Annotated in this window: 45 protein-coding genes and 1 pseudogene (2 of these 46 cut by a window edge); 35 read left to right on the plus strand and 11 right to left on the minus strand. The window is 57.7% G+C overall.

What is annotated here, in order from left to right; genetic code table 11:
- From ACPOL_RS24060 to ACPOL_RS36525, 3 genes and pseudogenes are all read right to left on the minus strand, one after another.
- A protein-coding gene (locus ACPOL_RS24060; protein WP_114209305.1) for a quinone oxidoreductase family protein crosses the window boundary here: on the minus strand, window positions 1–802 show its 5' portion. Its footprint begins 152 nt before the window's first position; only the first 802 of its 954 coding nucleotides appear in the window; its start codon is at window positions 800–802; its stop codon lies beyond the left edge, outside the window.
- Window positions 799–1,209 carry an NAD-binding protein gene (locus ACPOL_RS36520; RefSeq protein WP_414633390.1) on the minus strand — a complete coding sequence of 137 codons (411 nt, stop codon included), beginning with the start codon at window positions 1,207–1,209 and terminating at the stop codon, window positions 799–801. The genes ACPOL_RS24060 and ACPOL_RS36520 overlap by 4 nt, the downstream gene beginning before the upstream one ends.
- Window positions 1,210–1,248: 39 nt before the next feature.
- Window positions 1,249–1,679 (minus strand): annotated as a pseudogene (locus ACPOL_RS36525) (NAD(P)-dependent oxidoreductase); the annotation flags it as partial.
- Window positions 1,680–2,016: 337 nt separating this feature from the next.
- Here ACPOL_RS36525 and ACPOL_RS24075 point away from each other — a divergent pair.
- The 4 genes from ACPOL_RS24075 to ACPOL_RS24090 all read left to right on the plus strand — a co-directional run bounded on the left by ACPOL_RS24075 (window position 2,017) and on the right by ACPOL_RS24090 (window position 9,387).
- Window positions 2,017–4,566, plus strand: coding sequence for an excinuclease ABC subunit UvrA (locus tag ACPOL_RS24075; RefSeq protein ID WP_114209308.1), 2,550 nt, complete (start codon window positions 2,017–2,019; stop codon window positions 4,564–4,566).
- 496 nt (window positions 4,567–5,062) lie between these two features.
- Window positions 5,063–5,434, plus strand: coding sequence for a response regulator transcription factor (locus ACPOL_RS24080; RefSeq protein ID WP_114209309.1), 372 nt, complete (start codon window positions 5,063–5,065; stop codon window positions 5,432–5,434).
- A 347-nt stretch (window positions 5,435–5,781) separates the two neighbouring features.
- Window positions 5,782–8,688, plus strand: coding sequence for an ATP-binding protein (locus ACPOL_RS24085; RefSeq protein WP_114209310.1), 2,907 nt, complete (start codon window positions 5,782–5,784; stop codon window positions 8,686–8,688).
- 9 nt (window positions 8,689–8,697) lie between these two features.
- Window positions 8,698–9,387 carry a response regulator transcription factor gene (locus ACPOL_RS24090; protein ID WP_114209311.1) on the plus strand — a complete coding sequence of 230 codons (690 nt, stop codon included), beginning with the start codon at window positions 8,698–8,700 and terminating at the stop codon, window positions 9,385–9,387.
- 217 nt (window positions 9,388–9,604) lie between these two features.
- Here the strand turns inward: ACPOL_RS24090 and ACPOL_RS24095 are convergent, their stop codons facing one another.
- Window positions 9,605–10,087: a DinB family protein gene (locus tag ACPOL_RS24095; RefSeq protein WP_114209312.1), complete on the minus strand. Its 483-nt coding sequence runs from the start codon at window positions 10,085–10,087 to the stop codon at window positions 9,605–9,607.
- A gap of 104 nt (window positions 10,088–10,191) precedes the next feature.
- On the opposite strand from ACPOL_RS24095, the gene ACPOL_RS24100 reads away from it, so the two are divergent.
- From ACPOL_RS24100 to ACPOL_RS24160, 13 genes are all read left to right on the plus strand, one after another.
- Window positions 10,192–11,151 carry a helix-turn-helix transcriptional regulator gene (locus ACPOL_RS24100; protein WP_114209313.1) on the plus strand — a complete coding sequence of 320 codons (960 nt, stop codon included), beginning with the start codon at window positions 10,192–10,194 and terminating at the stop codon, window positions 11,149–11,151.
- Window positions 11,152–11,687: 536 nt separating this feature from the next.
- Window positions 11,688–12,119, plus strand: a complete 432-nt coding sequence (locus ACPOL_RS24105) for an ATP-binding protein (protein WP_161557545.1) — start codon at window positions 11,688–11,690, stop codon at window positions 12,117–12,119.
- Entirely contained in the window at window positions 12,110–12,442 is a 333-nt protein-coding gene (locus ACPOL_RS24110) for an STAS domain-containing protein (RefSeq protein ID WP_114209315.1), read from the plus strand. The genes ACPOL_RS24105 and ACPOL_RS24110 overlap by 10 nt, the downstream gene beginning before the upstream one ends.
- 152 nt (window positions 12,443–12,594) lie before the next feature.
- Window positions 12,595–13,395: an MlaE family ABC transporter permease gene (locus ACPOL_RS24115; protein ID WP_161557546.1), complete on the plus strand. Its 801-nt coding sequence runs from the start codon at window positions 12,595–12,597 to the stop codon at window positions 13,393–13,395.
- Window positions 13,396–13,414: 19 nt separating this feature from the next.
- Window positions 13,415–14,257 (plus strand): ABC transporter ATP-binding protein, encoded by an 843-nt coding sequence (locus tag ACPOL_RS24120; RefSeq protein WP_201758947.1) that lies wholly within the window; start codon window positions 13,415–13,417, stop codon window positions 14,255–14,257.
- A complete protein-coding gene (locus ACPOL_RS24125; RefSeq protein WP_114209317.1) occupies window positions 14,258–15,226 on the plus strand; it encodes an MlaD family protein in 969 nt (322 codons plus the stop codon).
- The gene (locus ACPOL_RS24130; protein WP_114209318.1) at window positions 15,223–15,915 is read left to right on the plus strand and encodes an ABC-type transport auxiliary lipoprotein family protein; all 693 of its coding nucleotides are present in this window, start codon (window positions 15,223–15,225) and stop codon (window positions 15,913–15,915) included. Before ACPOL_RS24125 ends, ACPOL_RS24130 begins: the two co-directional genes overlap by 4 nt.
- Window positions 15,916–15,921: 6 nt before the next feature.
- Window positions 15,922–17,076: a PP2C family protein-serine/threonine phosphatase gene (locus ACPOL_RS24135; protein ID WP_114209319.1), complete on the plus strand. Its 1,155-nt coding sequence runs from the start codon at window positions 15,922–15,924 to the stop codon at window positions 17,074–17,076.
- Window positions 17,077–17,117: 41 nt separating this feature from the next.
- Window positions 17,118–21,446: a response regulator gene (locus ACPOL_RS24140; RefSeq protein WP_114209320.1), complete on the plus strand. Its 4,329-nt coding sequence runs from the start codon at window positions 17,118–17,120 to the stop codon at window positions 21,444–21,446.
- Window positions 21,443–22,600, plus strand: coding sequence for a PP2C family protein-serine/threonine phosphatase (locus tag ACPOL_RS24145; protein ID WP_114209321.1), 1,158 nt, complete (start codon window positions 21,443–21,445; stop codon window positions 22,598–22,600). Before ACPOL_RS24140 ends, ACPOL_RS24145 begins: the two co-directional genes overlap by 4 nt.
- Window positions 22,601–22,687: 87 nt before the next feature.
- Entirely contained in the window at window positions 22,688–23,821 is a 1,134-nt protein-coding gene (locus ACPOL_RS24150; protein WP_114209322.1) for a glycoside hydrolase family 172 protein, read from the plus strand.
- A gap of 102 nt (window positions 23,822–23,923) precedes the next feature.
- A complete protein-coding gene (locus ACPOL_RS24155) occupies window positions 23,924–24,757 on the plus strand; it encodes a methyltransferase domain-containing protein (RefSeq protein ID WP_201758948.1) in 834 nt (277 codons plus the stop codon).
- Window positions 24,758–24,817: 60 nt separating this feature from the next.
- Window positions 24,818–25,789, plus strand: coding sequence for a glycosyltransferase family 2 protein (locus ACPOL_RS24160; protein WP_114211020.1), 972 nt, complete (start codon window positions 24,818–24,820; stop codon window positions 25,787–25,789).
- Here the strand turns inward: ACPOL_RS24160 and ACPOL_RS24165 are convergent.
- The 5 genes from ACPOL_RS24165 to ACPOL_RS24185 all read right to left on the minus strand — a co-directional run bounded on the left by ACPOL_RS24165 (window position 25,770) and on the right by ACPOL_RS24185 (window position 33,692).
- Complete coding sequence (locus ACPOL_RS24165; protein ID WP_150133120.1) at window positions 25,770–27,419, minus strand: hypothetical protein; 1,650 nt, start codon at window positions 27,417–27,419, stop codon at window positions 25,770–25,772. The two genes, ACPOL_RS24160 and ACPOL_RS24165, sit on opposite strands and share 20 nt — an antisense overlap.
- A 354-nt stretch (window positions 27,420–27,773) precedes the next feature.
- Complete coding sequence (locus ACPOL_RS24170; protein ID WP_114209324.1) at window positions 27,774–29,432, minus strand: L-lactate permease; 1,659 nt, start codon at window positions 29,430–29,432, stop codon at window positions 27,774–27,776.
- A 164-nt stretch (window positions 29,433–29,596) separates the two neighbouring features.
- On the minus strand, window positions 29,597–30,526 hold the full coding sequence (locus ACPOL_RS24175; RefSeq protein ID WP_114209325.1) for an alpha/beta hydrolase: 930 nt from the start codon (window positions 30,524–30,526) through the stop codon (window positions 29,597–29,599).
- 173 nt (window positions 30,527–30,699) lie between these two features.
- Window positions 30,700–31,866 (minus strand): universal stress protein, encoded by a 1,167-nt coding sequence (locus ACPOL_RS24180; RefSeq protein WP_114209326.1) that lies wholly within the window; start codon window positions 31,864–31,866, stop codon window positions 30,700–30,702.
- Window positions 31,866–33,692, minus strand: a complete 1,827-nt coding sequence (locus tag ACPOL_RS24185; protein WP_201758950.1) for a sensor histidine kinase — start codon at window positions 33,690–33,692, stop codon at window positions 31,866–31,868. The genes ACPOL_RS24180 and ACPOL_RS24185 overlap by 1 nt, the downstream gene beginning before the upstream one ends.
- Window positions 33,693–33,919: 227 nt before the next feature.
- On the opposite strand from ACPOL_RS24185, the gene ACPOL_RS24190 reads away from it, so the two are divergent.
- The 9 genes from ACPOL_RS24190 to dnaE all read left to right on the plus strand — a co-directional run bounded on the left by ACPOL_RS24190 (window position 33,920) and on the right by dnaE (window position 45,827).
- Complete coding sequence (locus ACPOL_RS24190) at window positions 33,920–34,543, plus strand: trimeric intracellular cation channel family protein (protein WP_114209327.1); 624 nt, start codon at window positions 33,920–33,922, stop codon at window positions 34,541–34,543.
- Between the two features lie 74 nt (window positions 34,544–34,617).
- Entirely contained in the window at window positions 34,618–35,814 is a 1,197-nt protein-coding gene (locus tag ACPOL_RS24195; RefSeq protein WP_114209328.1) for a glycoside hydrolase 5 family protein, read from the plus strand.
- 58 nt (window positions 35,815–35,872) lie between these two features.
- Entirely contained in the window at window positions 35,873–38,794 is a 2,922-nt protein-coding gene (locus ACPOL_RS24200) for a bifunctional YncE family protein/alkaline phosphatase family protein (RefSeq protein WP_201758954.1), read from the plus strand.
- Between the two features lie 48 nt (window positions 38,795–38,842).
- Window positions 38,843–39,511, plus strand: a complete 669-nt coding sequence (locus ACPOL_RS24205; RefSeq protein ID WP_236656996.1) for a class I SAM-dependent methyltransferase — start codon at window positions 38,843–38,845, stop codon at window positions 39,509–39,511.
- Window positions 39,512–39,688: 177 nt separating this feature from the next.
- The gene (locus ACPOL_RS24210) at window positions 39,689–39,928 is read left to right on the plus strand and encodes a response regulator (RefSeq protein WP_114209329.1); all 240 of its coding nucleotides are present in this window, start codon (window positions 39,689–39,691) and stop codon (window positions 39,926–39,928) included.
- Window positions 39,925–40,137 carry a response regulator gene (locus ACPOL_RS33245; protein ID WP_150133121.1) on the plus strand — a complete coding sequence of 71 codons (213 nt, stop codon included), beginning with the start codon at window positions 39,925–39,927 and terminating at the stop codon, window positions 40,135–40,137. Before ACPOL_RS24210 ends, ACPOL_RS33245 begins: the two co-directional genes overlap by 4 nt.
- Before the next feature lie 5 nt (window positions 40,138–40,142).
- On the plus strand, window positions 40,143–41,006 hold the full coding sequence (locus tag ACPOL_RS24215) for a sensor histidine kinase (protein ID WP_114209330.1): 864 nt from the start codon (window positions 40,143–40,145) through the stop codon (window positions 41,004–41,006).
- Between the two features lies 1 nt (window position 41,007).
- Window positions 41,008–42,009, plus strand: coding sequence for a response regulator (locus tag ACPOL_RS24220; protein WP_161557547.1), 1,002 nt, complete (start codon window positions 41,008–41,010; stop codon window positions 42,007–42,009).
- Between the two features lie 293 nt (window positions 42,010–42,302).
- Window positions 42,303–45,827, plus strand: coding sequence for a DNA polymerase III subunit alpha (gene dnaE, locus ACPOL_RS24225; RefSeq protein WP_114209332.1), 3,525 nt, complete (start codon window positions 42,303–42,305; stop codon window positions 45,825–45,827).
- 12 nt (window positions 45,828–45,839) lie between these two features.
- Here the strand turns inward: dnaE and ACPOL_RS24230 are convergent, their stop codons facing one another.
- Both ACPOL_RS24230 and ACPOL_RS24235 read right to left on the minus strand, forming a co-directional pair.
- The gene (locus ACPOL_RS24230; RefSeq protein ID WP_114209333.1) at window positions 45,840–46,601 is read right to left on the minus strand and encodes a hypothetical protein; all 762 of its coding nucleotides are present in this window, start codon (window positions 46,599–46,601) and stop codon (window positions 45,840–45,842) included.
- A gap of 175 nt (window positions 46,602–46,776) precedes the next feature.
- Entirely contained in the window at window positions 46,777–47,388 is a 612-nt protein-coding gene (locus tag ACPOL_RS24235) for a superoxide dismutase (RefSeq protein WP_114209334.1), read from the minus strand.
- Between the two features lie 356 nt (window positions 47,389–47,744).
- Here ACPOL_RS24235 and ACPOL_RS24240 point away from each other — a divergent pair, with 356 nt between their 5' ends.
- From ACPOL_RS24240 to glk, 9 genes are all read left to right on the plus strand, one after another.
- Window positions 47,745–49,109 (plus strand): glucoamylase family protein, encoded by a 1,365-nt coding sequence (locus tag ACPOL_RS24240; RefSeq protein ID WP_114209335.1) that lies wholly within the window; start codon window positions 47,745–47,747, stop codon window positions 49,107–49,109.
- A gap of 134 nt (window positions 49,110–49,243) precedes the next feature.
- Window positions 49,244–51,670 (plus strand): glycoside hydrolase family 15 protein, encoded by a 2,427-nt coding sequence (locus ACPOL_RS24245; RefSeq protein ID WP_114209336.1) that lies wholly within the window; start codon window positions 49,244–49,246, stop codon window positions 51,668–51,670.
- A 134-nt stretch (window positions 51,671–51,804) separates the two neighbouring features.
- Window positions 51,805–53,826 (plus strand): transketolase, encoded by a 2,022-nt coding sequence (gene tkt, locus ACPOL_RS24250; RefSeq protein ID WP_114209337.1) that lies wholly within the window; start codon window positions 51,805–51,807, stop codon window positions 53,824–53,826.
- A 5-nt stretch (window positions 53,827–53,831) separates the two neighbouring features.
- Window positions 53,832–54,302, plus strand: coding sequence for a ribose 5-phosphate isomerase B (gene rpiB, locus ACPOL_RS24255; protein ID WP_114209338.1), 471 nt, complete (start codon window positions 53,832–53,834; stop codon window positions 54,300–54,302).
- A 74-nt stretch (window positions 54,303–54,376) separates the two neighbouring features.
- A complete protein-coding gene (locus tag ACPOL_RS24260) occupies window positions 54,377–54,997 on the plus strand; it encodes an HAD family hydrolase (protein ID WP_114209339.1) in 621 nt (206 codons plus the stop codon).
- 120 nt (window positions 54,998–55,117) lie between these two features.
- Window positions 55,118–55,294, plus strand: coding sequence for a hypothetical protein (locus ACPOL_RS35795; protein WP_338026714.1), 177 nt, complete (start codon window positions 55,118–55,120; stop codon window positions 55,292–55,294).
- Between the two features lie 16 nt (window positions 55,295–55,310).
- On the plus strand, window positions 55,311–56,660 hold the full coding sequence (gene zwf / locus ACPOL_RS24265) for a glucose-6-phosphate dehydrogenase (RefSeq protein WP_338026715.1): 1,350 nt from the start codon (window positions 55,311–55,313) through the stop codon (window positions 56,658–56,660).
- Between the two features lie 90 nt (window positions 56,661–56,750).
- Entirely contained in the window at window positions 56,751–57,548 is a 798-nt protein-coding gene (gene pgl / locus ACPOL_RS24270; protein WP_114209340.1) for a 6-phosphogluconolactonase, read from the plus strand.
- Window positions 57,545–57,671: the 5' end (the start) of a glucokinase gene (gene glk / locus ACPOL_RS24275; RefSeq protein WP_114209341.1), read on the plus strand. 911 nt of this gene lie beyond the right edge of the window; only the first 127 of its 1,038 coding nucleotides appear in the window; the start codon lies at window positions 57,545–57,547; its stop codon lies beyond the right edge, outside the window. Before pgl ends, glk begins: the two co-directional genes overlap by 4 nt.

The raw sequence follows: 57,671 nt of genomic DNA on the forward strand, positions 1-57,671 counted from the left end.
GCGACATCGCGCCATCGAATGCTGAAGCCGGATGGCCGCTGAAGCGTGGTTCGGGTTCAACGCCATTCGGAAAGGCAATCGGCGCTTTCGGCTTCAGATGCGAAAAGAAGGACGCCAACGCGTTACTGTCGGCGGTGACCAGGGCAGCGTCGAACCCGTCCTTGGCCGCGCGTTTAATTGCGCCCTCGCGTTCCGATGAATTTGGATCGATTGTGTGCGCGGCTCCCAGCGACCGAACATACTCCTGCGCTTCCGGCCGCGCCGTGCCCACGACCGTCGCCCCTTTCTCGCTGCCCAGCCAGACCGCGCAGGAACCGACGCCGCCGCTCGCACCGAAGACCAATACGGTTTGCCCGCGAGTCACTTTCAGAGTTTCCAGACCAGATTGAGCTGTCAATGCGATGCACGGCATTCCCCCTGCGATCTTCATATCCAGGTGTGCTGGAACCGGAGCTACCCTGTCCGCGGGAACGCTGACGTATTGCGCGTAAAATCCGCCGTTGCCGTAGCTGTAAGAGTAAACGCGATCGCCTACGCGGAACCTTGTCACATGGCTGCCAACGGCAGCGATTGTTCCGCTCCCGTCTGCGCCCATGATTGTTCCCGGTTTGACGGATCCCCACGATCCTGCACGCTGCTCCGCGTCCCAGATGCCCACACCCACATACTCGAGCGCGATAAGGACGTGGTTAGACGGCAGTGCGGGTATGGGCACCTCTTTGATGTGAATGGCTTCAGGGGGCCCGGCCGCATCCACAACCGCAGCTTTCATGACCTTCGGAAGAGTTGATAGGGTCGTCATCGCTTCACTCCATTGGTAAGAGCCAGGTAGATAGCGCTTAGATCGTCTGCTCCGAAGCCGGGTTCGGCTTCTGCCCAGGTAGCGTCGATGTTGTTAAGGATCGGAAGCCGGGCGCGCTCTTCTCCCGCCGCTGCGAGTGCAAGTTGAACATCCTTGTGTGCCCAGCGAAGCGGAAATTCCGTTTCCGCGGTGCGGCCCGCTTTTATCTTCTGGAATTTAGCCACTGCCCACGCTGGAACCAGAGGACCACCCGAGACCAGCGACGCGAAACGGCCCAGGTCGATCCCGAGTGCGTCTCCGAGTATAGAAACTTCCGCGACCCCTTCGTTGAGGACCGCGATCCAGGCGTTGAACAGGAGTTTCATGCGCGTTCCCTGTCCTACATCACCGAGCCAGTGTGTCTGCACAGCGATTGCATCGAAGAACGGCTGTGCTGTCGCGGCCAAGCGAGCTTGGTCGCCTGACGCAAGAATGACCAGCTTCCCTTGTTCGGCCGCAGCTTTGCTACCCGAGACCGGCGCATCGAGGAAGGCGATCTCGGGCCGTGTGGCGGCCAGGCGGAACGCGCGTTCCGTCCCCTCAACCCCAATGGTCGACATCTGTATCCAGACGGCGCCCGGCTTCATCGCCGACAGAACCTCTCGTTCCTTCATGATGCTCAGCACCGCATCGGCGTTTGACACCATGGTGACGACGATGTCCGCATCCTGAACAGCATCCCCCGCGCCTTGTGCAATCGGACGTTATCGTGAGCAAAACTGGAGGCGCGTTCGGGCGATCGATCCCACGCCGTAGTATTCAAACCGCCGCGAGCAGCGGTACGCGCGATCGCCGCGCCCATGATACCCAATCCTAAAATAGAAATTTTCACGCTCATGTCTTATGGATGTTCATGCTAGCGCCCGGACGCAGCGAGGCGCAATTCTCCACAGCGAGTAGAGCTACCCGGGTCTCTGGTAGGACCCATTCGTACGACCTTAGGCTTAGAGGAGCATCCGACCCGAAGGATATGAGACTAGCAACTAGTAGAGTTGGAACAGACTCTTCCAAATAGCTTAATACGGCGTCAGGAGCCGCAATTAGCGGCTTTTGACACGACCTTAGATTCCGACTGCCCGTTCCAGCTGCAGAACTTGCGTATTGATGCGCTGGTCGGCGAAGCGGCAGGATGATACCTTTGCTTGCGGTCCGCATTATAGAAATGAGAAAGCCGCATGACAGGGGATGATTTAGCACGCCGCAGGGGCGCAGCCGCAGTTGATGGGATGGTGCGGGTCAGGGGCGCGCGAGAGCATAACCTCAAAAACCTCGACGTCGATATTCCCCGCGACGCCCTGGTAGTGTTCACGGGGGTTTCGGGATCCGGGAAGTCGTCGCTCGCGTTCGGCACGCTCTACGCTGAGGCTCAGAGGCGATATCTCGAGTCGGTGTCGCCCTATGCGCGGCGTCTCTTCCACCAATTGGCGGTGCCGGAGGTTGACTCGATCGACGGGCTGCCTCCCGCGGTCGCTCTGCAGCAGCAGCGAGGGTCCCCGACGACCCGGTCGTCCGTCGGTAGCGTGACCACGCTCTCCAACCTCTTGCGCATGTTGTATTCTCGCGCCGGAGATTATCCTTCTGGTCAGGCGATGCTCTATGCCGAATCATTCTCTACCAACACGGCTGAAGGAGCTTGCCCCAAGTGTCATGGGCTGGGGCGCATCTACGAGGTAACGGAAAAGTCGATGGTTCCGGATGACTCGCTGACCATCCGCCAACGCGCAGTTGCGGCGTGGCCGACCGCATGGCAGGGCCAGAACCTCAGAGACATCCTGGTGACACTCGGCTACGACGTCGACAAGCCGTGGCGCGAGCTTTCGAAAAAGGACCGCGATTGGATTTTGTTTACTGACGAACAGCCGACCGTTCCGGTGTATGCCGGATTTACGCCCACGGAGACTCGGGCAGCCCTGCGCCGCAAACTGGAGCCCAGCTATCAGGGAACGTTCACGGGAGCGCGACGCTATGTACTCAGCACCTTCGCAAACAGCCAGAGCGCTATGATGAAGCGTCGCGTCGCGCAGTTCATGCTGAGTACGGAATGCCCGGTGTGCCATGGCAAGCGGCTGCGGCCGGAGTCCCTTCGAGTGAAGTTTGCGGGAATGGACATCGCCGAGATTTCCGCCCTCCCCATGAAGCGGCTGGAATCCATATTTCGCTCGTGTGCGGAAGATCGGGGCACGGGCCAAGCGAACCCAGACGGGCAGCATCCAGAGAAAGCGATCGTTGCGCAGCGAATCTCCCAGGACATTTTGGCGAGGCTTGAGGTGCTGCTCGATCTTGGTCTCGGATATTTATCGCTGGAGCGAAGCACGCCAACCCTTTCGCCGGGTGAATTGCAGCGTCTGCGTTTGGCAACGCAGGTACACTCCAATCTTTTCGGCGTAGTCTATGTGCTCGACGAGCCGTCAGCCGGTCTGCACCCTGCGGATACGGATGCCTTGTTGAAGGCGCTCCATCGGCTGAAGGAGTCGGGCAATACGCTGTTTGTGGTTGAGCATGAACTCGAAGTGATGCGAAGCGCCGACTGGCTCGTGGACGTGGGGCCGGGAGCCGGAGAGAACGGCGGACAGATTTTGTACAGTGGTCCGCCGGATGGTCTGCGCACTGTGACCGCCTCCCAGACTCGCCGGTACATCTTCGCGCAAGGGCATTCGACTGGCCGAACACCCCGGGAGCCGCGCGGCTGGCTTCGCCTCCGTGGCGTCAGCCTCAATAACCTCGAACGTCTGGATGTGGCAATTCCGCTGGGTGTGTTTACTTCGGTGACCGGTGTTTCGGGATCGGGGAAGTCGAGCCTGATCAGCCAGGCGCTTGTGGACCTGGTGGCTGATCGCCTGGGCCAGAGGATTGAACCTGACGGGGATATCGATAACGAGGAACTCGAACAAGCTGCGCCGATAACTGCCGCAGGTGAAATCGTGAGCGGTGTAGAGAGCCTGCGGCGCATGGTTCGCGTTGACCAGAGGCCCATTGGACGCACGCCGCGCTCGAACATGGCCACCTATACGGGGCTGTTCGATCATGTGCGGAGGCTCTTCGCGGCCACAAAGCTGGCGCGATCGAGACACTATGATGCGGGTCAATTTTCATTCAATGTGGGGAAAGGCCGCTGCCCCACCTGCTCGGGTGAGGGATCGGTATGTGTAGAGCTTCTTTTTCTGCCCAGCGTGTATGCTCCTTGTCCCACGTGCCATGGAGCGCGTTTCAATCCCAAAACACTCGAGATCAAGTATCACGATAAGGACATCTCCCAGGTGTTGGCGCTCACGGTCGAAGCGGCTCTCGACTTTTTCTCCGGTGAGCCGACTGTTCAGCGCTCCCTGAGAGTCCTGAGCGATGTCGGGCTGGGATATCTGAAGCTGGGCCAGCCGGCCACGGAGTTATCCGGAGGCGAGGCGCAGCGCATCAAGCTGGCCACTGAGCTTCAGCGTGCTCAGCATGGAGACACCCTTTACATTCTCGATGAACCGACTACCGGCCTTCATCCGTCAGACGTGGAACGCCTGCAGGCGCAGTTGGACGGACTCGTTGAAGCGGGAAACACGGTTGTGGTGGTTGAGCACGATATGCAGATCGTTGCCGAGAGCGATTGGATGATCGACATTGGGCCGGGAGCGGGCGACGAGGGCGGCACGATCGTCGCAAGTGGGCCGCCGAGTGAAGTGATGAAGTCCGAGCGCAGTAAAACGGCGCACTACCTTAGAAAATACTTTCATCCCTAAATGCGAAGCGGGCAGAAGCCCGGAATGCAAAGCGGGCAGACGCCCGGAACGGTTGATGGGAAACCGAGCTGTTTGGCGATGAAAGCCCAACTGGCGGCCCGCCGTTGCAACGCCGGATGCAAATGCTGCAACAGTCTTTTCTGAAGCCGCTCCGCTCATGCCATGATTGCCCGATTGAGAACGAAAATCCCGTGCCACATTGATATCAGTTCTCGAAGCGCAGACAGTCAAGATGGTCATGATCTACAGCCCCGGGGCACGGGATACAGCTTTATCGTACCGTTTTTCGGAGGCTTTCTGCGCCGGGTCATGCCGGGCGTCAAGCAGCGGCGGCTAAAACAAGGATCTATTTAGGGCCGTCGTGAATACCATTCGATAAGGGTGGCGGTCTTTTTCCATTAGCGTGATATAGGACCAAGGTCATGTGATGTAGGACCAAGGTCCAATAGACACGCTCCGCTGAAGCTACGTAACCTTCCCAGTGAAAGGACACCCGATGGAACACCGGATCACGATCGTCGACGATGAAGGCGAGGTCCGCAGTGCCCTTCGGCGTTTGTTGAAAGTAGCCGGTATGAAGACGCAGACTTACGCATCGGCGGAGGATTTTCTGGACGCGGCTTCCGGCCGGCATTGTGATTGTCTGATCCTCGATCATGGGCTCCCCGGAATGAGTGGCCTGGAACTGCAGAGCCGGCTGGCCGCCAGAGGTCGAAGAGTTCCTATCATCTTTATCTCAGCTCGGGACGATGCCTACACGCGAGCGCAGGCCATGCAGGCAGGCGCGCTCGCTTTCCTCGGGAAGCCGTTCAGCGACGAGGTTCTTCTGCAAGCTGTTCAAGCGGCTCTGCAGTTGGCCGGGTCATAACCATAAGGCCGAGACAATGGTACGCGCGGATCGTTTGAGCAGATCAACGGGCTACGGTGCAACTACCTTTCATAAGGCGAACGAGTGCCCGCGACGCGAAACGCTTTCCCTTGGCTATCTTGTTCGCAGAGCGTACCGTCTATATGCCCGGAACGGTCTTCCGGTCCCGCCCCTGCTGCCGGCCGCCTGTTCCGCTTCGAGTATAGGTGCCGGCCGCTCCATTCCAGGGTGCCCATCACATAACGATCTTCGTCCATCGTCGCGGATTTGTTGCCGTCGACGAAATGCAACCCCCGTTGCAGAGCAGTCTTCGCGCGATTCGATGACTTATTAGAGGGGAGGAGATCGTGGCGGCGGTAGGCGCACAGCTCTTTGCAGACAACTCGATCCTGAACCTGAGGGACGTCGTCCTTTCCCGGACCGATACGCCTCAGACACTTCGGGAGAAACTGGCAAGAGTCATCCTGGATGAGATGTATCAGTTCGTAGGCCTGCTCGACGCCAGGGGCATGACGCTCGAGATCAACCGCGCTGCTCTGGAAGGGGCGGGAATCCAGATGAGCGACATCCAGGGCCGGCCGTTTTGGGAAACACGCTGGTGGCAGGTCTGCAGTGAAACGAAGGAAAAGCAGCGCGAGCTGTGTGGAAGAGCGGCTCGCGGCGAATTTATCCGCTGCGACATCGAGATCTATGGACGGTCTGCCGGCGAAGAGACGATCGTGATCGACTTCTCGCTGATGCCGGTCCGCGATCAGCTGGGCAGAATTGTGTTTCTGCTGGCCGAAGGCCGCAACATTACCGAAAAAAAAGCAGCCGAAGCAGAGCTGGCGCGGAAGAACAAGGAACTCGAGCGACTTCTCGACCAGGTCCGCCAACTCGATCAGTTGAAGAGCGACCTCTTCGCGAATGTCAGCCATGAATTACGCACTCCGCTCGCGCTCATCCTCGGCCCCGCCGAGTCAATGCTCGCTGCCGGCGCAAATCTTAGCGAAATGCAGCGGCGCAATCTGGGCGTGATCCGGCACAATGCCGCGACGCTGCTCAAACATGTCAACGACCTGCTCGATCTTTCGAAGCTCGACGCCGCCCAGATGACGATGGATTACGTCGACATCGATCTCTCGCGACTGGTGCGTACCGTGGCGGCGCACTTCGATGCTCTGGCTCCACAGCGGACGATTTCCTATGTCATCGTCACGCCTGACGTTGTTCGTGCGGAGGTCGATGCGGAGAAGCTGGAAAGGGTGCTTCTCAATCTGCTCTCCAATGCTTTCAAGTTCACACCCAGCGGCGGACGTATCCGGTGCACGCTTGCAATCAGAAACGACGGCTTCGTCCTGGCCGTGCAGGACAGCGGACCGGGAATTCCTCACGCAATGCGCGACAAAATCTTCGAACGCTTCCGCCAGGCACAGGGTGGAACTACTCGCGAATTCAGCGGAACGGGCCTAGGGCTGTCCATCGCCAGAGACTTCGTAGAACTGCACGGCGGTACGATCGCCATCTCCGACGCGCCAGCCGGAGGAACCCTGGTGCAGGTCGAGATTCCGCTCCGTGCACCTCGTGGTTCGGTCGTCAGAATCGCAAGCGATGCCGAATCGGTGTCCGAAGTCTCGATGATCACAAGCACAACCGTGGAAGAACTACGGCGGGACCAGGTGCAGAGCCCGAGGCCTGCTCAGGCGGCAGGCAATCCGACCGTGTTGGTGGTGGAAGACCATTCGGAGATGCGCCGCTTCATTGCAGAAACACTCTCGAGCGACTATCGGGTGATCGAAGCCGCGGATGGCGTCGAGGGTCTGGCCCAGGCTATTGCTAAAACGCCCGATCTGGTGGTTACGGATCTCATGATGCCAAAGCTGGGTGGGGATGAGTTTGTGAAGCATCTGCGTGCGCATCGCAATGTGCCGCAACCGCCAGTGCTGGTGCTCTCCGCCAAGGCGGATGACATGCTGCGCCTCAGACTGCTGGCGGAGTCAGTGCAGGACTACCTCGTGAAGCCATTTTCCGCGGCCGAACTGCTGGCGAGAGTCCGGAACCTCGTCACGATCAAACGAACGAAAGATCTCCTCCAGGAAGAACTCGCCAGTCAGGGTGAGGACCTGGCTCTTCTGACGCGCGAGCTGATCGTGAGCAAGCGGCTGATTGAGGAGAACCTGGAAGCGCAGCGCCAATTCTCCGCTCTGGTGAAAAACAGCCGCGATTTCATTGGCTTCACCTCACGAGAGGGACGGACGATCTTCGTCAATCCCGCCGGCAGGGAACTGGTAGGACTGAGCGAAGAAGAGGTGCAGCAAAAATCTCCGCTGGACTACGTGATTGATGAAGACCGCGATCGCCTACTCAGAGGCATGGCGGCGGCTACTGAAAGAGGCAATTGGGAGGGCGAGATACGCTTTCGTCATTTCGGATCGGACGATGTGATCCCGATGCACCAGACCATCTTCGTCGTCGATCCTGTGGAGAGCGGCGGAAAGATCGGTCTGGCGACCATCAGCCACGACATCCGGGAGCGCATGCGCGTTGAAGAGGGACTGCGTGAAGCCCATGCGGAGCTGGCTCGCGTCTCTCGGATTGCATCCATGGGTGAAGTGAGCGCTTCCATCGCACACGAGGTCAATCAACCGCTGAGCGCAGTCGTTGCCAACGCGAATGCATGCGCCAGGATGCTGGATGCCCAGCCGCTCGACATGGGGGAACTTCGCCTGGCCATCGGTGATATAGCAGCCTCCGGCAAAAGAGCCTCGGAGATCATCACGCGCATCCGGAGTCAGGTGAAGAAGTCCGATTCCGGCAGGCACAAGCTCGATATCAACGAGGTCATCGTGGAGGTCATGCCGCTGATACGAGGCGAAGTCGACCGGCACCAGGCGAAGCTCGAAACACACCTCGAACGCAACTTGCCCGTGATCCTCGGCGACCGTGTGGAACTCCAGCAGGTCTTAATCAACCTCCTGATGAATGGCATAGAGGCAATGACAACGACGATGAACGGACCACGCGCGCTGACGGTACGCTCGCAATTGGCGACGACGGGAGAAGTGGTTGTCGCTATCCGCGATTGTGGACCAGGGTTCCCGGCCGATCACATGAGCAAATTGTTCAACAGTTTTTTCACGACGAAGCCGAACGGGATGGGAATGGGCCTGCCCATCAGCCGCTCGATCATCGAAGCCCACGGGGGAAAGTTGTGGGCCACACTGAACTCCACAGGTGGCGCGACTTTTCAATTTGCGCTGGCGTCGGCCGCATAGAGGTGCGCCATGGAACAGCTACAGCCAGTGGTCTATATCGTGGATGATGATCTCGCCGTCTGCTCAGCATTGCAACGGCTGATTCGTTCAGTGGGTCTGGAAGCGGAAACCTTCACATCCGCGCGCGACTTTCTCGAGGCGAAGCACATCGACCGCCCGGGCTGCATGGTGCTCGATGTACGCTTGCCGGACCTGAGTGGGCTGAATCTTCAGGAGAAACTCGCGGACGCCAACATCGATCTGCCCATCATCTTCATCACCGGCTTCGGCGACATTCCTATGACGGTGCGGGCGATGAAGGCTGGTGCGCTGGAGTTCCTGACCAAGCCCATCAACGAGCAGCAGTTGCTGGACGCGATGCAGCAGGGCATCGAGAAACATCGAAGGCAGTTGACGAGGCGCGGCCAGATGACCGACCTGCAAGCGCGCTACCGATCGCTGACGAACCGCGAACGCCAGATCTTACCTTTGGTTGCCGACGGGTACCTCAACAAGCAGATCGCCGCGGAACTCGGCACCAGCGAAAAGACAATCAAGATTCATCGCGGTCAGGTCATGGTAAAGATGAAAGCGGGTTCGGTGGCCGACCTGGTGCGCATGGCAACCATGCTCGGTCTTCCTTCCTCCCGGACCCAGCGGCTTAGCGCGTACTCTCCCGATCCCGCAAGCAAAAGAGCAGAACAGTCGCCCGACTTTTGACCCCTGTGGTCGCGAAACCGCCCACCGGCATGGAAGTCGCCGGAAGTCTACTGACGCTGTTCAGGCCATCTCTGGCGCCTGTCAGTGTAATGGGGGAAAGAACCCCGCGGCCAGGTTGAGGCCTACTTCTCGAAAGCTGAGCTGGATCAAGCACCCTCCTTCATAGGATGTGTGGTTTCAGTGGATTTATGGGTTCAGCAGTGTTCTCAGGACTTAGTCAGTCACGTTCCCAGAACGGAGGCGGCTGAATGCCAAGCGCCCGGAGGTACACATATCCTTCGCCCCGGTGATGAATTTCGTTGTCGATGGCATACTGGATCATTGCCAAAGCCGGCATCTCCCACTCGCCGAACGCCTTCTCGACGACCCAGAACCGGGCCAGTGGAATCTTTGGAAACTTCTCGTCCAGCTGCGCCGTTTGCGCGTCCCATAGCAGCAGAAGCTCGTTCTTTGTGCCGGGATTCCCGGGCTCAAATGCCTTCCATTGGCCGCTAGACACTCCTTCCACCAGGGGTACTGCCATGCCGATCAATTCCAGAGCCATTTCTCCAAAGGTCCGCATGCCGCCCACAGAAAAGTGGAACAACTTGTCTTCCGGAAACGCTTCGATGGTCTTGCGGGTGAGTCGTCTGTGGCCCTGCCAATTCTGCAGCAAAGCGTCAGCCGTTATTAGATTGACCGGTATCGATTCGGTTGCCATTCTTCATCCCCCTCTGCCCGCTTGGGCTTAAGCTCAGAATACGGATCATCCCCGACAGCCCTTGTCGCAGATAGGGTTCGTAAATGGGACTAAAAGGAGCCTGAATGTACGACCCGATCATGCGCGTCTTCACCCTCCTTGAAATCCTGCAGGGGAGAGATCGTGTAGCCGGGGCGGAGCTTGCAGAGCGCCTGGAGGTAGACCTGCGGACGGTTCAGCGCTACATTGCGCGGATGAAGGATCTAGGCATCCCCATCGACTCATCCCCGGGCGTAGGCGGAGCCTATCGCCTACGGCCCGGCTTCCGTCTGCCGCCGCTGCTACTGACGAACGAAGAGGCGTTCGCGCTGTCTCTGGGTTTACGGGCGCTGCGCCAGATCGGCCTCGCAGCCTTTGCGCCCGCCACAGAGGGAGCGTTGTCCAAGCTAGGGCGTGTTCTTCCCCAGGCGCTGCGCGAGAGCATCCGGACCGTGGAAGATGTGGTGGCGATTGAACCGGGCCCCTGGGTGGTTCCGACAGCGGTGGAGGGCCTGATCGCAGCCGCCTCCGGCATTCGCACAGGCCGCCGAATTTGTTTTGCGTATCGATCCCATACTGAGACCACCTCTCATCGGGAGATTGAGCCTTACGCTGTTATGCATACTGACGGGCGCTGGTACCTTATTGGGCATTGTCTGTCACGCAAGGCTCTGCGTACCTTCCGACTTGACCGAGCGACGCACCTCGAACTGTGTAGCGCAACCTTTGAGCCTCCGAAGGATTTCGATGCCCGCCGCTATTTTGCTGAGCACATGCCCTTTGTTCAATCCGCCTACCAGATCGACGTGTGGATCGACATGCCGATTGACGAGGCCGATCGCAACTTTGCGCCATGGAGGATCGCTATGGAACCCGAACAGTGCGGCACACGCCTGCGCTGCGGCCGAGACCGCCTGGAGATGTTCGCCGCGATGTTACTCAGTACGGGACGGCGAATTGTCGTGCACAGCCCCACTGAACTTCGAGAGACCTTTCGCGAGCTGGCCAGACAGGCATTGCAAGCCGCGGAAAGTCCCGATCGCTGATCTGTTATAAGATAGGCCTCCTTGAAGCGGGCGGCACTCCTTTGCCGGATAAGTGGATACTGGTTAGCTGCTGGTTTGTTGAGGCGGGCATGGCGCGGGACGGAATGCGAGCCGTTCTGGCGCGACGGGGCACTCACCCGCTCCTCGCACCATGTGCTTTGTTGACACTGCGCTTCGCCTCACCAACGTGCCGGCGAGTGCGGACGTGAACCGGAGAATTCAAGCCTCCAACCTTGATCGAGAATTGATCGAGCTATGCGGCCAGGCTATATGTCAGCGGAGAAAGGAGAGACCTGGATCAACGGCGAGTTCTGCCTGGTTGTTTTCAGCGCGCGCCGGCACTGCCCTCCGGGGCCAGGCTGTAATTTCACGTCATGACAAAGTAGCGGTCAGATCGCTTTTGCGCTCCAGTTCCTATCAAGATGCTGTTAGTCTTCCGTTGTTATCCAAACGAAGCTGAAGTCCACCTCGAGGTCCATGCGCGCTTGAACGACCGCAGCTTACTCTTGAAGTTAAAGTTGAGGAGCGATCCCAAGATGCTCTGCTCCGTACGAGGAGCTCTAGGCGCGCTTGCCGAGAACTTGGGATTATCTCCGGAGCAGGCTAGAGCGGTGGTGTTGGCAGTCGACGAAGCGCTGACCAATGTCATTCGCCACGCTTACCTGGGACAGCTTGACCGGCCGATCTCCATCTCTTTCTGTCGTGGGCAGACGCAGCAGAACGGTTCATTTCAAGATTTGCTCGAGATTGTCGTTCTCGATCGGGGCGTTCCTTTGAATGAAGAGAAACTTCGAGGGCGCCCGTTGGACGAAGTACGGCCCGGCGGCTTAGGGCTTCATTTTATTCGAGAATGCATGGATAAGGTAGAATTCCGACACGACAAGGGAACGAACTACCTTCGCATGGTGAAGGTCCTTGCGAGAGCGCAAACTGACCAGGAAACTGGAGGAGAGATAGAGTGCAAATAGGGACCCGCCGCTCGGATCGACTGACTATTCTTGATGTGTCCGGTGACATAGATATGGCGCATTCTCCCCAGCTCCGGAAAATAGTGCTGCAGGAGTTGAAGACGGTGCCACCTCCGCGGGTTTTGCTGAATCTAAGCGATGTAAGGTACATAGACAGTTCCGGAATCGCCTCCCTGATTGAGGGATTGAAGGCTTCTCGCGACGTGGGTGCGCGCTTCAGTCTCTGTAATCTTAATCAAACCGTGCGCGAAGTTATGCAGTTGTCGAGGCTGGTAAAGATCTTTGAAATTTACGACACCGAAGAGCTTGCCCTCGCCGAATAAGAAGTCCCCCCTTTGCAGACCGTTCTCACAAGTAGTGGTACGAGCGGAACGAAGATGAAGAGCTGCTTCTCTTGATGGAAGGGCAGCGTTAAGTCTATCTCTACCGGATCATCAGTCTCGAAACGGTCTGGCCGAAGTGCGTTGAGATCATAGTGGAAGAATTGTTCGCTCAAATCGGTGTCACGGTGACGGGGGGCCTCTCGTATGTAGGGGAGTTGGCTTCTCTGACGACTCGTGCCGGATACTTTACCTTCGTCGCACCCTTTCAGGGGAAGCGGCTTCGCTTGCAGGCCGCCGTATCCCAAGCGATGGAAGTCGGCGTACGCGCTCTCCCGATTCTCTCCCTGATCACGTTTTTTATTGGTTTGATTCTCGCCCTGCAGGCAGCTTACGAGCTACGCACGTTTGGTGCGCTCAACATGGTCGCGACGGCGGTCGCATTGTCGATGACCCGGGAACTCGGTCCCCTCATCACCGCAATCCTGGTGATCGGTCGTTCGGGATCTGCGTTTGCGGCCGAGATCGGCACGATGAAGGTTTCAGAGGAGATCGACGCGCTGGAGACCATGGCGATCGGCCCGATTCCTTATCTGGTGGCCCCGAAATTTTTGGCCATGATGATTATGGTGCCGTGTCTGACGATCTGGGCCAACTTCATGGGGATTCTCGGCGGGGCGCTCTTTGGCGTAGCCCAGGCGGACTTCACCTTTGTCCGCTATATACGCGCCTCGCTCGACGCTCTCTTTCTGCGTGATATCGTGACCGGGCTCATCAAGAGCTTTATGTTCGGCATCACGATCGCTGCGGTTGGCTGTCACGAAGGCCTGAACACTGGAGGCGGAGCGGAGCAGGTTGGCCGCTCGACCACGAGAGCCGTGGTTATGTCGATTTTTCTGGTAGTTATGGTCGATGTAGTCTTTACGATGCTCTTTTTCTTTATCAGTCCACAGTAGAACTTTCGGGAAAAGTTATATGGAGCAGAACGACAATGCCGGATCTCAGTCGGAGGTGATGATTTCTCTGCGGGATCTTCACGTCAGCTACGGCGATAGAGAGATCCTCCACGGCATCAGCTTCGATGTTGTGCGTGGCGAGACGATGGTGATCCTCGGCGGCTCCGGATCCGGGAAGAGCACGCTGCTGCGAACGCTGGTAGGCCTGCAGAAGCCCTCTTCCGGCGAGATATGGCTGCGCGGAAAAAACATCGCGGCGATCTCGCATAGCGAAATGGATGAGATTCGCAAGAAGATCGGTATGTCATTTCAAGGTTCGGCTCTGTTCGGCTCTTTGACGGTCGGCGAGAATGTGGCCCTGCCGCTACGAGAGCACACCGAGCTTGAAGACTCCACCATCGATATCATTCTTCGCCTCAAGCTGGATCAGGTAGGCCTGGCCGGCTTTGAGGACTATATGCCGGCGGAGCTTAGCGGGGGTATGAAAAAGCGGGCTGCGGTCGCCAGGGCATTGGCCATGGATCCGGAGATATTGTTCTTCGATGAACCCTCAGCCGGTCTGGATCCTATCATTGCCGCCGGTGTCGATCAATTGATCCTCGAACTCAAGCGAGCGTTTCACATGACCATCATTGTCGTGACCCATGAATTAGCCAGCGCCTTTTTGATCGCCGACCGAATGGTCCTGGTCGACAAGGGAAGTGTAGTTGCGATTGGCAGCGCCGATGAGATGCGGGCGAGCACGCATCCGCGCGTGCGCCAGTTCCTTGATCGCGTTCCCGAGCCGGCGGTCTCAGGAGAGATGGATTATCTGCAGATGTTGACCGCGGACCGTAAGACGGACAAGAAGAGAGGTGCGTAAATGGATGGAAAACGAGAGCAGGCATTTGTCGGCTTATTCGTCATTGTCGCCGTTGGACTGCTGCTGACTTCAGTTTTCGCACTCACCGGCGCATTTAGCCGGTCCGCACCGACTTATCGAGCGAAGTTCCCCTTCGCCGGCGGCCTTGAAGAAGGAGCGCCGGTGCGTTACTCGGGCGGACCGAAAGAAGGGCGCGTGGAGCGGGTGCAGATCGATCCTCAAGATCCAACTCTCATAGATGTGAGTTTCAGCGTGAGAGCCGGAACTCCGGTAAAGACGGACAGCCGGGTCAAGATTGAGAGCTTGAGTCCACTTGGCGATAACCATCTCGAGATTGTGCCAGGCAGTCAAAGCGCCGGTCTTGCTCCTCCTGGGTCCTTGTTAATGGCCGACGATTACGTGGATTTCAATGCGCTCACCGCCAAGATCAACGCCATCGCTCCCGATGCCCAGCGACTTTTGCAGACGCTTAACGACCGCAGTTCGGAATTAAAAGTGACTATCAGTCGAGTGAATGACCTGCTCAATGATCAGAACCGGGCTAACCTGTCGGCAACGATCGCCGGCACGCGAAGCTTGATCGCGGAGAATCGTGAGCAGGTGAAGGCGACCATCCAGAACCTGAATGCCGCCAGCCAGAGGCTCGGACCGCTGCTGCAGAACCTGCAAAACACCTCCGATCAGGCGAACAAGACGATCGGTGACGCGGACGCTCTGATCAACCAGAATGGTCCAGAGGTGCACCAAGCCATCCTGGAGCTGCGGCAATCGTTGAACACCCTGAACGGAATAGCTCATCGGCTGGATCAAACGCTTGATGTGAACTCCGATAACATCGACGAGACGCTGGATAACATTCGCCATCTCACGCAGAACTTGAACGACTTCACTGACACGATCAAAGATCGGCCGTCCTCGATCATCCGCTCAAGTAATCCCCACGATCACAAGCCAGGAGACCTGAAATGATCGTCAAGAGACTAAGTAGTCAGTGGTATGCGGATCGATCCGCAACGAAGAAAAGCGGAGTGGTAAACCGTGTTGTGGGCGTCGTGCTGGTGCCTTTGCTGGTAGGGTCCGGGCTAGGACTTCTCGGGGGCTGCGGCAAAACCGAGCCGATCAAGTACTACCAGCTGACCGTGCCGGCAGGGGGCGCCCCTGAGATGACGCAGCCTGCCACACCTGTCACGATCGTGGTGGGACGCTTGCTGACTTCAGAGATCTACTTAGATGACCACGTTGTCTATGCTATTAACGCTCAGCAGATGGGCACCTATGAATACCAGCGATGGGTCGAGGTTCCGCCGCTTATGATCCAGCAGATCTTCCTCCGGGAGTTACGTGCATCCGGTCGCTATAAGGGCGTCTATACCCCGGAGAGCAAGGAAGTAGCCGACTATTCCTTGCGAGGCCATCTTTACGATTTCAAAGAGGTAGATTCGCCCAATGCCATCGTGGCGCGAGTGACGATGGAACTCGAAATGCGAAATATGAAGACTGGAGACGTGGTGTGGAAGCACTACTACAACCACGATGAACCGGTCGCCGCGAAGACCATGCCTGACGTCGTCGCGGCGCTCGATAAGAATGTCCAAATGGCAGCGAGTGAGTTGGCAGCCGGCCTCGACCAGTATTTTGCTGCCCATCCCGTCAAGTGATCCTCCATGGACGCTGAGCAGAAGAAGGTTGTCCTTGTCGTCGATGATGCACCGGCCAATATCCAGATAGTGCAATCCATTCTCAAGGATGACTATAAGCTTCGCATTGCCACTGGAGGCGTGAAGGCGCTGGATTTAATCAGGCGCGATCCAAAGCCCGACCTGGTCCTGCTGGACGTCCAGATGCCGGAGATGGATGGTTATGAAGTATGCGCCTTTATGAAAGCCTCTCCGGAGACGCGTGATATCCCGGTAATCTTTCTCACCGGCCTTACCGACATCGAAGACGAGACCAAAGGTCTTGAGTTGGGCGCCGTCGATTATATTCGCAAGCCCTTTTCTCCTGCGATTGTGAAAGCGCGAGTGAGAACGCATCTCATGCTGCGCGACTCCCGGGAAGAGTTAGCCAGCCAGTTACATGCCATCAACGATGAAATGGAGATGGCCCGTCAGATCCAGCTCTCCATTCTTCCGCAAAGCCTCCCTGCAATCGTTGGGGTGGATTTGGCGGCCCGCTACCTGGCCATGGCATCGGTCTCCGGAGACTTCTACGACTTTATTCGGGTGAATGAGAGACAACTTGGCGTGCTGGTGGCGGATGTTTCCGGACACGGTCCTCCGGCCGCTCTGATTGCCTCGATGCTGCGTATTGCTTTGGCCGAACAGCAGCCCCATGCTGCTGATCCAGCCAGGGTGCTGGCTGGAATCAACCAGGCGCTCTGCGGAAACTTCGACCGTCAATTTGTGACGGCGGCTTATGTTTTCCTCGACATGGAGCAGCGCCTGCTGAGGTATGCTGGCGCGGCCCACCCTCCGCTGGTGGTGAGCCGCAAGTCGGAACCGGGCGCCCGGGCGATCGAAGAGAACGGCTTGCCGCTCGGCCAATTTCCCGATCAGACCTATACTGCCGTTGAACTGCAAATCTCGCAGGGAGACCGCTGCGTGCTTTACACGGATGGCCTTCCGGAGGCGAAGAATTCCGAGGAACAGGAATTTGGCACGGCCCGCTTTCTGCAGTTCCTGGATCGCCAGGAGGCGGCCGGAGCGGACGAATTTGCCGATTCACTAATCGACGAGGTGTTTCGATGGTCCGGGTTCCCGCGCGGAGGGGGGCAGCGGGATGATATAACATTGCTCGCGATCGCTTTTAAAGAGGACTAGAGTTTGCTATAGCAAGCCAGCGTTCGGCAGTGGAGACAGGTATGTTAGCCAGGTTAAGGATTCGCGGCAGGCTGCTGATAGCATTGCTGCCGCTGGTGGCAATGGTCATCGCAGCGGTCGCTTACTCATCGACCGAGATGCAACGGGCGGACAGCTGGTATACCTCTCTGCTTGGCAAGGACGTCAAGGCCCTGCGCAGCTTAACGGTCGCCCGGTCCCTCAACAATCGCTATGGTCAACTTCTGTATGAGGAGATAGTGACCGCCGATCTGGGGAGCGTGCGCGAGATCGACGCGAATGCGGAGACGGTTGCCGCCGATTTTCGCATCGCGATCAGTCAGGCGATGAGCAACAGCCCGGACCGCACTCCTTCGATCGATGTCATTGCATCGATTTTCAGCCAGGCACTGTCGAGCTCGCGGCAGGTACGAGCGGCGAGCTTAGCCGGCGACAAAGGACGTGCCGCGGAGCTGATGAGAGGAAGCGTCGATCCAAAGCTCGATCGCGTGCGGCAAGAGCTGGCCGGCCTTGTCGATCGCATTGACGAGTCAATCGACCAACGGTCCGATGCTCTCACTGACCGCATGCACCGCACGATCCTGATCACCTGGGTCGTGATCGGACTGGCGCTATTGGCTTCGTTCTCGTTTGCTCTGCATATTATTCAGCATGAGGTCGTCGATCTGCTGGAGTCGTTCCGGGTCCGCATCCTTGATGTTGCCGAAGAACGATGCGACCATCTGATACCCAATCTCGATCGCCCCGATGAGATTGGCGAGATGAGCCGGGCTCTTCACACCTTGCAATCTTCAGCTCGAGAGCGCCACATCCAAGGTTGGGTCAAGGCCGAGGTCGCGGCGACGACCGGGCAATTGCAATCCTCGGAGAGCTTTGAAGCCTTTGCCGCAACGTTGTTATCGCGGATATCGAAGTCCATCGAACTGCTCTACGGTGCTTTCTATCTCGCGGATGAGGCCCATACTCGCTTTACGCTGACTGGCGGATTCGCCATCGACGCCAAGGACTCAGCCAAGTCTTTTTCTCTCGGAGAGGGTCTGGTCGGGCAGGCCGCAGCCGAACGAAGGCCGCTCGAAATCACCGCAACCGCCGATAATCGCATCGAGATTCTAGCGGGCACCAGCACCGTCATCCCGCAGCATCTCATCTTCGTTCCCGTCATCACGCATGGTGATGTTACGGCCGTTCTTGAACTCGCGCCGGTCAACGCGTTGTCCTCACGGCAGAAGGCGCTGCTCGATGCATTGTTGCCGACCGTCGGTTTAAACACGGAAATTCTGATCGGCGTGATTGGGACGAGGAAATTGCTTGAACAGACTCAGATCCAGGCGGCCACGGTAGCGGCTGCCGAAGAGCGTTCCCGCTTGATCCTGGGTTCCGTCAGTGAGGGCATCTGCGGCATCAATACTCGCGGCGAGCTAACGTTCATCAACCCCGCCGGGGCCGCGATGTTGGGCTACGAGCCAGAAGAGTTAAGCGGCAAGCAAATGCACGCGCTGGTTCATTACGCCCATCCCGACGGCTCCGCATTTCCGTTTGAAGATTGCGCGATGCACCAGACCACTATCGATGGAAAGACCCGCGTCGTCAGCGATGAGGTGCTATGGCGCAAGGATGGCAGCACTTTCCCGGTCGAGTATACGGCTACCCCCATCAGCCGTAATGGCGCCGTAGTTGGCTGCGTTGTCGCTTACCGCGACATTACTTCGCGGCGAGCGGCCGAAAAGCGGCTGGAGTTCACTCAATATGCCGTAGATAATGCGGCCGACGGCGTCTTCTGGATCAATCCCGCGGGAGGCGGTCTCGAATATGCCAACGATGCTGCTTGTCGCACCCTGGGATTCAAACGAGAGGAGTTGCTCGGCATGACAATTCGGGACATCAATCCCGACGTCACTGACGAGAGGCTTGCTAACCTGCTAGAAAATCTGCGCCATACTCACTCCACCACCTGGGAGTCAGTCCATCACACGAAGGATGATCGAAGCTTTGATGTCGAGATCACTGTTTATCTAGCCGAATACATGGATCGCCAGATGTTGGTGACCAATGTCAAGGACATCACCGAGCGCAAGCAGGCGGAGGCGGAGATTCGCGAGGCGAAGGAAATCGCAGAGGCGGCCACAAAAACCAAGTCTGATTTTCTTGCCAATATGAGTCACGAGATCCGTACTCCGATGAACGCGATTATCGGTCTGACTTACCTCGCTCTAAAAACGGATCTAAGCAAGAAACAGGCAGACTACCTCACTAAGATCAAGTCCGCCGCCCAGGCGCTTCTCGGCATCATCAACGACATTCTCGATTTCTCGAAGATCGAAGCCGGCAAGATGGATATGGAGACGACCGACTTCAAGCTGGAAACGGTGCTGGATAACTTGTCCTCGATCGTCAGTCAGAAGGCCCAGGAAAAGAACCTGGAGTTTCTGATCTCCGCGCCGCATGACCTTCCGCCTAACCTGGTTGGCGATCCGCTTCGGCTGGGGCAGATACTGATCAACCTGGTGAACAATGCCGTGAAATTCACGGAAGCCGGAGAGGTAGTTGTCAGCGTTGGATTGGAGGAGCAGGAGGCAGAACGGGTCAAGCTGAAATTCTCTGTGCGCGACAGCGGTATCGGCATGACTCCGGAGCAGAGCTCGCGCCTGTTCCAGGCCTTCTCTCAAGCGGACACGTCGACCACCCGCAAGTATGGAGGAACCGGCCTCGGTCTCTCGATCTCCAAGCGCCTGGTCGAGCTGATGGGCGGCAACATCTGGGCGGAAAGCGAGGCCGGGGTTGGCAGCACCTTTCATTTCACTGCGTGGTTCGGGGTCGGACTGGCTGTTGAGCGAAAACGATTCATCCCGAGCCTTGCCGGTCTTCGCGCATTAGTCGTCGACGACAATGGGCCGGCCCGCGAGATACTCACGGAAAACCTCAAGGTGTTCGCATTGAGAGCGCAATCGGTGGGGTCAGGCGAGGAAGCGATTCGGGAGTTGGCAGACGCGGATGCAAAGGATCCCTATCAACTCGTTCTAATGGACTGGCACATGCCAGGAATGGATGGCGTCGAAACCAGTCGCATCATCAAGCGTGGAAACCGCCTGCAGCATATCCCGAGAATCGCCATGGTCACTGCGTTTGGGCGCGATGATATACGCGCGCAGGCAGAGGAGATCGGGGTCGACAATTACCTGCTCAAGCCGGTCAGTCCGTCGCTTCTATACGACAGTCTGATGGACATGTTTTCGGTCGCCGTCGATGGGGAAGAGCAAGCGATCGCAGCCAAGGCCGCTCTACCCTCGGAAGACGCCAGTGGAGTCCGCATTCTGCTTGTCGAGGACAACGAGATGAACCAACAGATCGCGACCGAACTACTTGAGAGCGCGGGGGCAAAGGTGACGATTGCCAATCAGGGTGCGGAGGCCGTCAGGATCTTGACCAAGGGGGGTTCTCCTCCTCCCTTCGATGTTGTGTTCATGGACCTGCAGATGCCGGTTATGGACGGCATCACCGCGACCAAACTCATTCGGGCTGAAGCCGGACTGCAAAAGCTGCCGATCATTGCCATGACCGCGCATGCCCTGGTCGAGGAACGCCAGCGTTGTGTCGATGCGGGCATGAATGATCACGTCTCCAAACCGATCGATCCAGATGTGCTGTTTGCCACGCTGGCGCGCTGGACGAAGCCGCTTCATGGGAAATCTGCTCCAGGTGCAGAAACATCGAACGCTCCTGCGGATGGTCTGCTTGTCCCGGATATTCAAGATGTGGATGCTTCGGGGGGGCTGAAGCGAGTTGCCGGCAATAAGCGCCTTTATCGTGATCTACTCGCTCAGTTCGCGGAGAAGCAGGGAAATGCGGCCGATCAGATTATCCAGGCGCTTGAGACCGGAGACCGCCAGTCGGCTGAGCGAATCGCCCACACCGTCAAGGGAGTGGCAGGAAATCTCGGCATCCTCAAGGCGCAGGCTGCGGCGGCAGAGCTTGAAAAATCTCTCCGTGACAATCAGACTCCAACTCCAGCCAAGTTGAAGGAGTTTGCGTCACTACTGCAGTTGCAGACCGAGTCGATCAAGAAGGCCCTGGGCAGAACCGAACCCACGAAGCCGGCTGCTGCGGTGATCCAGGCCTTTGATCCGGTAGCTGTCAACGCCGCGATCGTGCGGCTGACAGAATTGCTTGAATCGAGTGATGCTGATGCCGAAGAAGCATTTGCCGCACTACAAGGCGCGTTAGCCGGGCAGGCTGAAGAGGCTGAACTCGAGCCTATCGGGGCCGCCATTCGGGAATTTGATTTTGACGCTGCTCTTGCGCGGCTGAGCAGAATCTCCGCGAAGTATGCGTCGATTCATCAGGTGGCCCAATGAACGCGGAATCAAGAAAAGTCATTCTGCTGGTCGATGACACACCGGCGAACATACAAATCGCGTTATCCATTCTCAAGGAGGATTACCAGGTGCGGGTCGCCACCAATGGGACTCGAGCCTTGGAATTGGCGGCGAGTGAACCGTTGCCCGATCTGGTCTTGCTCGATGTCATCATGCCCGGACTGGACGGCTTTGAGGTCTGTACCAGGCTTAAAGCCTCACCCGTCACCAATGACATCCCGGTAATTTTCCTCACCGGCCAAACCGAAATTGAAGACGAAACCAGAGGCTTTGATGTAGGCGGAGTCGACTACATCCATAAACCTTTTTCGCCAGCGGTAGTTAAGGCCAGAGTTCAGACGCACCTTGTGCTCCGGGGTATACGCGAGCAGCTGGCCCGGCAGTTGTCGACCATCAAAGCGGAGCTTGAGACCGCTCGGCAGATTCAGCTTTCCATTCTGCCGCGAAAGATGCCTGTCATTGACGGATTGGATGTCGCCGCCCGCTATCTACCGATGACCGAGGTCGCCGGCGATTTTTATGACTTTATCGTCGTCGATGAAAAGCGTCTAGGCATTCTGGTCGCGGACGTCTCGGGCCACGGCATGCCGTCGGCGCTCATCTCTTCCATGTTGAAGATTGCGCTTGCCGCGCAAAGACCGGTCGCCGCTGATCCGGCAGCCGTCCTGTTGGGGTTGAATCAAGCTCTCTACGGGAAATTCCAAGGCCACTTCGTCACGGCGGCTTACGTCTTTATCGATACTGAGAACAAAGTTCTGCAGTACGCTGGTGCGGGCCATCCACCATTGATGGTGAGGTCGCAGGCGGCGGGATGCACCAGCGAGTTCGAAGAGAACGGATTGATCCTGGGCGCGTTCCCTGGCGCCGCCTATACTTCGATCGAAGTCCCGCTCGGCTCGGGAGATTGGGCCGTCCTCTACACTGACGGGATACTGGAAACGACCAACGCAGCGCGCGTAGAGTTCGGTACGGGCGGTTTGAAAGTGTTTATGGAGCGGAGCAAGGACCTCGCCGCAGACGAGTTCGTGGACGGCCTGATGGCTGAAGTGGCCAACTATGGCGATCAGGCGAACGGACGCGGAAGGGAAGATGATCTCACCTTGATCGCCGTTCATTGCACCGGCAGCATATGATCTGACCGCCGTGGTTTCAGAAAATTCAATCGATGAGACCATGAATGCCTTAGTGACAGTTATAGTCGAGAGTTCATGAGGTAGGCCATGAAGCGGTTGGCGGCGTTCTTCTTATTGGCAGTCAGTGCGAACTTAGCATTTGCTCAGGCACACAGTTGGCAGCCGGATCTGACTCGCCAGCAGACCTATACTCTCCATCGAGCGTCGAGTTCCGATCCGACCGGGGGTAACGCGGATTATCGCGTGGTCGCTCCTGGAGCAGCGGTTACTGTGCTGGAGACAGATGGCCCCGGCATCATTTCGCATATCTGGTTCACGATCTCAGACGCCGAGTCCTACCATCTCAAACGGATTGTTTTACGCGCGTATTGGGACGGAGAAGATACTCCAAGCCTGGAGACGCCCATTGGAGACTTCTTCGGACTGGGACTTGGGATCTATAAGGATTGGGAGTCGGAGATGTTATCGGTCGGCAGTGTGAAAGCGCTGAACTGCTTCTTTCCCATGCCGTTCCGGCATCACGCCCGGATCACAGTTACGAATGAAGGCACCCGCCCCATATCGAATCTCTACTACAACATCGACTATCGAACTCAGATCGAGAAACTGCCCGCGGACACCGTGTACTTCCACGCACAATATCGACAGGCACAGCCGAACCATGGCTGGACCAGCGCCTGGAAGGAGAATGGGGAGGTACTCGTGAATAACAAACCCAACTTAGACGGAGCGGACAACTATGTCTGGATGGAAGCCGAGGGTCACGGTCAGTTTGTGGGGGTGACAATGTCAGTGCTGCAGAACCAGGATGGCTGGTGGGGAGAAGGCGACGACATGTTTTTCATCGACGGCGCGAAAACCCCCTCGATCTCGGGCACTGGGGCCGAGGACTACTTTCTAGGTGCCTGGGGCTTCGGAGGCGAACCCTTCTCCTTCGCGCTTTATGGCGCTCCGATCCTGGAACAGGACTTGGCCGGCAGTCGTTCGAGTTTCTATCGTTTCCATCTCGATTCCCCAATTCCATTCACCAAATCTTTCAAGGCAACTATGGAGCATGGCCACGCAAATCACCGCTCCGACAACTTTTATTCTGTCGCTTACTGGTACCAGGCCGAGCCGCATGCCGCATTTCCCCCGTTGCCGCCAGTCGAGCAGCGGCTGCCCGCGCTCCAGCAGGTGGGAGGCCCGGGCCAGGCGGCGCAGGGAACAGAGACGAAGTGAACTCGAAACAATCGAGTCGTAATCATTGGTGACCTCCTCCAGTGCGTTCATGGACTCGACCCCATCGCGCATTTAGGATAGGACGAGCCGCCGGTCCTTTCAATGAGTATGAATGCTTCGCGCAGTAGCCCACCAGAAACAAAACCGCCCGCCTCGACAGCGCCTAACGATCCAAGCGCGAATTATGCCTACGATGGGACCTTCTACCGGTATATCCAAGACGGAGCCGTGCGTTCTGCGCGGGTGATCGCGCCTTTGGTCGTTGACCGGCTGGGCACTTCAAGTCTTCTCGATGTCGGTTGCGGGGCGGGCGCCTGGCTGAGCGAATACAGGAAGCTCGGCGTTCAACCTTGTCTTGGCGTGGACGGAGACTACGTGAAGGCAGCCGACTTGCTCGTTCCGCAGGAGACGTTTATCGCCCGCGATATAAGTCTGCCATTCGATCTTATGGAACGGTTTGCTCTGGTGCAGTGCCTCGAGGTCGGCGAGCATATCGAGACCGCTGCGAGCGGCACCCTGGTCGCAAATCTGGTAAGACACGGCGACTGCATCTTGTTTTCAGCGGCCATCCCTGGGCAGGGCGGCGAGAACCATATCAATGAACGTCCCTATGAATTCTGGCGAGCTTTATTCGCTGAGCATGGCTATATGCCCTATGACTTTCTTCGTCCTTTGTTGCGTCGTGCGAAAGAGGTAGAGATTTGGTATCGCCACAACGTGATGTTGTATGTCGCTGCGAGCCGTCACGGCACTCTTCCGGTCGAAGTCTCCCAATCGCGAGTCCCAGACAACGAACCTATCGCAAATGTTTGCAGCCCACTTTACAGAATGCGAACGGCCATACTGGCAGGGCTTCCCGTATCGTGGCTTTCGCATCTCGCGATCCTCAAGCATCGCTCGATTCTTCTTTCCCGCATGGTGAGGGGGCAACGCTGACCTTCCTCATTTTTGGAGTGTGTTGTGGTTGATCGTCCCGAGACTTCTGACGAATGGCACATGCCAGCAGAGCCGATCCGTCAAGAGAGAGGCCATCCTCCGCCAAAGCTCGCGATAGTCCTCCCCTGCTATAACGAGGAGGAAGTCTTGCCGGAGACCTCGCGCCGCCTGCTTCTTTTGCTGGATGATTTGAGTGAATCAGGGTTGATTGAGGAGGGCAGCCTCTATTTCGTCGACGATGGCTCCGAGGATGGCACCTGGCAGTTCATTCAATCTCTAGCTGCATCGAATGAACGGGTGCACGGAATCAAGCTTTCGAGGAACTATGGCCATCAGCGAGCTCTCCTTGCTGGTTTGCTCCATGCGCCGGGAGACGTTGTCATCAGCATCGATGCTGATTTGCAGGATGATCTGACAGCCACCAAGAGCATGCTGAGCGGGTATGCAAGCGGAGCCGAGATCGTCTATGGTGTGAGGCGTCTGCGGCAGATGGACACCTCCGTCAAGCGAGTTACCGCCGAGGCCTACTATTCCATTTTGCGGGCCATTGGCGTCAACCTCATCTTTAACCATGCCGACTATCGTTTGCTCAGTCGCCCGGTGATTGAAGCCTTGAGGGAGTACAAAGAGACAAATATTTTTCTCAGGGGATTGATCCCCCAGCTAGGCTTCCAGTCGGCGCTCGTCTACTACGATCGCCAGGAACGCTTTGCCGGGGTATCGAAATACCCATTCTCGAAGATGCTCGCGCTGGCGATCGAGGGCATTACCTCGTTCTCCGATGTGCCGCTCAAGATCATCACCATCCTTGGACTGGTGATCTCTCTGGTCAGCTTCGCGATGGCTACCTGGGCGCTGTGGATTCGGATCTTCAACCCATCTGCCGTTCCCGGGTGGGCGTCGACGGTGATCCCACTTTACATGCTGGGTGGTATTCAGCTGCTTTGCATGGGGGTCATCGGCCAGTATCTGGCAAAGATCTATTCGGAGACCAAGTCGCGGCCCCGATTCATCATTGAGAAGCTGATATGACCCTCTGCGTAAGGGCAACGTTACAGTTCGAGGGACGTTCATAGAGCCACCATTCGTCCTGGTGAAAGCGAAGAGCGATCGGGCAAGGCGCCTGTGCAAACAATGCCGCACCGCGGTTGTCAGCAGACCGCACCACGAAGTAGCGGTATTGTTCCCTCGAGTACTCGTTCCAGTTGAACTCTTCCGGGTTCCATTCAAAATCCCACAGCACGGCTTTGGGAGTCTCGCCGGCGCGATAGACCACCAATTCCGGATGCATCATGGCGGCACTGGGATCGACGACGCCTCGTTTTTGCGCCGCATACCATTGGGGAAAGTGGAGAAAGACCGGGGCGATGGAAACGCCGTCGGCGTGATCGAAGGCCAGGGAAAGAACGCGTTGACCCGGCTCCATATACGTGAGGGCTTGTTGAAATCCTTGGGCCTGGCGGGAGAAGACAACGGCCCGCATTGAGGCCAGATACACGAATCCCACGACCAGCACGACGGCGACCGATCGAGCAGCCAACGCCTTCTTTCGCGAGATGGGAGTGGGACGAAGCAGAAGAAGAAAAAAAGGGACCGCAAACATCGTGAACCGCTGATAGACAAATTCAGTTCCCACCGCGGCGTGTGGACAGGAGAGCAGGACCCCCACGCAGATGAAAAACGACATCCACGCCCCGGGCCTTTTGCCGAAGCACATTCCTCCGAAGAAAGGCAGGAGAAAGAGAAGCACGCCTGGCAGAACGTAGTGCCACGAAGGCGCCACACCAAAGAGGCGCGGGAAGAATCCATTGAGTCGTCCCCAACTTGCGCCGGCAAGATGCAGCTCTTCGCTCAGCGAGGTGTAGTAGGGTTCAACCGTATTCCACCAGTCCAGGTCCCAGATGATCGGGCGCCGGGCGGCTGGATGACCGAGCACTGTTTTCATCCAGAGAGCTGCAACCGGCAAGACCGCAGCCAGCGGCAGAGCACGCATCATTGCAGCTCGGAGAGAACGAGCCTCAACGAGCAGCCATGTTGCCGCGCACAACCCAAAAAACGCGCATACCAGGGCATGACAAAAGAACAAGCCGACCGCCGAGGCCGCGAAGAGCGCAGCAGTGCGCCAGTTGGCCCTGGCGGGAGATCGCACGACAAGCCAAAAGAAGAGAATTCCTAACGGGGCCGCCACCAGAAAATTGAGAAAGCCCCATTGGTAGGCGAATCCATAGGTGCCGGGAATGCATAGAATCGCCCAGAAGGGATCGATCTCCAGCGCGTCGAGCAGCAGAGCCGAAGCCAGCGGAAAGCCGACGATAAAGATCGAAACCACCAGCTTGCAGGCGGCGACAGCACCCACGACCGGAGTGACGATGTAGATAAGCAAATAACCAAGCAGGTAGGGAGTGAACCAGTTGACCGTGTAAAGTGCGCCATAGCCGAAGCGCGGGTCATGCAAGTCACCCAGCAGCGCGACCTGGGCCGCGTGCTGAGGCAGGTCTGTCATTGGCGGATAATTCGCGATCCAGATAGGCAGCGTCGCGATCAAGCTGAGAATCAGCAATATCCAGCGACTTGTGGAAGTGCCGGGTGTGAATGTTTCCGCTGTTGGCTTGTTCGTCGATTTCTCTGGAGAAGTCGGACCCGACCAGAAACTCGTAGGCAAAAGAGACTCCGTGAAGTCAGTCTATCGGATCTTTTTTTTGCTTATCGGATTCGCCCGGATGCAGAGTCGTTCAGCGGGCTAACAAGTCAAATCGGGTCGCCTACTTGGGAGCCGTCCCAAAGAGATGGGACACCGAAGTGTCCCTATGCGGAGCGAGAGTGCCGAGACTACCCATCGGTCGCAGCACTTGTGGATTAGTTTCCAGTATGCTCCGCGCGGCTTAAGGCTGTCTTAAGGCCATGGTAAGTGCCTGTTAGCTTGTTTGGTTCCTGAAAACGACTCCCAGTCCGCGCGAATCCAGGGAAATCGAGGTAGCCAACTTGTTCATTAAGCCGCTTCAGAGCGAGTTAAGGCTTAGTGGCGCGTGAACGCGTAGGCGTAGAGCAGGACTTCTAGACCCACCATTGTTGTCAACAGGATGCTGTGCCGTAAGGTAAAGCGAAACAACCTGGCCTGATCGGGAACCGACATCCCGGTTGCCGCTGCGGCAACGGCGATGGTTTGCAGGCTGATCATCTTGCCCATCACGCCGCCGGCCGAGTTCGCGGCCGCCATCAACAAGGGGTCGAATCCCAGACGACTGGCAGTCATGACTTGCAGATTGCCGAAGAGGGCGTTCGCCGAGGTGTCGGAGCCAGTGAGGAATACGCCTAACCATCCAAGAAGCGGGCTGAAGAAGGGGAAGAGAGCGCCTGATCCGGCAAAAGCGAGCCCCAAGGTCGCCGTCGCTCCACAGTAATTCATCACGAAGGCCAGCGAGAGGACGCACGCAACCGTCACTGTCGGCAAAAACAGCTGCCTGATGACATCTCGAAGAATTCGTAGAAAGACCCGGAGCGACAATCTCACGAGCAAGACCGAGACCAGGGCCGCAAACATACAAGCCGTTCCCGCTGCCGATAGCCAGTTGACCTGATAGAGGGCGGCATAGTGGAGCGGCACGGCCACCACCGGCGGCATGCGCTGGACGACATTGTGCAGCCATGGCCACGGAAGGTTGATAGTCACCGAATTGAGCAGCCCTTGAACCGGCTTGAAACCCCATAACAGGACGAAGAGGACCAGCAGGGCATAAGGCATCCATGCGCTAAGGACCTCGCCGGTGCGATATTTGCGCCGGTCCGCGTAGCTGGCGCTGCCCCGAAGCTCGACAAAAGCAGCAGCCGAGGGATCTCCCGCTTCCAACAGATGACGCGGCCGCCAGAACCGCAAGAGGACGAGAAGAGCCAGGATCGCGGAGAGCGAACTGACGATGTCCGTAAGCTGCGGGCTGACATAGTTCGACATCAGAAATTGCACAACTCCGAAGACTCCGCCCGCGAGCGCCACCGCCGGCCAAACTTCCTGCATGCGCCGCCAGCCGACCATGGTCACGATCAGATATCCAGGGAGAATCATTGACAATGGCGCACATAGTCGACCCACTGCCGCGCTCAACGGACCAAGCGGCAACCCGGTGATCCCGGCGAGGGTTACGACCGGAATGCCGATGGAACCGAAGGCAACCGGTACGGTGTTCGCTAAAAGGCAAACCGCGGCGGCATAGAATGGGTTGAATCCAAAGCCGACCAACATCGCTGAAGCGACCGCCACTGGTGTCCCAAAACCCGTTGCGCCTTCTACGAAGGCGCCGAATGCAAAGGCGACCAGCAAAGCCTGCAAGCGTAGATCGGTAGTCAGGGAGCCTAGAGACGAATGGATGACCTCAAATCTGCCTGAAGCTACTGTGACCTGATAGAGCACGATCGCCCACAGTACGATCCACGAGATGGGGAAAAGTCCAAAGGCCGCGCCGTAGGCCGCCGCACTCAAGATCAATCGAGGTGGCATCTTGTAGCCGGCCGCCGCTAAAACGACAGTGATGCCTAACGCGCAAAGGGCCGCCAGCCAGGCAGGCTTGCGCTTCACGCCAAGCAAAAACAGCAACGTCACGATCGGCACGGAAGCGATCGCAGCAGAGAGCGGGAGCCCTTGACCGAGTAAGGTGTAGGTCTGTTGCCAGGATGAATTCATTCGGGGACGGTGCGTATCCCTTCGTGGTGGGCATCGCGATCGAGTCGATCGTTACAAGCCAGGGTAGACCACTTCTCGTATTGGCAGAATAGTTTGAATTTCCGAAAGAGGGTGCGTTGCGCAAACGATCGTCCGTCGTCCGTGTGAGCACGCACGGTTGAAAACTATGGTGCGGCAGCGGGAAGAATGTGGATGGTGTGCAGCCAAACCTCTACGCTCTGCGGCCAGGTGGTGACCGGCAGCTCGGTCTTGCGGAGGCCGTAGCCGTGACCGCCTTGCGCGTAGATGTGGAGCTCGGCGGGAACGTTGGCCTTCTTCAGTTGAAGGAAATAAACGGTTGCATTTTCGACGTGCACGGGATCGTCTTCTGCCTGCACGATGAAGGTTGGCGGAGTCTGGCTGGTCGGATTGATCTTCGGGTTGTGCTTGAAATTCTTTTCAGACAGTGCGAGGTAGCCGGGATAAACAATGACGGCAAAGTCGGGGCGGCAGCTGAGGGCGTCGGCTGAATCGACGGACGGGTAGAGGCGCTTTTCGAAATGGGTACTGACGGCTGCGGACAAGTGCGCCCCGGCAGAGAAGCCGAGAACGCCGATCTTGTTGGGATTGATGTGCCATTCGCCGGCGTGTTCCCGAACAAGTCCGACAGCCCGCTGAGCATCTTGGAGGGCAGCGTCCGATTTGGGGTAGGGGCCGGTGTCGGGAACGCGGTACTTGACCAGGAGGCAGGTGATTCCGGTGGCGTTCAGCCAATCGCAGACCTCGGTGCCTTCCAGATCGATGGCGAGAATTTTATAGCCGCCGCCGGGAAAGACGACGATGCCGACCCCGGTGTTCTGACCCTTCGGGGGATAGACGGTGAGGGTGGGCACGGACACATTCCCGAGATGGATGATTGGCCTTCCGGCGATGAGCTTGTCCTTGGCGGTGGTGGTGTCGACCTCTGGCGGGGTGTTCGCGGGCGCTCCGGGTGCTCCGTGCGGCCAGAGCGGTAGCGTAGTCAATCCGGGTGGGGGTTGCCAGGCGGGTTTTTGCGCGAAGGAGAAGCAAGTACTGGCGGCCAAAGCGAGCAAGAGCAGGAGTTGCTGACGCATTCAGAGGATCTCCACGATGAAATTGCGATCATCGCAGCCGGACGCTCGCAGCGCAAGTGGCGGCGTTCCTCTTTGCGACGCAACTCAATTTCGCACGATGAACCAGGAATGTTAAAAAGGCGATCAAAGATGCCACTCAAGAAAGCCTGCGAGAAATTGATCAAGCCGGAGCTCTAGCGCTTGGTCTTGCTCATGGGGACTACCTGGACAGTGACATCGCGTACTTCCGACAGAAAGCGGTTGAGCACCGAACCGCGCAGCAGGATGTCGAAACGGGAGCGGGCCGATTGCCCGAAGACGACGTGCGAGATATTCTCTTGCTGGGCGAAGGCTATCAGAGCGTCGGCAACTCGCTTGCTCTTGAGCAGTATGGTCTTCGCGCCTAGATCGCGGGCGAGTTTGAGATATTCCTCCATGCGCTCGAAGGCCTCTGGGTCGTTATGCTGGTTGTCCTTATTCGGAGGCTCAACGTAGACGGCATACCAGTTGGTTGCCAGGCGTCCGGCGATGCGGGCGCCCACCCTTAGCAGACGCTCGGTTCCTGCGCGTTCCGACAGGCAGACCATGACCTTCTCGGGCATGGGGGCCTGCTCGAGGCCCTGGGTTCGGCGGTATTCCGACGCTGCGGTCCCCACTTGCTCAGCGGTAGTGCGCAGGGCAAGTTCGCGGAGCATGTTGAGATTGCCCTTGCGAAAGAAGTTGGCGAGCGACTGCTCAATTTTCTCGGGCGCGTAGATCTTGCCCTGGCGCAAACGGTCGCGGAGTTCATCCACGGTGACGTCGACGTTCACGACCTCGTCAGCCCGTTTCAGCAGACTGTCGGGGACGGTTTCGCGGATGACGGTGCTGGCAGAGCGGGCGACGGCGTCGTTCAGGGTCTCGAGATGCTGAACATTGACGGCGGTCATGACGTTGATGCCCGCGTCGAGCAGTTCGAGGACGTCCTCATACCGTTTGCGATTCCGAGAGCCGGGCACGTTGGTGTGGGCCAGCTCGTCCACGATGACGGTATGCGGATGACGCTTCAGGATCGCATCGATGTCCATTTCGCGGAGCACCACCGAGCGATAAGGGATTTGTTTCTCGGGGATGATCTCCAGGTCATGGATCAATGCCGCGGTATCGGCGCGGCCATGAGTTTCAATGAGGCCGATCACAATGTCGACGCCCTGCTTGCGGAGCAGGTGCGCGGTTTCGAGCATCTGGTAGGTTTTGCCGACTCCGGGAGCGGCCCCGATATAAACACGTAGTTTAGCCCGTTCAGGCGGCGAGGTTTCGGGTGGATCGAGGATGAGCGGCTGCGGCTCTGGAGGCGACTGATCGGAACGTAGATCGGCCATTAGCCCACCTCAACCGGATGACGGGACGCTTGGACGGTCGCCATGGGAACCGTAAAGCTAAAAGTCGTCCCTGACCCTAGCCGGCTCTCGACGGCGACCTGACCGCCCAGGGATTCGACAAGACGGCGAACTAATGCCAATCCGAGACCGGTTCCTTCCCCGGTTCCGCCAGAGGTGTCGAAGCGGCCGAAGATCATAGGGAGCCTTTCAGTCTCGATGCCGCGTCCGGTGTCGCGCACAAAGAACTGGACGCGGTCCTTGATTTCCTCGGCGCGCAGCAGAATCGAACCGCCCGGGGGCGTGTAGCGAATCGCATTGCTGAGGAGATTGTCCAGAATGCTGCGCAAGGCGCGGCGGTCAGCATTCACATGAGACAGATCGGAGAAAGCCCGGATCTCGATCTCAATCTGCTTTGCCTGGGCCTCATCGATAAAGCGATCGTGAGCATCCTGCAGGATGTCGAGAGGACGGAGGCGCTCAATCTTAAGCTCGCGGCGTCCGGTGTCGAGTTCGGCGACCTCGATCAGGTCGGCCATCAAGTCGTTGAGCGCTTCGGCTTCCTCTTCGGCGCCCTGAAGAAGGTCGGCCTGTAAGGGTTTTAATTCTCCACCGAATCCTTTGGAAAGGGTATAGAGGCTAAGACGAATTCGCTGCAGCGGATCACGAAGTTTTTGCGAGGCGACGGAGATGAAGCGGGTCTTGAAGCGGTCGACCTCCTGCATCTGGGTTACGTCCTCGAGGACGGTGACCGCCCCGAGCAGCTTGCCGTCCTCATCGCGCATGGGTGTGGTGCGCAGGCGATAGCTTCGCTGGGCCTCGCCGATCCGCATCGGAAGCAGCGCAGCCTCGCCTTCATTGGTTATGGCGCGCTGCATGGAGACGGCGTCGCGGACTGCTTTTAGAATCTTGTCGCCTCCGGGGGTGTTGGTGAGCGCCATGCGATCGCCGGCCACCTCGCCTAGCAGCTCGATGGCGGCCTGGTTGAGCTTGAGCAGCTGACCCTTGCCGTCGGTGACGATGATCGGTTCGAAGATGGACTGGAGCACGGCATCGCTAAGTTGATGCTCCATTTGGCGGCGTCCGCTTTCGGTTTCGCGCAGATCGCGCATGCGCACGGCCAGGCGGTTCACCTCGGTGGCGATGATGCCGAGATCGTCATGGGACCGCCATTCGATTCTTGCCTGCAGGTCCCCTTTGCCGATGAGTTGCGCGCTCTGCGCCACCTCATGCAGAGGCGCAATGACGCTATAGACGATCAAAGGAGCGACGATCAGCGCCAGAAGCGAAGAGACTTCTACGACCGTGAGCATGTGGCGGCTGAGTAAAGTTCGTTCGCGGATGGCCGTCTGCTGCGCAGCGAGTTGCTTGGCGGATTGAGTGGCCATAAGTTGCTGCAGCCCCTGGTCGAGCGCGGCCAGACGGAGACGCAACTGGGAGGAGGCCATCGCCCGTAGCTGGTCAGGAGAGACGGCATGCCCAACCTGAGTGGACAGCCGGCTATGCTGTTGCTGAAAGGCGTTCAGCGATGGGTCAGCTACCAATAGAGCGGTCGCTTTGATCTGGCGCTCGGTCTGCTGCATTTGCGCCATGAGCGGGGCGACGGAGGTGGGGCCGGGCTCCGCTTCGAACTCGGCAGCCAACAGTTGTTCGCGGGCAAGCGCACTCTCGAGGCCAGTCAGCATCGCCGTTGCCTGATCGGCGCTCGACAGCATCACGTCCGTGGCCGCCACCCGGCGCAGGGAAGCTCGAACGAATAAAGTCATGCCGAAGACAATCACCAGCAGGACGAAGCAACCGAGGACCAGTCTTTGATAGAGGCTTAGCATATCGATCGCTTTAACTCAGAAGCAGGGCTACGATGAGGTGCGGGGAACCCGTCATGGAGATTCCTTCTAAGGGAAAAGACCTGAAGCGATTCGGTTTCCAGATCCCGCCAGTCCTTCGATGACAGCTTCGTTGCAGTGCTGAGTTACGATACAGGTTACTTGTGCATCGTAGCCGATTTTGGAAGGGTCAGCATCAGAGATTGGTTTCCAATCATGTTCGGAGAATTGTGAAGACAACAGTTGATGCTTTGCTGTCGACGGTAGACTTTGCAGGCACGCTGCTGTTTGCATTGGAAGGGGCAATTGCAGCGATCCATGGAAATCTCGATTTTCTCGGGATGGTGGTACTAGCCTTTGCCACGGCGGTGGGCGGAGGCATCCTTCGCGACTTGTTGATCGGAGCGACCCCGCCGTCGGCGATTCGCGACTGGCGCTATGGCGCGATCGCGCTGGCAGGCGCGGCGACGGCCTTCTTCTTTCATCAACTCGTTCAGGAGATTCCGGTGATGCTCATGCTCACTCTCGACGCGGCAGGATTGGCGTTGTTCGCCATCTCGGGAGCGGGCAAGGCGCTCGAGTACGGCATCCATCCGGCCATGGCGATCGTGATGGGTGGCATTACCGGAGTGGGTGGTGGGACGGTTCGAGATGTATTGCTGGCCCAGGTGCCGGCCGTGCTGCGAGCGGACGTCTATGCAACGGCCGCCTTGCTGGGGGCTGCCGTACTGGTGATAGGACTGAAGCTCAATTTGCCCCGGATCGCGGTAGGAGTGGCCGCGGCGTCGGCATGTTTCCTGCTGAGGATGGCGGCGATCCTGTTTCACTGGAATCTGCCGAAAGTATCCGGGTAGTTCGAACGGACTCTGTTCTTCTCGACTTGATTGTGTTCCGATGACGTAATTTAGGTCAGAAGGATGGTTGTTGGATGATTCGCAATTTTCAGAATAGTGCTCTCAGGGGCAACCGGAACGGATTGGCTATCGGCAGACTGACTGCGGTTGTAATCGTCTTTTTGGCCTGGATGTGCGCGTATGGAACCGCGAGCGCGCAAAGATGGTCGGAAAAAAAAGCCAATGCCTGGTATGCACGGCAACCGTGGCTGGTTGGGGCCAATTATGTTCCGTCCGATGCGATCAACCAGCTGGAAATGTTCCAGGCTGAGACCTTTAATCCTGCGCTGAACGACAAGGAGCTGGCGCTGGGCGAAAGCATCGGGATGAATACGATGCGGGTCTTTCTCCAGGACCAGCTGTGGGCGCAGGACCCGAAGGGTTTTACTCAACGGCTCGATCAGTTTCTGGCGATCGCGGCCAGGCACCATATCCGGCCCTTGCTGGTGTTGTTCGACTCTTGCTGGGAGCCCGACCCGAAGCTAGGCCCGCAGCATCCGCCCATTCCCGGGGTGCACAACTCTGGTTGGGTGCAGAGTCCCGGGGCGAAGGGTATTTCGGATCCGGCCTATGAGCCAAAACTGAAGTCCTACGTGGAAGGGGTGGTGGGGGCATTTGCGAACGACGAACGAGTGCTCGGCTGGGATATTTGGAATGAACCCGATAACGGGAACGGGGCCCGGTTTGCGTCGCAGGAAGCCAAGCACAAGGCAGAGCTGGTAGCGGTTTTGCTGCCGAAGGCGTTTGCCTGGGCGCGGGAGGCTCATCCGATCCAACCGCTCACCAGTGGGGTGTGGACCGGAGACTGGGTGCATCCAGACCAGGAGAGCCCGATGACGAAGATTCAGCTGGCGGAGTCGGACATTATTACGTTTCACAACTATGAGTGGCCGGAGGGCTTCGAGGCGCGGGTGAAACAACTGCAGGCTTATCATCGACCCATCATCTGCACGGAATACATGGCGCGCGGCGCCGGCAGCACCTTCGACAATACGCTCCCGCTGGCAAAAAAATACAACGTAGGAGCGATCAACTGGGGACTGGTCGCGGGCAAAACCCAGACCTACTATCCCTGGGATTCATGGCAACATCCGTATGTGCTGGAGCAGCCGACGGTTTGGTTCCATGAGGTCTTCCGCCAGGACTGGACGCCTTACCGGGAGCATGAAGTCGAGCTGATCCACGAACTGACCGGCAGGGGGACTTTGCAAGCTTCCTCTATTGGGCAATAGAAGCCGATGGTGCGACACTGGAGTCGATAGTCAAGCCTGGACTCTGGAGAGTTTTTTCATGCAACGAACTGGCGTGCTTGGAAGCGCCCTCACCCTGGTGTGTCTGACCATAAGCCTGTCCTTCTTCAACACGCTGGCCGCCGCTGGCCAGATGTCGGGCGGCTTCAATTCGGGACAATCGCAGATTCTGTCGACCAACCAGACGATAACGCCGCTTGCGCCGCGAGGAGCGAGCTTTCAAGCGCTGAATCCGGGAGTTCGCGAGGTACCGCAGTACACGGCTGGCCAGGCGGTTACCACCGTCGTCAGCCCGGATAAGAAGACGCTGCTCATCCTAACGAGTGGCTTTAATCTCTGGAGTTATACCGAGGGCGCGAACGCGGGCAAAAAGAACCCGGCAGCTTCGAGCGAGTGGGTCTTCGTCTTCGACATCAGCGGTCCCGCACCGGCACAGAAACAGGCCATCCCGGTCCCTAATACTTATAGCGGCATCGCCTTCAATCCGAATGGGGAAGAGTTCTATGTGGCGGGCGGGTGCGACGATAACGTTCATATATTTTCGACAGCGGATGGTGGATGGAGCGAGAAGCTACCCGCGGTGGCGCTTGGCCATCTGGCCAGGGCCAAGAAGGCGGAGGGGAATTTTGGCGGGATCGGCATAGAGACACAACCGGAGGCTGCCGGGTTGGCGGTATCGGCGGATGGTAAAACCATTGCCGTTGCGAATTACGAAAATGACTCGATCAGCATTCTTTCCAGGAGCGATGCGGGCTGGAGCAAGGCGAGTGAACTGGACCTGCGTCCGGGAGTGATCGATCCTCGAAAAAGCCGCGGAATCGCGGGAGGAGAATATCCCTTCTGGGTACAGATTAAGGGGAACGATACTGCCTATGTCTCGAGTATTCGCGACCGAGAAATCGATGTAGTTTCCTTGAAGGGTGCTCCGGCGTTGACGACGCGAATCAAGCTCCCCGGTCAACCGAATAAGTCCATTTTGAACAAGGAACAGACGGAGCTCTTCGTAGCGCAGGATAACAGCGACTCCGTAGCCGTGATCGATACGGTCACGAACAAGGTGGTGGAGAACATTCGGGTTACTGCTCCGCTGGACGCCTACCCCAATGCGGAACACTATCGCGGCGCCAACCCCAACAGCGTTGCGCTCTCGCCGGATGAACGCACGCTATATGTCACCAATGGCGGAGAGAATGCCATTGCAGTTGTCAGGTTGAATCAGACAGCAGGGAAGAGTGTTGTCGGAGGGTTGATTCCGACGGGCTTCTATCCTAATTTGCTGAGCACCAGCGCCGATGGTGAGACCCTCTACATCGTCAATGGAAAAAGCGCGACTGGACCGAATCCTGCGAATTGCCATCCTATCAGCGCTCGGCAGAAGATCGACTGCCGCGCAGTTAACCAATATACGTGGCAATTAACCAAGGCGGGATTCCAGACGGTGCGAACTCCTACGGATCCGGAGTTGAGTTCTCTGACGCGGACCGTCCTGGTGGATAACAACCATATGGTTCAACCGTCGCTTACCGATCAACAGAAAGAGACGCTGGCTGTTCTTCGGGAGAAGATACACCACGTTATTTACATCATTAAAGAGAACCGCACGTATGACCAGGTCCTTGGCGACCTGGCGATCGGCAATGGCGATCCCAAGCTGACCCAGTTTCCACAGCAAGATAGTCCCAACTTTCATGCGTTCGCGAGTAAGTTCGTTGATTTCGATAACTTCTATGACGCCTCTGATGTTAGTGGCGATGGATGGCCGTGGTCGACGGCCGCGCGTACCACAGACACCGTCGAGAAAGAAACGCCAGTCGGCTACGCAGGGCGGGGAGTCGATAATGATGTAGAGGGCACGAACCGCAATCTAAATATCGGGATTGGAGATATCAAAGAGCGCGCTGCAGCGAATCCACTAGGCGGCAGCGACCCAAACATTCTCCCCGGAACTCGCGATGTCGCCGCTCCGGATAGTGATGACGATGAGGAAGGGCAGGGGTTTCTCTGGAACGGCGCTCTCAAGGCGGGGTTGAGCCTGCGCAACTATGGCTTCTTCGTGGACCTCGCCCGCTACAATCTTCCGGCAGCGCAAAAGAAGTACGAGATAGCAGAAGAGCCTGATCCATTCGGACGCAACTTACAGGTTGCCTACTCGACTAACTCTGTTTTGCAGAAGTACAGCGATAAGTACTTTCGTGGATTCGACAACTCCTTTCCCGATTACTACCGTTTCACAGAATGGAGGCGCGAGTTCACTCAATACGAAAAAAGCGGGAAACTCCCGAACCTCTCGTTCGTGCGCCTGATGCATGACCACTTTGGCGAGTTCTCTTCGGCAATCCAGGGAGTCAACACTCCGGAGCTGCAGATGGCCGATAACGATTATGCGGTCGGTTTACTAGTCGAGACGATCGCGCATAGCCGGTTCAAGGACGATACATTGATTTTTGTGATCGAAGATGACGCGCAGGATGGCGGGGACCATGTCGACGCGCACCGCAGCACTGCGTTCATCGTCGGACCGTATGTTAAGCGAGGCTTTGTGGACTCGACGCGCTATAACACCGTGAGCATGCTTCGGACGATGGAAGATATCTTGAAGATCAAGCCTTTGAATCTTAACGATGCCCATGCGATGCCGATGCTCGACGCCTTCGATCTGAACCAGAAGGAGTGGGATTACACGGCGGAGCCATCGGCATACCTCGCCAGGACCTCGTTGCCGATCGATCACACAAGGTTTTCGAAGGCGGCGCTCCTCGATCCACCCACTTCGCTGCACGATGCGAGCTGGTGGGCGGAGAGGACGAGAGGAATGGATTTTAGGGTCGAAGATCATCTCGATACGGCCAAGTTCAATCAGATTCTGTGGGAAGGGACGATGGGAGACAGGTCGTATCCGGCGACCCGTTCGGGCGATGACCTTCGGGCGAATCGTTTGCGGATACAGGAGGTCGCTCGTTGAACTCGTCGCGTTTTGCGCCCGAGATGCAGCAACGGGCATCCTATAGGCATGGATTCCAAGGCTTTTCTCCGAATGCTGGCAGTGTTCGCCCTCCTCTTCTGTCTGGTTCCATTGCCTTGCTCATTCGGGCAAAGTCCTCAACAGCAGCGCCCCACCAGCACACCGTATAGCGGAGACCTGTCTATTTTTGAGGCACCCGGCCGCGATGAGCGGCTGCAGATTCAGCGGGTGATGGACTTGCTTGGGATCAGACATGGATCGACAGTGGCCGACCTGGGCGCAGGTTCGGGATGGTTCACGGTGCGGGCCGCGGCGCGGGTAGGGCGCAGCGGAACGGTCTACGCTGAGGACATCAACCCGGCGGCGATCCAGTACATCGACCAGCGGCTCCAGAAAGAGAAGATCAACAACGTGCGGACGGTTCTGGGAACTCCGGATGATCCTAAGCTGCCCACGAATTCGATCGACGCGCTGTTGATGCTGAAGGTGTATCACGAGATCGCCCATCCAGAGGTCCTGCTCGCGCGTTTGACGCCGTCGCTAAAGCCGGGCGCAAAGATCGGAATCATCGACCGGAATGGCAGTGGCACTGACCACGGGCTGAACAGCGATGTGGTCAAGCGGGAGATGGCCTCGGCCGGTTTTGAGCTGGTGGCCTCATACGATTTCACCAAGGCCGATGGACAGGACTATTTCCTGATTTTTCAACGAAGGTGATTGCGGGCTGCAGGATCAAGCCGGTGCATCACGGAGGAAGAACAACTCCGAAAGTCGCTCGACGAGGCGAATTGCTTTGAGGAAGGAGAACGATTCATTCCCCTGCAAAATCTGCCGATGTGGATTATGAGGAATTTCTAAGCTCCTGGTCGCCGAAGGTGACCGAGCGGAGGCCACATGAGCGGGGCAAGCATACTTCTGGTTGAAGACGACTTAAATGTTTTCCATAGCATTCAGCGCAAGTTGAAGGCCCACCACTATGAAACGTTCTATGCGCCGGACGCGGTAGCCAGTATTGCGCAAGCGCGGCTGCATCGACCGAGCATCATCCTGCTGGATCTGGGATTGCCAGCTGGAGACGGTTTTGTGGTGATGGAGCGTTTGAAGCAGATTCCGATCTATCGGATATTCCGGTGATTGTCCTGTCCGGGCGGGATCGGGGCGCCAACGAGTTGAGAGCTATGCGCGCTGGAGCCGCGGCCTTTCTGCAGAAGCCGGTCAATGGCGACGTGCTGCTCCAGACCATCGGCAGTTGTCTTGCCAGGCCAGAGGCCCGAGTCGTTCAGAACACTTACAGCGTAAGCGCTCAACCCAGCAAGGCGGAGACTTTCGCCTTCGGCAAGTAGGCGCGATGGCAAACAGCGGGCTAGCGGAAGAGCAGTTGCGGCAGAGCCACAAGATGGAGGCCATTGGGCAACTGGCAGCCGGAATTGCGCACGAGATCAACACGCCGATTCAATACGTCAGCGACAATAGCGTTTTTTTGCGCGAGTCCTGGACGGTGATCAACCGGATTGTTTCGGTTGCTGCGAAGGTGCAGGATGAGTGGCGGCGAGGTGCTCTCTCGACAAGCACGAGAGACGAATTGGACAGCTGTTTTCGGGCGGCGGATATTGACTATCTCGCCAACGAAATTCCGCGGGCGATCGATGAAACCTTTGAAGGGGCGCGGCAGGTAGCGAAGATCGTCCGCGCGATGAATGAATTTGCCCATCCTGCGAGCGAGAACAAATGTGCTTGCGATCTCAACCAGGCGATCGAGAATACGATCGCATTTTCGCGCAATGTCTGGAAATATGTGGCCCGGGTAGAGACCTCGTTGGACCGGGAAGCGCCTCTGGTCCTGTGCCGCCTGGATGAGATCAACCAGGTGCTGTTGAACCTCATCGTCAATGCCGCGCATGCAGTCGGCTCGTCGAATGAAAACGGTCTGCAGGGACTAGGTACGATCCGCGTTAGAACGACCTTCGCCGATGGGTGGATCACGATCAGCGTAAGCGATGACGGAGGCGGTGTTCCCGAAGACGTGCGATCGAGGATATTCGAGCCCTTCTTCACCACCAAACCGCTCGGGTCGGGGACGGGCCAGGGATTAGCGATGGCCCGGGTCATCGTCGAGGAGCAGCATGGCGGGCGGATCTGGCTCGAGAGCACGGCGGGTACAGGCACGACCTTCTATGTCAGCTTGCCGGTGGATCCGGAGATTCCGGCCTGACATGATGAAGAAACTGCTGCTGGTCGATGATGAGCCTCTGGTGCTGACCGGACTGCAGCGCAGCTTGCATTCCATGCTCAACGAATGGACGATGGTGTTAGCCGGAAGCGGGGATGAAGCTTTGGCTGCCATGGAAAAGGGGTCCTTCGATGTCATTGTGACCGACATGCGCATGCCACGTATGGACGGCGCAGTGCTGCTCAAAGAGGTGCGCCGGCGTTCGCCGCAGACGGTACGGATTGCGCTGTCTGGGCAATGCGACCGCGGCACAATCATGAGCGCGATCGATTCGACCCATCAGTACCTCTCGAAGCCATGCGACGTCCGGCAGTTGAAAGATACCATTCAACATGCACTTGAGCTGAGGAGGCAACTGGAGAGCTCAAGCCTTACGAAAGTAGTCAGTCAGTTGAAGAATATCCCCAGTCTTCCGTCTTCCTACCAGGCCATGCTTGAGGAAGTGGCGCGAAACGAACCAAGGCTTGGCAGACTGGCAGCGCTCGTTTCGGCCGACATGGGCATGACAGCCAAGTGCCTGCAACTCGTCAACTCGGCGTTTTTCGGGCTACGCTCCCAGGTATCGAACCCCTTGCAGGCATTAAGTTTATTGGGGCTGGATCGGCTAAAATCCCTGATCTTTTCAAGTCACATCTTTTCCGAGTTCAAGACGGACCTCTTCGACAAACAAGAGATGGCATGGCTGTGGGAGCACAGTTTCGCGGTGAGTGTAGGGGCGCATAACATCGCAGAGATGCTGCATCAGCCTCCGACCGGGATCGACAATGCGGGAACGGCCGGCCTGCTGCACGCAACCGGAAAACTGGTGCTGGCCTCGTGCATGGGCAAGGAATACAAGATGGCGCTCGAGATGGCGGCCGGAACCGGGATCAGCCTGGCGGAGGCGGAACGCGAGGTGATCGGCTGCGGCCATGCCCAGGTGGGAGCCTCGCTGCTGGGCATCTGGGGGCTAGGACGCCATCGTCGAAGCGGTCGCGTGGCATGAGATTCCGAGCACGGCGTCCAGCGGCGCCACACCATCGCTCACCGCCGTCCATGTGGCGTGCGCTCAGCATGGAAGGCTCTGTCCGTCGAGGCTCTCCGGAGGGCATTCGATCGACCACGAATATTTGCAAGCTGCGGGTTTAGCGGGTCAGGAACAGCGTCTGCTCGAGGCGTGCGGCTCTTCGTTGCGGTCCTCGCTCAGCAATTGAGGACGCTTTTTCCTCAACTTCCTCCGACGTGTGAGGCGAAGCGAAGAAGGCCAGGTCGTCCGCGCTCTAAAATTGAAGTAGAGCTATGGCTGAATTTACCCACCTTCATCTTCATACGGACTATTCACTCCTGGATGGCGCCTGCGACGTCGAGAAACTGGTCAACCATGTCGCCGATATCGGGCAGCAGGCGGTTGCCATCACCGACCACGGCAACATCTACGGAGCGGTGCATTTCTTTGAGGCGGCGAAGAAGCGCGGCGTTAAGCCGATTCTTGGCTGCGAGCTCTACATCTGCCAGAAGGAAGACCATCGCGCCGACCCTCAAGGCGATGATTACAACCACCTCCTAGTGCTGGCCGAGAATGAGGAGGGCTATCGCAACCTGGTTCGAATCACCTCGGAGGCGTCGCTGCATGGTTTCTACCGGAAGCCGCGCATTAGCAAGAAGTACCTTGCGGAACATGCGAGCGGTCTGGTGGGCTTTTCGGGCTGCCTGGCGGGTGAGCTCTGCCAGGAATTGATCGCCGGCAAATACGAAGAAGCGCGGCATACGGCGAGTGAATACCAGGACATCTTCGGCAAAGGGAACTTTTTTCTAGAGATCCAGGACCAGGGTCTGGAACTCGAAAAGAAAATACACGCCGATCTTTTCAAGCTGGAGAGCGAACTCAATATTCCGCTAGTCGCGACCAATGACAGCCATTATCTCTGTGAAGACGATCATCACGCCCATGAAGTGCTGCTGTGCGTACAAACCGCGGGCTCGATCCATGACCCCAAGCGGTTCAAGTTCGACTCCGACCAGTTCTTTGTGAAGTCGGCGGCGCAGATGGAGAAGCTCTTCTCCCATGCGCCGCAGGTGGTCAATCGGACGATGCAATTCGCTGAGCGGTGTTCGCTCAAGATCAATAAGGTGGATAATCCATTTCCAGAGTTTGCGGTTCCCGCCGGACATACGATCGACAGCTATTTTGAGGAGGTGTGCCGGCAGGGTTTCCGCAAGCGGCTGGATACGGCGGTTCGCCATCTGCAGGACCGCGGATTGTTGCGCTTTCCGATCTCCGATTACGAGGCGCGTTTAGAGCGGGAGATCGATTGCATTAAGGCGATGAAGTTCGCCGGATATTTCCTGATTGTCTGGGACTTCATCAAGTACGCGCGCGACCACGATATTCCGGTGGGTCCGGGGCGTGGTTCGGCGGCAGGTTCGCTGGTCTCGTATGTGATGGAAATCACGAATATCGATCCACTGCAGAACATTCTGCTCTTCGAGCGGTTTCTGAATCCGGAGCGGGTATCGATGCCGGATATCGATATCGATTTCGACATGAACCGGCGCGGCGAAGTGATCGAATATGTGACCCGCAAATACGGCCGCGAGCAGGTAGCGCAGATCATCACCTTCAACACCATGGCGGCGAAGGCGGCGATCAAGGACGTCGGACGAGCGCTCGACCTTCCTTATGGGGATGTCGACCGGATCGCGAAGATGGTTCCGGCGACCATCGGGGTGACGATCGAGCAGGCGTTGAAGGATTCTCCCTCTCTGCAGGAGGCCTATGACAAGGACCCACAGACCCGCGAGCTGATCGACACGGCGAGGAAGCTCGAGGGGCTGGTGCGCGGAGCAGGCGTGCATGCGGCAGGAGTGGTCATCGCGCCGCGGCCGCTCACCGATCTCGTCCCGGTGACCCGGAGCAAGAACGACGAAATCGTGACTTCCTACGATATGAAGGCCATCGAGAAGCTGGGCCTTCTCAAGATGGACTTCCTCGGACTGACGACCCTGACCGTCATCGACGACTGCCTCAAGCTGATCAAGAGTAATCAGGAAGTGGAGCTGGATCTGGAGACGATCCCGCTCGATGACCAGCATACGTATGAGCAGGTCTTTCACCGGGCGTTGACTTCGGGGATCTTTCAGTTTGAGTCCGGCGGCATGCGCGACGTTCTGCGGCGGTACAAACCGACTTCGGTCGAAGACCTGACCGCCTTGAATGCGCTCTATCGTCCGGGTCCGATCCAGGGCGGCATGATCGATGACTTTATCGAGCGCAAGTGGGGGCGGCGGAAGGTGGAATATCTGCTGCCCGACCTGGAAGTGCTGTTGAAGGAGACGCTGGGCGTCATCGTCTACCAGGAACAGGTGATGCAGATCGCCAATGTGCTTGCCGGTTATTCGTTAGGAGACGCCGATCTTCTCCGCCGGGCGATGGGCAAAAAGAACGCCGAGGAGATGGCGAAGCAGCGCGAACGGTTTGTCTCGGGCGCGGCGGCCAAGAAATATCCGAAGGACACGATCACCCGCATCTTCGACTTGATGGAGCAGTTTGCCGGATACGGCTTCAACAAGTCGCACTCTGCCGCGTATGCGCTGCTGGCCTACCAGACTGCCTACTTGAAGACCTACTATCCGATTGAGTTCATGTCGGCGTTGCTGACGTCGGAAATTTCGAAGCCGGAAAACGTCGTCAAGTACATCAAGGAATGCCGCGAGATGGGGATTTCGGTCGAGCCTCCGGATGTGCTGTTTAGCGGCGCGAATTTTACCCCTCATGGCAAGGCAATTCGTTTTGGATTGACGGCGATCAAAAATGTCGGCCGAAATGCGATCGACTCGATCCTTGCTGCGCGTGCGGCCTTGGAGGCGGAAGAGAAGAGCTTTGCTTCGTACTGGGAGTTTTGCGAGAAGGTTGATCTGCGGCTCATGAACAAGCGTGTTCTGGAGTCGTTGATCAAGGCCGGGGCGCTCGATTCGTTTGGGAGGCGTTCGCAGTTGATCGCCGCGGCCGATAAGGCAATGGAACAAGCGCAGAAGGCGCAGCGGGATTCGGCTGCTGGACAGCATGGACTGTTTGGACTGTTTGACGATGGGCCGGTGACTTCCCGGGCGGCGAACGATCTGCCCAAGGTTCCGGACTGGGACGAAAACCAGCGGTTGCAGAGCGAAAAGGAAGTGTTGGGGTTCTTTGTTTCGGGGCACCCGCTGGACAAGTACGCGGAAAAGCTGCGCAACCTGCCTGGGGTGGTCGATACGGCGACGGCGCTTGAGATGAAGCCGGCTCCGGTGACCTTTCGGCGCGGTCAGCCGGCCTCGACAGAGAATGACATCGCTATCGCCGGAGTGATCGTCGGCTTGAAGGTAGCCAAGTCGAAGCGGTCTGGCGAACTCTACGCGCAGGCATCTTTAGAGGACACGGTAGGCAAGATCGATCTGATCTGCTTCCCCAAGGACTATGAGAGGCTGGCGGCAAATCTCAAGATCGAGGTGCCGGTGCTGGTGCGGGGTCAAATACGCGCCGAAGAGGAAGCTGCGCCGAAGCTCTGCGTCTCTTCGATTCAGGCGCTCGAAGATGTGAAGCTGCGCCTACCGCAGAATGTGAAGATTCGGGTCGCGCTGGATCGGGCGAGTGCTGCGACCCTTGCCGAACTGAAGGCAATGATCGGCGAGTCGCCAGGGCCCGGACGGGTGATGTTCAGCATGGAACAGGCAGGCGAATACGTCGTCGTCATGGAGCCGTCCGGAGTGACCGTAGGAGCGGACCGCGCTTTCTTTGATCGTGCCGAGATCCTGTTGGGGCGAGGGATGGTGGTTGCGGTCGATTGAGCTAAATCGAGATCACTGCTGTTGGGTGGCAGGGGCCTGATTTGGAGGCGGAGGCGGCGGCTGCTGCAGCTGGAAGTTCTCGCGAACGATGGCGAACGTCTGGCTGGGAACATCGACTTCGAGGATGAGGTTCCGCGGTGAAAAATAGAGTTCGCTGACGACCGATCCGATGGTCAAAGACGTGTGATGGACGGAGATCGCCTTGCCCGCAAGCGTACCTTGAACATCGGCCTGGGGTGAGAGAGTGGCAGTGCTTAGAATGCCAGTTTGCTTAGGGATCAGCGCTGAGACTGGAGTGTCGGGATACATAGCGACCAGGCGCAAAAGGATGTCATAGCTCGACATATCGAAGTCCGGAAAAAAGACAGTCTGGGCCGGGCTGCTGATGGAGTTTCGGTAGCTTCGACCGTCGGCGGAAATGTCGATCGCAAAGTTCGAGCCCGCGGGACGGACGGCGAAGGTCACTGCCGATCCATTCACAATGCCATTGAGGTTTTCCTGCAAGATCGCCAGGTTGCTGTTGAGGCTGCCGCTGTTCGAAAAACTAAACTTGGTATTTTGCAGAGTAACGCTTCCGTGGCTGACGATGGTGTAAGCGGAAGGGGTTGCAATCTGACCTTGTTTCACTGGCTCAATGGCGAAGTCGCTGCGGCCGACAGGATGATTTCCCTGGTTAATCGAAAAGTGTGCGGAATCCCTGAAGGTGCTCGTCTGAGCTTGCAGCAGTGGGGCGAAAAAGCTAAGCAGGAGGGCCAGAATAAGATGTCGCTTCATGAATCGTTCCTGCTCAATTAGACGCGAATCGCCGGTAAAAGGCTTGGTGGCCGTTTTTCGAACCATTGACGGCGAACGAAGGGGAAGGCAAACGAAGGGAAGTCCGCCAGGACAATAAGAAAGCCTAGGCCTGAAACTCAGGCCTGGGCTTTGCGGTTGCGATTCGTGCGGGGCACTACTTGGTTGTGGCCTGTTCGAAGCGCTTGTTGATTTCGTCCCAGTTCACGGTGTTCCACCAGGCGGCAAGATATTCGGGGCGACGATTGTTGTATTTCAGATAATAAGCATGCTCCCAGACATCGTTGCCCAGGATGGGATAGAGGCCTTGGGAGAGCGGATTGTCCTGATTGGGGGTGGTGACGATTTTCAGCTTGCCGTCGTAAACCAGCCAGCCCCAGCCGGAGCCGAACTGTTTTGCGGTGGTTTCGTTGAACTGCTTCTTGAAGTCTTCAAACGAACCAAAGTCCTTCTTGATCTGGTCGGCAATCTTGCCGGTAGGCTCTCCGCCCCCGCCTGGCTTCATGATCGTCCAGAACATGGTGTGATTGACATGGCCGCCGCCGTTGTTGCGAACGACGGTGCGTACATCTTCGGGAACGCTGTTGAGGTTTTTGAGCAGATCTTCGGGCGTGTGCTTGGCGAGGTCGGGATGCTTTTCTATGGCCCCGTTCAGGTTGGTGACGTAAGTGGCGTGATGCTTGTCGTGGTGAAGCTTCATCGTGGCTTCGTCAATATGCGGTTCGAGGGCGGCGTAGTCGTAGGGCAGGGGTGCAAGTTCGTAAGCCAAAATGTTCCTCCTTGGGTGAGCTGCCGGTAAGGGCAGCGTTAAGAACGTGAGTGTGTCCCGGCGGTTCGCGGGATCTTCTCGCACTACTCGCTATCGATAGTAATGGATGCGCGAGAGGGTTGTTGAGTTCCGTTCCGTTTTGGAGCTTGGAGAGGGTGGAAAGGAATCCTTTCGGGCGGCGGGAGCGTCTTTCACGAGTAGTCTCATTCATTCAGAGGGCAACCAACCAGGCCGGCAAGGACGGGCCAGAGGTATCGCATTTTGACAAACCAGGTTCTTGGAGTTTTCTGCTTTTGGCGCGTTCGCGAATAACCCGAAGAGAATTGTTGCGGTCAGCGGGCGCTTCCGGCGTAGCCATGGGTTCTTCCGCGTTGCTGGCTTCCGGCTTGCTTGCTCAGAATCAATCCCAGGCGCCCCCGGTCAAGCCTGGTCAGGAGCCGAGGACGGAAAGCCAGGCTGCGGCCAATTATCCTCATCCGCCGGGCGTGTTCATCAACCGGCCGCTCACCCAGATTTCGAAGGACGCGGATGCGTTGCTGGATGACATGGAGGGCCGGGGCTGCGATTTCTTCTATGAACAGGCGAGTCCAAAGACCGGCCTGGTCCGCGACCGCGCCCCGGCGGTCGGGAGGTCGCTGAGCCGGGTAGCCAGTATTGCGGCGACCGGCTTTGGACTCAGCGCGCTATGTATTGCGGCGAAGCGAAATTACCTTCGTCCGATGGATTGTGAGCAGCGGGTCGAGAGGACCTTGGCCTTCCTGCTGGAAGACTGTCCCCACGAGCATGGCTTTCTTTATCACTTCATCGACATCGAGAGCGGGCAACGGATGTTCAATAGCGAGTTGTCCTCAATCGATACGGCGCTGCTGCTCTGTGGCGTACTGTTGTGCCGGCAGTACTTCTCGGGAAACTCGAGGATCCAGGCTCTGGCGACGACTTTTTACCGGCGGATCGACTGGGAGTGGATGTTGAATGGCGGCGGCACGCTTTCGATGGGCTGGCTCCCGGAGCAAGGGTTCCTGCAACACCGGTGGGACATCTATGCCGAGCTGATGACGATGTACCTGATGGCAATCGGCTCGCCCACCCACCCGATCGATCCGAAGACCTGGGATGCCCTGCAGCGGCCTTTGGTCGACTTCGGAGGCATTGAATACATCAGCGGCGTGGCGCCACTGTTTATTCATCAGTACGCCCATGCATGGTGCGATTATCGCGACCAGCGGGACCGGCATACCAACTACTTTTCGAACTCGATCGCCGCTACCCGGGCGCACCAGTTGTTCTGCATCGCGTTGAAGAGCTATCCGTGGATGGATCAGGACATGTGGGGCATCACGGCGTCGGATTCCCGGGAAGGCTACCGGGTCTGGGGCGGGCCGCCAGCGATGGGACCGATTGACGGAACGATCGTGCCCAGCGCCGCTGCCGGTTCGCTGCCGTTCCTGCCGGCGGAATGTTCGCATGTGCTGCTGAGTATCCGGCGCAAGATGGGAAATCGGGTATGGACCAGGTACGGATTTGTCGACGCCTTCCTGCCCAAGTCCAACTGGTTCGCCCAGGATATTTTAGGCATCGATCAGGGAATCAGCGTCCTGATGGCGGAGAATGTTAGAACCGGATTTGTTTGGGAACATTTCATGAAGAATCGCGAAATTCAGCATGCGATGCGGCAGGTCGCCTTTCACCCGGATCCAGATGCGAATTCGCAGGTGTTATAGTTCCTCGCTTGCCCAAAACAGGGAATTGACGGAACTTTAATCCTTGAAGGTTCTATGGCATCTGTAGGCGGGAAGGTTTAGGCAGGTAAGCTGGAAAGGCAGAAGCCATGCGCTTCTGATCGGAAGAAGAACTTATGACGTTGCTAGAAGCGGAATATAAGTGGGTTGAAGGATCCGGGGCGGCGTTCGGCGCACCGGGATTGCCGCCGCGGTGGACATCGGCGGCAAAGGACACAGTAGCAACCGCCTATTCGGCGTCGAGCCGGGTCTGGTACACAATCTCCCACGGCATTCTGAACGAAGTGTATTTCCCCACCATCGACCGGCCGCAAATCCGCGATATGGAATTGTTGATTTCCGATGGAGAGACCTACTTCCAGGAAGAAAAACGGACCCTCAAGACGAAGTTCGAGTACATCGACTCCGATTCCCCGGCGGTGCGAACCGTCGGCCGCGACCCTGAGGGTCGATACACGCTGACGAAGGAGATCATCTCAAATCCTCACCATCCAGTCATCATTGTTCATGCGGTGCTTGAGGGCGATGAGAAGGTGCTGTGCCGTTTAAAGGTCTACTCGCTGCTCGCACCCCACTTGAACGGCGGCGGCGCGGGAAACTCTGCGCGCACCTTGGAAGTAGCGGGCAAGCGCTCGTTTATTGCCTGGAAAGATGGGATCTCGCTAGCCATGATCTGCGACCCGGGCTTCCGGAGGACGAGTTGCGGCTATGTGGGGACGAGCGACGGCTGGCAGGATATGCAGAATTTCAAGATGGACTGGGAATTCGGGAGCGCCCTGGATGGCAATATCGCGTTGCTCGGCGAGGTGGATCTGACCCATCAAGCCGGGGGGCGGCGCGAGTTCACGATTGCGCTGGGCTTCGGGTATGGCCATCATGCGGCCCTCTCCGGAGCGATGGCCTCACTGGCAACGCCGTTTGACTCCCACCTGAAGCGATACATTCTGCAATGGCATCGCGCCGCCAGTCCGCTGGAACTCGCAGTGAAGTCGCATGACAAAGGAACGCTGTTACAGATCAGCCATAATATTCTGCTGACCCACGAGGACAAGACGTATTCCGGGGCATTTATCGCCTCGGCGTCCATACCTTGGGGAAACCACAAGAGCGATGAGGACCTGGGCGGGTACCATCTGGTTTGGACGCGGGACATGGTGCAGACGGCGTCTGCCTTGCTCGCCTGCGGGCGCACCGACACTGCGCTTCGAGCGCTGGTTTACCTGGCCTGTACGCAGAAGCCGGACGGGAGCTTCGCGCAGAACTTCTGGGTGGATGGCACGCCCTACTGGACGGGAATTCAACTTGATGAGGTCGCCTTCCCGATCATGCTGGCGTGGCGTCTTTGGAAGGTCGATGGCTTAGGCGAATTCGATGTTTTTCCTTTTGTCGAGCGGGCGGCGGCGTTCCTGGTTCGATATTCTCCCATCACTCAGCAGGAACGATGGGAGGAAAACGCTGGATATTCTCCCTCAACTTTGGCGGCGGTCATCGCCGGCTTGATTTGCGCGGCCGACATCGCCAAGTCCCGCCATGCCTTCGAAATGGCCCACTTTCTCGAACATTATGCTGACTGGATCGAAGCCCATCTAGACGAATGGACGGTCACGGATGAGGGGGTCCTGGTTCCGGAGATTCGACGGCACTACATGAGGATCCGGCCACCGAGCCGGGGAGAGATGTACTACCGGGAGGAGGTCGGCGAAGGGATGCTGCGGCTCTCCAACCGGGCGCCTAACGAGCGCTACGACTTCGAGGCGCGCGAAGTCGTGGACGCCGGATTCCTGGAACTGGTCCGCTACGGCATTCGAAGTGCGCACGATCCGTTGATCGTCGATTCGCTTAAAGTCATCGACAAAGTTCTCAAGGTAGAGACGCCTGCCGGTCCGTGCTGGCGGCGGTATAACCACGATGGTTATGGACAGCGGCATGATGGAGGTCCATACCTGGGCTGGGGGCAAGGACGTGCGTGGCCGATCTTGACCGGGGAGCGCGGCCACTATGAGTTGGCCGCCGGACATGATCCGGCACCCTTCATCCAGGCGCTGGAACGGTTCGCCTCGGAGGGGGGGATGATTCCCGAGCAGATCTGGGATGAGCCCTCAATCGATGGCATGGAGATCGGGCGTCCGACCGGGGCTGCGATGCCGTTGGTCTGGGCCCACGCGGAGTACCTGAAGCTGCTTCGTTCGGCATTGGATGGGCGGGTCTTTGAACGAATTTCGGTCGTGGAAGATCGCTATATCGGGGAAAACCGGCACCATGGGCATCCGGAGATATTCAAACTGCGGCGCCCGCTCAAGACGGTTCGTGCCGGATCCACGCTCCGGGTGGTCGCTGAAAACCGCTTCCGCTTACTATGGAGTGTGGATGGTTGGGCGACGGTGAATACGCTGGAATCCTGCCACGTAGGATTTCCGGGGTCCTTTGCCGATGTCAGCGTTCCGGAGGCGCAAAGTGGCACCATATCGTTTACCCTGTTCTGGCCGGGAGAGAACCGCTGGGAGGGTCGCAACTTCGATGTCGAGATTGTGTCTGCGGGCTGACACCTTAAGCGATTAACAAACATCCAAGTGGAGACAAGCTCGACAAGTACGTTCTTCTCGATTGGTCCATTCCCGATGTTGAAGTTTCGGTTTCGTCTATCACGCATTTTTTTACTAAGAACGAAGAGGGTTTTATGAGCGAAATTGACCAGTTGTCGATCAACGCGCTGCGGTTTCTCGCAGTGGACGCGGTACAAAAGGCGAACAGCGGACACCCGGGCGCGCCGTTAGGAGATGCGCCGATCACCTATTTGCTGTTTCACAAGTACATGCGTCACAACCCCAAGCATTCCAAGTGGACCAACCGGGACCGCTTCGTTCTGTCGAACGGGCATGCATCGGCGATGCTCTATAGCGTCCTGCACCTGAGTGGCTACGATGTCACGATCGAGGATCTCGAGCAGTTCCGGCAATATGGCTCGAGGACTCCAGGTCACCCAGAGCTTGGCGACACCGATGGCGTCGAGGTCACTACCGGACCCCTCGGTCAGGGCTTTGCGATGGCAGTCGGGATGGCGATCGCCGAGAAGCATCTGGCGGCCATCTATAACAAACCCGGTTACGACCTGGTCGACCACTACACCTACGGCATCTGCGGCGACGGCGACATGATGGAAGGGGTCTCGCATGAAGCGGCCTCGCTGGCTGGCACGCTTGGCCTGGGCAAGCTGATCTTCCTCTACGACGACAACTTGATTTCGCTCGACGGTCCTACCGACCTCTCCTTTACTGAGGATGTGGAGAAGCGTTTCGAGGCATATCACTGGCACGTCCAGAAGGTGGCTGACGGCAACGATCTGGATGCGATCTCGAAGGCAATCGATAATGCGAAGGCGGTAAAAGACAAGCCCTCGATCATCGCTGTGCGCACGATCATCGGCTATGGCAGCCCGAAGGCGGGAACCAACAAGGCGCATGGGGAGCCGCTGGGCGCCGAAGCGGTAAAAGAGACCAAGAAGAATCTGGGTTGGCCCGAAGACAAGATTTTCTATGTGCCGGAGGAGGCTTACAAGAACTGGCACACCATTCTTGATCGCGGAGCGAAGGATGAAGCTGCATGGAACGATCTTTTCGCCGCCTATAAGAAGGAACATCCAGAGCTAGCGGCGGAGTTCGAGCGGGTGCAAGCCGGGAAGCTGAAGGAAGGCTGGGAGAAGAGCCTGCCGAGTTTTCCTGCTGACAGCAAGCCGGTCGCGACCCGCACCGCGGGTAATCTGGTGATGAACGGCTTTGCCAAAGAGGTGCCGGAGCTGATTGGCGGCGCCGCCGATCTGACTGCCTCCACCAAAACCATTCTCAAGGACACGACCAATTTCCATATCGATCCGGCTGGCCGGAACATCTGGTTTGGGGTGCGCGAGTTCGCCATGTGCGCTGCCGTGAACGGAATGGCCGCCCACGGCGGAGTTATCCCGTATGGGTCCACCTTCTTTACCTTCAGCGACTACTGCAAGCCAGCATTGCGGCTAGCGGCAATCATGAAATCGCACTCCATTTTCGTCTATACCCACGATTCGATCGGGCTAGGCGAGGATGGTCCAACCCACCAGCCAATTGAGCACCTGATGGCGTTGCGCGCTGTTCCCCACCTGACCGATTTGCGCCCTGCGGACGCCAATGAGACGTCGGCCGCCTGGCGACTCGCGTTAGAACGGAAAAGCCCATCTTTCTTCGCACTCTCGCGGCAGGATCTTCCGATTCTTGATCCGGCCAAACATGACATCTATGACGGCGTGAGCCATGGCGCCTACATCATTGAGCCTGGTGGCGACTCTCCCGACCTCTTGATCGTGAGCACTGGCGCAGAGGTCTGGCAGGTGCTGAAAGCGGTCGACGTGCTCAAGAAGGATGGACTCCAGATCCGGGTGGTTTCGATGCCCAGCTGGAAGATCTTCGAGGAGCAGTCGGAAGACTATAAGGCGTCGATCTTCCCCGATCATCTGCCCAAGCTTGCAGTCGAGGCAGGAAGTACGCTCGGCTGGTGGAAGTATGTAGGCCGGCACGGGGATGTGATCGGGCTCGATCGCTTCGGCGCCTCGGCCCCGGGAACGCTTGCGCTCGAGAAGCTCGGCTTTGGGGTCGATAATATCGTCGCCCGGGCCAAGAAGCTGATCGAAGTGGCCCAGAAGAGCGAAGTAACCGTGGCGGGGAAATAGCCGCCATGAGACTGGTTGTTGCATCTGATCACGCGGGCTTCCTCCTGAAGGAGGAAGTCCGTGCTTATGTGGAGCGTCTGGGTCACGACGTGATCGACCTGGGCGCTTACAACACTGAGCCATCCGACTATCCGGACTTTGCCGAAGCAGTCGGCAAGGCATTGCATGCTGGCCGCGCAGAGCGGGCGATCTTGATCTGCGGAAGCGGCGTGGGAGTTTGTGTCGCGGCCAACAAGATGCCGGGAATTCGCGCGGGCATGTGCCATGACACCTACTCGGCCCATCAGGGAGTGGAGCACGACGATATGAACGTCCTGGTGCTTGGGGCAAGGATCGTCGGTTCCGCATTGGCATTCGATATCGTTTCTATTTACCTTCAGGCAAAGTTTCAATCGCAGGAGGAGCGGTTCGTTCGGCGACTCAACAAGGTGAAGGCGATCGAGGCGCGCAACATGCCTGAGGCGGTCCAGCCGTAAAGACGGGGTTGAAATCGCACCGCTGTGATCTTCACAGTTTGGATTTTTCAACATACGGTCAGCGGAGATTAAGTATGAGCCAGGTGAGCACGATATTGTGGGACGTCGGCGGCGTGCTACTGACTAATGGGTGGGACCATGTGCAGCGTTACGCGGTGCTGGAACATTTCGGGTTGCCGCGTGAACCTTTCGAGCGTATTCACGCCGAGGTGAATGATGCCTGGGAGAGGGACCAGATCACCGTCGAGGAATATCTGCAGAAGACCGTATTTTGCGAACCGCGACAGTTTACGCCTCAGGATTTCCTGGCGGAGATGAAGAAGCAGTCGGAGTTGCATCCAAATACGGCCATTGGACTTCTGCGGCAAGTCGCGGCTTCGGATGACCTGGCTGTGGGCATCATGAATAACGAATCTCGAGAGCTCAATGACTTTCGCATCGAGAAGTTTGGATTCTACGAGTATTTCGATTGCTTCGTGAGCTCCTGCTATGTCGGTTTGCGGAAGCCTCACCCCGAGATCTACAAGCTGGCGCTCGACCTATTGCAACGCGATCCCGATGAGGTCCTTTTTATCGACGACCGCGAGGGCAATATTGCTACCGCGACGGACTTGGGGATGCACGGAATCGTCCATAAAACGGCCAAACAAACCGCGATGGAGATGGACCGGTTAGGGATTCATGTGGATGCTTAGGGATTAGCCGAGAGCAGGATTTCCTGGCCGTGACGCGCCGGGTTGCACCCAAGTGGTGGTCACCGACATCAGAGACGAAGACAACAGCCGCGGGAAAAACAAAGAGGGAGAGTCACACCTATGGCAACGACAGAAATCAAGATCGCCCCTGAGCATGTTCACAAGGACACTCACTCTGACGTGCGTGTTCCCGATCCAAGTATCGTCATTATCTTTGGCGCTTCTGGGGACTTGACGAAGCGGAAGCTGCTACCGGCGCTTTTTTCACCTGGAACAAGCCGGACTGCTGCCGGATAATTTTGCCATCGTCGGAGTGGCGCGGCGTCCCCTTGAGGACTCATTCGCGGCCGATATGAAGGACGGGATCCTCAAATACGGCGGAGTTCAGGAAGGCGAGGAGCATCTCGATGAATTCATTGCGAAGGTGAAATACCATGCGATGAACTTCGATGATGCGGTCGGGTACGACCAGTTGAACGAGTTGCTGCACAAGATCGATGAGGAGCACGGAACCAAGGGAAACCGGCTTTTTTATCTCGCGACTGCTCCGGAGTATTTCGCCGACATCATTGACCATCTGGGCGAGAAAGGTATGGCCAAGCCGAAGGAGGGGAAGGTCCGGGCGATCATCGAAAAACCGTTCGGTCACGACCTCGCGTCGGCTCGGGCGTTGAACGACAACATCAACACCGTCTTCGATGAACAGCAGATCTTCCGTATCGACCATTATCTGGGAAAGGAGACGGTGCAGAACGTCTTAGTCTTCCGCTTTGCGAATGGCATCTTCGAGCCCATATGGAACCGGAATTACATCGACCACGTTGAGATTACGGCAGCTGAGAGTATCGGTATCGAGGGCCGCGGTCCCTTCTATGAGAAGGCGGGCGCATTGCGCGACGTCGTTCAGAATCACGTCATGGAGCTGCTGTCTTTCGTCGCGATGGAACCGCCAGTGTCGTTCGAGGCCGATGCGGTCCGTGGAGAAAAGGTCAAAGTATGGCGGGCGATCAAGCCGATCCCGGTGGAAGATACAGTACGCGGGCAATATGGGCCGGGAATGATCGGCCGGGAATCCGTGAAAGGGTACCGGGAGGAAGAAAGGGTCGATCCGAATTCGGTCACCGAGACCTTCGCCGCCGTGAAACTTGAGATCGAGAACTGGCGCTGGGCGGGTGTGCCTTTTTATATCCGCGCCGGGAAGCGGCTGGCAAAACGGACGACCGAGGTAACGGTGGTCTTCAAGCAGCCCCCAATGCGGCTCTTCAACCAGACAGAAGGCGCGCCGTGCGATGAAATTCAGCCGAATCTGATTACCATGCGCATTCAACCGGATGAGGGCATCTCTCTGCGCTTTGGCGCCAAGGTGCCGAGCACCGGTATGTCGGTCTGTCCGGTAGTGATGGACTTCAACTACGCCGCGGCTTTTGGGACATCGTCGGCGAACGGGTATGAGCGTTTGCTGCTCGATGCGATGCTGGGCGATGCAACCCTGTTTGCACATCGTGACGGGGTCGAGGCGACCTGGGCGCTCTACACGCCAGTGCTCGAGGCTTGGGCCAAGTCGCCGGCCAAGGATTTCCCCAACTATGCCAGCGGAACCTGGGGTCCAGCCGCGTCCGACGAGCTGATGCGGCGCGACGGACGTGAGTGGCAGCGGCTGTAGCGGTTGAAATGCGCCTTTGCATCGGTAGGCGAGGGCGCACCAGCTGGGCTTTTCATTTCAATTCATCCTCACGGCCGGAGATTTGATCGAATGTCTGTAACTATAGCGGTTACATACCGTGTTTTACCTACACCCGACGAGCTCGCTCGTGCGATGGCCGAGAAAGTGCTCGAAGTTGCGCAGGCCGCAGTGTCGGCGCGAGGGGTCGCCCGCCTGGCAATCTCGGGTGGCAGTACGCCGAAGAGGTCGTTCGAGTTGCTGGCCGATCCCGAGCAGGGCTTTGTCAAGCAAATGCCCTGGGACAAGATCGATCTATTTTGGGTCGACGAGCGCTGTGTTCCTCCGGATGACAAGGACAGCAACTATCGAATGACCCGCGAGGCATTACTCAGCAAGGTGCCTTTGCCGCAGGAGCGAGTGTTCCGGATTGAAGGGGAGCTGGATCCGGAAGACGCGGCGGCCCGGTATGAGTCGGCGATACGGAACCGCTTTCGGCTGGAAGGCGCCGAGCTGCCGACGTTTGACCTGGTAGCTCTTGGGATGGGCCCCGATGGGCACACTGCTTCGCTCTTCCCTCACACTGAGGGTCTGCACGAGCTTGGGCGAGTCGCCATCGCCAACCATGTTCCCCAAAAAGAAACTTGGCGGGTCACGCTCACAGCACCGGTGATCAACCAAGGGCGCCAGGTCGTTTTTCTGATTGGGGGAGAGGATAAGGCAGAGGTATTGAGTCAAGTACTGTCGTCCAAGTATGATCCCGAGACGTGGCCATCGCAATTGGTGCAGCCGAAGAACGGCTCGTTGCTGCTGCTGCTGGACCGTGCTGCGGCGGCGCTATTGCCGAAGACGGACGAGAGCGGTGAGGGACACCTGGAGATCCAAAGATGATTCTCGCCGGTGATGTGGGCGGTACGAAGGTCCACCTGGCTCTTTATGGTTTCGCGCAAGGCAGTCTTTCGCATATTCGCGATGAGAAGTATCCCGCGCATGAATATTCAGGACTGGCGGACA

The sequence above is a fragment of the Acidisarcina polymorpha genome, from assembly GCF_003330725.1.
Classification (GTDB): Bacteria; Acidobacteriota; Terriglobia; order Terriglobales; family Acidobacteriaceae; genus Acidisarcina; species Acidisarcina polymorpha.

Excerpts from the sequence above, each read along its gene's own strand:
- ACPOL_RS24090 (WP_114209311.1), top strand. The coding sequence starts at position 8,698 with ATGGAACAGCTACAGCCAGTGGTCTATATCGTGGATGATGATCTCGCC.
- ACPOL_RS24075 (WP_114209308.1), top strand. The coding sequence starts at position 2,017 with ATGACAGGGGATGATTTAGCACGCCGCAGGGGCGCAGCCGCAGTTGAT.
- ACPOL_RS24230 (WP_114209333.1), bottom strand. The coding sequence starts at position 46,601 with ATGAAGCGACATCTTATTCTGGCCCTCCTGCTTAGCTTTTTCGCCCCA.
- ACPOL_RS24215 (WP_114209330.1), top strand. The coding sequence starts at position 40,143 with ATGGCAAACAGCGGGCTAGCGGAAGAGCAGTTGCGGCAGAGCCACAAG.
- ACPOL_RS24160 (WP_114211020.1), top strand. The coding sequence starts at position 24,818 with ATGCCAGCAGAGCCGATCCGTCAAGAGAGAGGCCATCCTCCGCCAAAG.
- ACPOL_RS24145 (WP_114209321.1), top strand. The coding sequence starts at position 21,443 with ATGAACGCGGAATCAAGAAAAGTCATTCTGCTGGTCGATGACACACCG.
- dnaE (WP_114209332.1), top strand. The coding sequence starts at position 42,303 with ATGGCTGAATTTACCCACCTTCATCTTCATACGGACTATTCACTCCTG.
- ACPOL_RS24125 (WP_114209317.1), top strand. The coding sequence starts at position 14,258 with ATGGATGGAAAACGAGAGCAGGCATTTGTCGGCTTATTCGTCATTGTC.
- pgl (WP_114209340.1), top strand. The coding sequence starts at position 56,751 with ATGTCTGTAACTATAGCGGTTACATACCGTGTTTTACCTACACCCGAC.
- ACPOL_RS24245 (WP_114209336.1), top strand. The coding sequence starts at position 49,244 with ATGACGTTGCTAGAAGCGGAATATAAGTGGGTTGAAGGATCCGGGGCG.
- ACPOL_RS24120 (WP_201758947.1), top strand. The coding sequence starts at position 13,415 with ATGGAGCAGAACGACAATGCCGGATCTCAGTCGGAGGTGATGATTTCT.
- ACPOL_RS24180 (WP_114209326.1), bottom strand. The coding sequence starts at position 31,866 with ATGGCCGATCTACGTTCCGATCAGTCGCCTCCAGAGCCGCAGCCGCTC.
- ACPOL_RS24140 (WP_114209320.1), top strand. The coding sequence starts at position 17,118 with ATGTTAGCCAGGTTAAGGATTCGCGGCAGGCTGCTGATAGCATTGCTG.
- ACPOL_RS24130 (WP_114209318.1), top strand. The coding sequence starts at position 15,223 with ATGATCGTCAAGAGACTAAGTAGTCAGTGGTATGCGGATCGATCCGCA.
- ACPOL_RS24155 (WP_201758948.1), top strand. The coding sequence starts at position 23,924 with ATGAGTATGAATGCTTCGCGCAGTAGCCCACCAGAAACAAAACCGCCC.
- ACPOL_RS24095 (WP_114209312.1), bottom strand. The coding sequence starts at position 10,087 with ATGGCAACCGAATCGATACCGGTCAATCTAATAACGGCTGACGCTTTG.
- ACPOL_RS24195 (WP_114209328.1), top strand. The coding sequence starts at position 34,618 with ATGATTCGCAATTTTCAGAATAGTGCTCTCAGGGGCAACCGGAACGGA.
- ACPOL_RS24220 (WP_161557547.1), top strand. The coding sequence starts at position 41,008 with ATGATGAAGAAACTGCTGCTGGTCGATGATGAGCCTCTGGTGCTGACC.
- rpiB (WP_114209338.1), top strand. The coding sequence starts at position 53,832 with ATGAGACTGGTTGTTGCATCTGATCACGCGGGCTTCCTCCTGAAGGAG.
- ACPOL_RS24260 (WP_114209339.1), top strand. The coding sequence starts at position 54,377 with ATGAGCCAGGTGAGCACGATATTGTGGGACGTCGGCGGCGTGCTACTG.
- ACPOL_RS24205 (WP_236656996.1), top strand. The coding sequence starts at position 38,843 with ATGGATTCCAAGGCTTTTCTCCGAATGCTGGCAGTGTTCGCCCTCCTC.
- ACPOL_RS24135 (WP_114209319.1), top strand. The coding sequence starts at position 15,922 with ATGGACGCTGAGCAGAAGAAGGTTGTCCTTGTCGTCGATGATGCACCG.
- ACPOL_RS24240 (WP_114209335.1), top strand. The coding sequence starts at position 47,745 with ATGGGTTCTTCCGCGTTGCTGGCTTCCGGCTTGCTTGCTCAGAATCAA.
- ACPOL_RS35795 (WP_338026714.1), top strand. The coding sequence starts at position 55,118 with ATGGCAACGACAGAAATCAAGATCGCCCCTGAGCATGTTCACAAGGAC.
- ACPOL_RS24150 (WP_114209322.1), top strand. The coding sequence starts at position 22,688 with ATGAAGCGGTTGGCGGCGTTCTTCTTATTGGCAGTCAGTGCGAACTTA.
- ACPOL_RS24080 (WP_114209309.1), top strand. The coding sequence starts at position 5,063 with ATGGAACACCGGATCACGATCGTCGACGATGAAGGCGAGGTCCGCAGT.
- ACPOL_RS24200 (WP_201758954.1), top strand. The coding sequence starts at position 35,873 with ATGCAACGAACTGGCGTGCTTGGAAGCGCCCTCACCCTGGTGTGTCTG.
- ACPOL_RS24210 (WP_114209329.1), top strand. The coding sequence starts at position 39,689 with ATGAGCGGGGCAAGCATACTTCTGGTTGAAGACGACTTAAATGTTTTC.
- ACPOL_RS24100 (WP_114209313.1), top strand. The coding sequence starts at position 10,192 with ATGTACGACCCGATCATGCGCGTCTTCACCCTCCTTGAAATCCTGCAG.
- ACPOL_RS24105 (WP_161557545.1), top strand. The coding sequence starts at position 11,688 with ATGCTCTGCTCCGTACGAGGAGCTCTAGGCGCGCTTGCCGAGAACTTG.
- ACPOL_RS24170 (WP_114209324.1), bottom strand. The coding sequence starts at position 29,432 with ATGAATTCATCCTGGCAACAGACCTACACCTTACTCGGTCAAGGGCTC.
- tkt (WP_114209337.1), top strand. The coding sequence starts at position 51,805 with ATGAGCGAAATTGACCAGTTGTCGATCAACGCGCTGCGGTTTCTCGCA.
- ACPOL_RS24185 (WP_201758950.1), bottom strand. The coding sequence starts at position 33,692 with ATGCTAAGCCTCTATCAAAGACTGGTCCTCGGTTGCTTCGTCCTGCTG.
- ACPOL_RS24175 (WP_114209325.1), bottom strand. The coding sequence starts at position 30,526 with ATGCGTCAGCAACTCCTGCTCTTGCTCGCTTTGGCCGCCAGTACTTGC.